General features: G+C 46.6%; 52 protein-coding genes and 2 pseudogenes (2 of these 54 running past the window's edge). 11 read left to right on the top strand and 43 right to left on the bottom strand.

The features are described from left to right. The 27 genes and pseudogenes from NSQ12_RS03860 to NSQ12_RS03730 form a co-directional block, all read right to left on the bottom strand. On the bottom strand, positions 1–488 hold the 5' portion of the coding sequence (locus NSQ12_RS03860; RefSeq protein ID WP_198878928.1) for a rhamnogalacturonan acetylesterase. Its footprint begins 166 nt before the window's first position; 488 of the gene's 654 nt are visible here — the first part of the coding sequence; it begins with the start codon at positions 486–488; its stop codon lies beyond the left edge, outside the window. A 51-nt stretch (positions 489–539) separates the two neighbouring features. Beyond that, positions 540–2,378, bottom strand: a complete 1,839-nt coding sequence (rhgX, locus tag NSQ12_RS03855) for a rhamnogalacturonan exolyase (RefSeq protein ID WP_198878929.1) — start codon at positions 2,376–2,378, stop codon at positions 540–542. 45 nt (positions 2,379–2,423) lie between these two features. Then, positions 2,424–4,286, bottom strand: a complete 1,863-nt coding sequence (gene rhgW, locus NSQ12_RS03850; RefSeq protein ID WP_129110471.1) for a rhamnogalacturonan lyase — start codon at positions 4,284–4,286, stop codon at positions 2,424–2,426. 120 nt (positions 4,287–4,406) lie between these two features. Beyond that, positions 4,407–5,033: a YesL family protein gene (locus NSQ12_RS03845; RefSeq protein WP_198878930.1), complete on the bottom strand. Its 627-nt coding sequence runs from the start codon at positions 5,031–5,033 to the stop codon at positions 4,407–4,409. Further along, positions 5,030–5,692: a YesU family protein gene (locus NSQ12_RS03840; RefSeq protein WP_198878931.1), complete on the bottom strand. Its 663-nt coding sequence runs from the start codon at positions 5,690–5,692 to the stop codon at positions 5,030–5,032. Before NSQ12_RS03840 ends, NSQ12_RS03845 begins: the two co-directional genes overlap by 4 nt. Beyond that, on the bottom strand, positions 5,685–6,383 hold the full coding sequence (gene rhgT, locus NSQ12_RS03835; RefSeq protein WP_198878932.1) for a rhamnogalacturonan acetylesterase: 699 nt from the start codon (positions 6,381–6,383) through the stop codon (positions 5,685–5,687). The genes NSQ12_RS03840 and rhgT overlap by 8 nt, the downstream gene beginning before the upstream one ends. Positions 6,384–6,396: 13 nt before the next feature. Continuing rightward, positions 6,397–8,682 (bottom strand): transcriptional regulator YesS, encoded by a 2,286-nt coding sequence (yesS, locus tag NSQ12_RS03830; protein WP_198878933.1) that lies wholly within the window; start codon positions 8,680–8,682, stop codon positions 6,397–6,399. Positions 8,683–8,704: 22 nt separating this feature from the next. Then, positions 8,705–9,739, bottom strand: coding sequence for a rhamnogalacturonyl hydrolase YesR (gene yesR / locus NSQ12_RS03825; protein ID WP_198878934.1), 1,035 nt, complete (start codon positions 9,737–9,739; stop codon positions 8,705–8,707). Between the two features lie 15 nt (positions 9,740–9,754). Further along, on the bottom strand, positions 9,755–10,645 hold the full coding sequence (locus NSQ12_RS03820) for a carbohydrate ABC transporter permease (protein WP_198878935.1): 891 nt from the start codon (positions 10,643–10,645) through the stop codon (positions 9,755–9,757). A gap of 3 nt (positions 10,646–10,648) precedes the next feature. Next, positions 10,649–11,578, bottom strand: coding sequence for a sugar ABC transporter permease (locus NSQ12_RS03815; protein WP_021481264.1), 930 nt, complete (start codon positions 11,576–11,578; stop codon positions 10,649–10,651). Further along, the gene (locus tag NSQ12_RS03810) at positions 11,575–12,858 is read right to left on the bottom strand and encodes an ABC transporter substrate-binding protein (protein ID WP_339175953.1); all 1,284 of its coding nucleotides are present in this window, start codon (positions 12,856–12,858) and stop codon (positions 11,575–11,577) included. The genes NSQ12_RS03815 and NSQ12_RS03810 overlap by 4 nt, the downstream gene beginning before the upstream one ends. A 102-nt stretch (positions 12,859–12,960) precedes the next feature. Continuing rightward, positions 12,961–14,067 carry a two-component system response regulator YesN gene (yesN, locus tag NSQ12_RS03805; protein WP_339175951.1) on the bottom strand — a complete coding sequence of 369 codons (1,107 nt, stop codon included), beginning with the start codon at positions 14,065–14,067 and terminating at the stop codon, positions 12,961–12,963. Continuing rightward, positions 14,067–15,800 carry a two-component system sensor histidine kinase YesM gene (gene yesM / locus NSQ12_RS03800; RefSeq protein WP_033885039.1) on the bottom strand — a complete coding sequence of 578 codons (1,734 nt, stop codon included), beginning with the start codon at positions 15,798–15,800 and terminating at the stop codon, positions 14,067–14,069. Before yesM ends, yesN begins: the two co-directional genes overlap by 1 nt. Further along, positions 15,797–16,426 (bottom strand): YesL family protein, encoded by a 630-nt coding sequence (locus tag NSQ12_RS03795; RefSeq protein ID WP_103031700.1) that lies wholly within the window; start codon positions 16,424–16,426, stop codon positions 15,797–15,799. The genes yesM and NSQ12_RS03795 overlap by 4 nt, the downstream gene beginning before the upstream one ends. Before the next feature lie 114 nt (positions 16,427–16,540). After that, positions 16,541–16,843, bottom strand: a complete 303-nt coding sequence (locus NSQ12_RS03790) for a YesK-like family protein (protein ID WP_339175948.1) — start codon at positions 16,841–16,843, stop codon at positions 16,541–16,543. 22 nt (positions 16,844–16,865) lie between these two features. Beyond that, the gene (locus tag NSQ12_RS03785) at positions 16,866–17,408 is read right to left on the bottom strand and encodes a GNAT family N-acetyltransferase (RefSeq protein WP_072175465.1); all 543 of its coding nucleotides are present in this window, start codon (positions 17,406–17,408) and stop codon (positions 16,866–16,868) included. Positions 17,409–17,532: 124 nt separating this feature from the next. Then, complete coding sequence (gene cotJC / locus NSQ12_RS03780) at positions 17,533–18,102, bottom strand: spore coat protein CotJC (protein ID WP_003233850.1); 570 nt, start codon at positions 18,100–18,102, stop codon at positions 17,533–17,535. A 14-nt stretch (positions 18,103–18,116) separates the two neighbouring features. Continuing rightward, entirely contained in the window at positions 18,117–18,380 is a 264-nt protein-coding gene (gene cotJB, locus NSQ12_RS03775) for a spore coat protein CotJB (RefSeq protein ID WP_003219491.1), read from the bottom strand. Continuing rightward, positions 18,364–18,612 carry a spore coat-associated protein CotJA gene (gene cotJA / locus NSQ12_RS03770; protein WP_003219489.1) on the bottom strand — a complete coding sequence of 83 codons (249 nt, stop codon included), beginning with the start codon at positions 18,610–18,612 and terminating at the stop codon, positions 18,364–18,366. The genes cotJB and cotJA overlap by 17 nt, the downstream gene beginning before the upstream one ends. Before the next feature lie 129 nt (positions 18,613–18,741). Next, positions 18,742–19,607: pseudogene (locus tag NSQ12_RS03765) on the bottom strand (NAD-dependent epimerase/dehydratase family protein); the annotation flags it as partial. Then, positions 19,604–20,047 (bottom strand): nuclear transport factor 2 family protein, encoded by a 444-nt coding sequence (locus NSQ12_RS03760; RefSeq protein WP_339175946.1) that lies wholly within the window; start codon positions 20,045–20,047, stop codon positions 19,604–19,606. The gene NSQ12_RS03760 and the pseudogene NSQ12_RS03765, both read right to left, overlap by 4 nt. 78 nt (positions 20,048–20,125) lie before the next feature. Continuing rightward, entirely contained in the window at positions 20,126–20,710 is a 585-nt protein-coding gene (locus NSQ12_RS03755; RefSeq protein WP_339175944.1) for a TetR/AcrR family transcriptional regulator, read from the bottom strand. Between the two features lie 114 nt (positions 20,711–20,824). Then, a complete protein-coding gene (gene yeeK, locus NSQ12_RS03750) occupies positions 20,825–21,280 on the bottom strand; it encodes a spore coat protein YeeK (RefSeq protein ID WP_339175942.1) in 456 nt (151 codons plus the stop codon). Positions 21,281–21,413: 133 nt separating this feature from the next. Continuing rightward, positions 21,414–22,133, bottom strand: coding sequence for a YebC/PmpR family DNA-binding transcriptional regulator (locus NSQ12_RS03745; RefSeq protein WP_003233863.1), 720 nt, complete (start codon positions 22,131–22,133; stop codon positions 21,414–21,416). Between the two features lie 159 nt (positions 22,134–22,292). Beyond that, entirely contained in the window at positions 22,293–22,466 is a 174-nt protein-coding gene (gene phrH / locus NSQ12_RS03740) for a phosphatase RapH inhibitor PhrH (RefSeq protein WP_339175940.1), read from the bottom strand. Then, positions 22,456–23,586: a response regulator aspartate phosphatase RapH gene (gene rapH, locus NSQ12_RS03735; RefSeq protein ID WP_339175939.1), complete on the bottom strand. Its 1,131-nt coding sequence runs from the start codon at positions 23,584–23,586 to the stop codon at positions 22,456–22,458. The genes phrH and rapH overlap by 11 nt, the downstream gene beginning before the upstream one ends. A 161-nt stretch (positions 23,587–23,747) precedes the next feature. Next, positions 23,748–24,770: a hypothetical protein gene (locus NSQ12_RS03730; protein ID WP_339175937.1), complete on the bottom strand. Its 1,023-nt coding sequence runs from the start codon at positions 24,768–24,770 to the stop codon at positions 23,748–23,750. A 211-nt stretch (positions 24,771–24,981) separates the two neighbouring features. Here NSQ12_RS03730 and NSQ12_RS03725 point away from each other — a divergent pair, with 211 nt between their 5' ends. The 5 genes from NSQ12_RS03725 (at position 24,982) to NSQ12_RS03705 (ending at position 29,081) form a co-directional block, all read left to right on the top strand. Next, positions 24,982–26,751, top strand: coding sequence for a T7SS effector LXG polymorphic toxin (locus tag NSQ12_RS03725; protein ID WP_339175935.1), 1,770 nt, complete (start codon positions 24,982–24,984; stop codon positions 26,749–26,751). Positions 26,752–26,764: 13 nt separating this feature from the next. Beyond that, positions 26,765–27,157 carry a hypothetical protein gene (locus tag NSQ12_RS03720; RefSeq protein WP_113713056.1) on the top strand — a complete coding sequence of 131 codons (393 nt, stop codon included), beginning with the start codon at positions 26,765–26,767 and terminating at the stop codon, positions 27,155–27,157. A gap of 121 nt (positions 27,158–27,278) precedes the next feature. Continuing rightward, a complete protein-coding gene (locus tag NSQ12_RS03715) occupies positions 27,279–27,584 on the top strand; it encodes a hypothetical protein (protein WP_221777174.1) in 306 nt (101 codons plus the stop codon). 182 nt (positions 27,585–27,766) lie between these two features. After that, positions 27,767–28,894 (top strand): Rap family tetratricopeptide repeat protein, encoded by a 1,128-nt coding sequence (locus NSQ12_RS03710; RefSeq protein ID WP_128992497.1) that lies wholly within the window; start codon positions 27,767–27,769, stop codon positions 28,892–28,894. After that, the gene (locus tag NSQ12_RS03705) at positions 28,884–29,081 is read left to right on the top strand and encodes a hypothetical protein (RefSeq protein ID WP_339175932.1); all 198 of its coding nucleotides are present in this window, start codon (positions 28,884–28,886) and stop codon (positions 29,079–29,081) included. Before NSQ12_RS03710 ends, NSQ12_RS03705 begins: the two co-directional genes overlap by 11 nt. Before the next feature lie 233 nt (positions 29,082–29,314). Here the strand turns inward: NSQ12_RS03705 and rlmD are convergent, their stop codons facing one another. The 3 genes from rlmD to srfP all read right to left on the bottom strand — a co-directional run bounded on the left by rlmD (position 29,315) and on the right by srfP (position 35,178). Further along, positions 29,315–30,700, bottom strand: coding sequence for a 23S rRNA (uracil(1939)-C(5))-methyltransferase RlmD (gene rlmD / locus NSQ12_RS03700; protein ID WP_339175930.1), 1,386 nt, complete (start codon positions 30,698–30,700; stop codon positions 29,315–29,317). 256 nt (positions 30,701–30,956) lie between these two features. Then, entirely contained in the window at positions 30,957–31,868 is a 912-nt protein-coding gene (locus NSQ12_RS03695) for a diacylglycerol kinase (RefSeq protein WP_003233894.1), read from the bottom strand. 151 nt (positions 31,869–32,019) lie between these two features. Continuing rightward, complete coding sequence (gene srfP / locus NSQ12_RS03690; RefSeq protein WP_256683481.1) at positions 32,020–35,178, bottom strand: surfactin resistance protein SrfP; 3,159 nt, start codon at positions 35,176–35,178, stop codon at positions 32,020–32,022. A 131-nt stretch (positions 35,179–35,309) separates the two neighbouring features. On the opposite strand from srfP, the pseudogene NSQ12_RS03685 reads away from it, so the two are divergent. Continuing rightward, positions 35,310–36,180 (top strand): annotated as a pseudogene (locus NSQ12_RS03685) (TetR/AcrR family transcriptional regulator). A 14-nt stretch (positions 36,181–36,194) separates the two neighbouring features. Here NSQ12_RS03685 and gatB read toward each other — a convergent pair. From gatB to gatC, 3 genes are read right to left on the bottom strand one after another with little or no spacing between them, the layout of a single operon-like run. Then, positions 36,195–37,625 carry an Asp-tRNA(Asn)/Glu-tRNA(Gln) amidotransferase subunit GatB gene (gene gatB, locus NSQ12_RS03680; protein WP_003219444.1) on the bottom strand — a complete coding sequence of 477 codons (1,431 nt, stop codon included), beginning with the start codon at positions 37,623–37,625 and terminating at the stop codon, positions 36,195–36,197. 13 nt (positions 37,626–37,638) lie between these two features. Continuing rightward, on the bottom strand, positions 37,639–39,096 hold the full coding sequence (gene gatA / locus NSQ12_RS03675) for an Asp-tRNA(Asn)/Glu-tRNA(Gln) amidotransferase subunit GatA (RefSeq protein WP_160221400.1): 1,458 nt from the start codon (positions 39,094–39,096) through the stop codon (positions 37,639–37,641). Positions 39,097–39,111: 15 nt separating this feature from the next. Beyond that, positions 39,112–39,402, bottom strand: a complete 291-nt coding sequence (gene gatC / locus NSQ12_RS03670; RefSeq protein WP_003219442.1) for an Asp-tRNA(Asn)/Glu-tRNA(Gln) amidotransferase subunit GatC — start codon at positions 39,400–39,402, stop codon at positions 39,112–39,114. 413 nt (positions 39,403–39,815) lie between these two features. Between gatC and opuE the strand changes: the two genes are divergently transcribed. Together opuE and NSQ12_RS03660 are read left to right on the top strand one after the other, a co-directional pair. Then, positions 39,816–41,294, top strand: coding sequence for a proline transporter OpuE (gene opuE, locus NSQ12_RS03665; protein ID WP_003242814.1), 1,479 nt, complete (start codon positions 39,816–39,818; stop codon positions 41,292–41,294). A gap of 105 nt (positions 41,295–41,399) precedes the next feature. Further along, the gene (locus tag NSQ12_RS03660) at positions 41,400–42,098 is read left to right on the top strand and encodes an MgtC/SapB family protein (protein WP_010886431.1); all 699 of its coding nucleotides are present in this window, start codon (positions 41,400–41,402) and stop codon (positions 42,096–42,098) included. A 37-nt stretch (positions 42,099–42,135) separates the two neighbouring features. Here NSQ12_RS03660 and NSQ12_RS03655 read toward each other — a convergent pair whose 3' ends face one another. The 5 genes from NSQ12_RS03655 to NSQ12_RS03635 form a co-directional block, all read right to left on the bottom strand. Then, positions 42,136–43,146: a phosphotransferase enzyme family protein gene (locus NSQ12_RS03655; RefSeq protein WP_080529015.1), complete on the bottom strand. Its 1,011-nt coding sequence runs from the start codon at positions 43,144–43,146 to the stop codon at positions 42,136–42,138. Positions 43,147–43,307: 161 nt separating this feature from the next. Beyond that, entirely contained in the window at positions 43,308–44,498 is a 1,191-nt protein-coding gene (locus NSQ12_RS03650; protein WP_003242795.1) for a CamS family sex pheromone protein, read from the bottom strand. 15 nt (positions 44,499–44,513) lie between these two features. After that, positions 44,514–46,520, bottom strand: a complete 2,007-nt coding sequence (gene ligA, locus NSQ12_RS03645; RefSeq protein WP_160221399.1) for an NAD-dependent DNA ligase LigA — start codon at positions 46,518–46,520, stop codon at positions 44,514–44,516. A gap of 23 nt (positions 46,521–46,543) precedes the next feature. Then, positions 46,544–48,763 (bottom strand): DNA helicase PcrA, encoded by a 2,220-nt coding sequence (gene pcrA / locus NSQ12_RS03640; RefSeq protein WP_015383008.1) that lies wholly within the window; start codon positions 48,761–48,763, stop codon positions 46,544–46,546. 61 nt (positions 48,764–48,824) lie between these two features. After that, positions 48,825–49,511, bottom strand: a complete 687-nt coding sequence (locus tag NSQ12_RS03635) for a heptaprenylglyceryl phosphate synthase (protein ID WP_014479073.1) — start codon at positions 49,509–49,511, stop codon at positions 48,825–48,827. A 263-nt stretch (positions 49,512–49,774) separates the two neighbouring features. On the opposite strand from NSQ12_RS03635, the gene NSQ12_RS03630 reads away from it, so the two are divergent. Then, positions 49,775–51,352, top strand: a complete 1,578-nt coding sequence (locus NSQ12_RS03630; protein WP_339175925.1) for an FMN-binding glutamate synthase family protein — start codon at positions 49,775–49,777, stop codon at positions 51,350–51,352. Between the two features lie 37 nt (positions 51,353–51,389). Here NSQ12_RS03630 and NSQ12_RS03625 read toward each other — a convergent pair whose 3' ends face one another. The 3 genes from NSQ12_RS03625 to NSQ12_RS03615 are packed head-to-tail and all read right to left on the bottom strand — an operon-like array spanning position 51,390 to position 54,471. Next, the gene (locus NSQ12_RS03625) at positions 51,390–51,704 is read right to left on the bottom strand and encodes a YerC/YecD family TrpR-related protein (RefSeq protein WP_003219429.1); all 315 of its coding nucleotides are present in this window, start codon (positions 51,702–51,704) and stop codon (positions 51,390–51,392) included. Between the two features lie 2 nt (positions 51,705–51,706). Further along, entirely contained in the window at positions 51,707–52,702 is a 996-nt protein-coding gene (locus tag NSQ12_RS03620) for a DUF3048 domain-containing protein (protein ID WP_038427484.1), read from the bottom strand. A 26-nt stretch (positions 52,703–52,728) separates the two neighbouring features. After that, on the bottom strand, positions 52,729–54,471 hold the full coding sequence (locus NSQ12_RS03615; protein ID WP_038427482.1) for an adenine deaminase: 1,743 nt from the start codon (positions 54,469–54,471) through the stop codon (positions 52,729–52,731). Positions 54,472–54,599: 128 nt separating this feature from the next. Between NSQ12_RS03615 and NSQ12_RS03610 the strand changes: the two genes are divergently transcribed. Further along, a complete protein-coding gene (locus tag NSQ12_RS03610; protein WP_047182212.1) occupies positions 54,600–54,827 on the top strand; it encodes a DUF2892 domain-containing protein in 228 nt (75 codons plus the stop codon). A 14-nt stretch (positions 54,828–54,841) separates the two neighbouring features. Here NSQ12_RS03610 and NSQ12_RS03605 read toward each other — a convergent pair whose 3' ends face one another. After that, the gene (locus tag NSQ12_RS03605) at positions 54,842–56,116 is read right to left on the bottom strand and encodes an amino acid permease (RefSeq protein WP_160221397.1); all 1,275 of its coding nucleotides are present in this window, start codon (positions 56,114–56,116) and stop codon (positions 54,842–54,844) included. 143 nt (positions 56,117–56,259) lie between these two features. On the opposite strand from NSQ12_RS03605, the gene NSQ12_RS03600 reads away from it, so the two are divergent. Further along, positions 56,260–56,682 (top strand): Lrp/AsnC family transcriptional regulator, encoded by a 423-nt coding sequence (locus NSQ12_RS03600; protein ID WP_160221396.1) that lies wholly within the window; start codon positions 56,260–56,262, stop codon positions 56,680–56,682. 38 nt (positions 56,683–56,720) lie between these two features. On the opposite strand, the gene purD is transcribed toward NSQ12_RS03600, so the two are convergent. After that, positions 56,721–57,671: the 3' portion of a phosphoribosylamine--glycine ligase gene (gene purD, locus NSQ12_RS03595; protein ID WP_160221395.1), read on the bottom strand. 318 nt of this gene lie beyond the right edge of the window; 951 of the gene's 1,269 nt are visible here — the last part of the coding sequence; the start codon falls outside the window, past its right edge; its stop codon occupies positions 56,721–56,723.

Genomic DNA, 57,671 nt, shown 5'->3' with positions numbered 1-57,671 from the left:
GTAAAGAAAGCAAGGCTTTTCTCCATCAGATCAATGAGCTGGACATTCTCCTCTTCAGCCGTCTGCTTCATGGCAATGCAGTAATCTGGAAAATCGTTCAAAAACACGCCATTTTCGTAATGAAAGCGGGCTACGGGGGTAATGAGAAGCGGATGGGCGCCTTTTTCCCGCGCGCCTGCGATATACTGCTTTAAATATTGTTTATAAGTAGTGTAGGGCTCGGTGTAGCGCTCCGGCTTATTTTTCGACGCGTCATTATGGCCCATCTGCACGAACAGCCAATCATCCGGCTCGATCACATTGAGGATTGCCTGAAGCCTGCCCTCCTCCACAAATGTTTTCGAGCTTCTTCCCCCGATCGCTCTGTTGATCACTTGAATATGCTCAGGCAGATGCGAGCCGAGAAACTGCCCCCAGCCCCCTTGATTTGTGCTGTCTCCATACGTTTGAACAGTCGAATCGCCGGCAAGATAAATATGATTTGCCATTTTTCATTCCCCCCTCGTTTTTTATACGGCTGCTTCTTATCCTTAGCCCTCCTACAGCGGCGACTCCGCTTTGCTGCCCGCTATGTACAGGGCGGGATTCGGCGGTTTTTTCATCCCTGTACCGAGGTAAAAGCTCGTATGCGGCGGCTGGTTGTAGGCGGTATTCTGCCAGGCGATGCCGAGCCTGTAAACCGGATCGTGCATCAGCGTGTAAAAGCGGTGGCGAGTGAGATGTGTCGTTGTATAGATACGGAGCGCGCTGCTGTCTTCCGTTCTCCATATCACTTCTTCCCGCCAATCTCCGAACAGGTTGGCCTGAAGAACCGGGTTTCCTTTCGTGCCGTTGTTGGACAGCACGCCGGCCGGCTGAAATATCGTCTTCAGACAGCCGTTTTCAGCATCCCATTTTTCAATCTTTGGCCTGCCAATCGTTCCGTCCCAGTCATGATCAAGCAGTTCTCTGACCAAATCACCGTCCCACCAGATGGCGAAATTGGCTGAAGGGGGCGCTTTGTCGCTGATTTTTTCGCCTTTGCTCGTGAAAAGCCCGTACGACATGCCATCATTGCCCGGCGGATCAATTCCCCAGACGAGCGACCCTTTGTAGCTTGGGTCAATATGAGCCGCCATGCCCCGGCCAACGTCAGTTCCAGCATGGACGCCCCATAATATCTCACCGGTTCCGGCATCTCGCAGTGACAGTCCGTACGGCTTCGTGGCGTCCTCATGCACCTGGAACACTTCAAGCCCTTTTCGTGACGGGTCCAGATCCCCTACATGCATCGCGTCTCCGTGCCCGAGCCCCGTTGAGTACAGGCCGGTTCCGTCATGATCGACCGCCATTGCGCCGTATATGATTTCATCCTTTCCGTCTCCATCGACATCCGCCACGCTCAAGCTGTGGTTCCCCTGTCCTGCGTATGCTTCATGTCCCGGCTGGTTGGAGTCAAATACCCATCGTTTTTTGAGCCTTCCGTTTCTGAAATCGTATGCCACGAGCACGGTTCTCGTATAGTAGCCGCGCGCCATAACAAGGCTCGGCCGCTCCCCATCCAAATAAGCGATCCCGGCGAGAAAACGGTCCATCCGGTTTCCATAGCCGTCTCCCCAATCCTCCAGCTTGCCGCGGGGCGGTTCATATTCCACGGTCGTGAGCGCCTCACCGGTTTCTCCTTTAAACACCGTCAAATATTCCGGACCGGACAAAATTCTGCCCTGTTCGTTTCTAAAATCGGCATGCTCATCACCGATGATATGTCCTTTCCCATCTGTTGTGCCGTCAGCTGTTTTCATGGCGATTTCTGCTTTTCCGTCACCATCCAGGTCATACACCATAAATTGTGTGTAATGAGCGCCCGCTCTGATGTTTCTGCCGAGGTTGATGCGCCACAAAAAGGTGCCGTCCAGTTTATAGGCATCTATGAGCACCTCCCCGGTATACCCGTCATGGGCGTTGTCTTTTGAATTGGACGGGTCCCACTTCAGGATGATTTCATATTCTCCATCCCCGTCCACATCCCCGACGCTGGCATCATTGGCGCTGTAGGTGTACGGCTTTCCATCCGGCGTCACACCGCCTTCCGGTTTGACAAGCGGAACCTCCAGAACATTTTCCTGCCAAACACGAGCTTCCTTGGAAAGCTTTTCTTCCCGTCCTTTATTGACAGCCGCCACTTGATAAACAGAGTCAGCCGTTCCGTTTTGATCGAGAAAATTAGTGCTTTCAGCGATTGGATCGCGGGTGATCCGCTTTCCATCCCGATAAAGGTGAAAAGCCGTCGTCTTATGATCCGTGCCGAGAAAACGCCAGCTGATAAACACCCCCTGTTCTGTCTGTACCGCAATCAAACCTCTGGTCAAGTATTCCATTTGCCTCTTTTTTGGTTTCATTTGATGGGAACGGGCTGCGCGCAGCCCGTTCCTTCCCCCTTTCAGTTAAGGCGTATACATATTTGGTTTTGGCTGTTCCGCCATGCCGTCTCCTAAAAAGAAGCTTGTGTGCGGCGGCTGGTTATAGGCGACATTTTGCCAGGCGATGCCAAGCCGGTACACCGGATCGTGCATCAACGTATACAGCCTGTGCTCAGTCGGAATGGTCGTCGTGTAAATGCGCAGTGCACTGCTGTCCTCCGTTCTCCACACGACTTCCTCGCGCCAGTCACCGAGCAGATCAGCTTGAAGCGCCGGTGTTGCTTTTGTGCCGTTGTTAGCCGCTGCGCCTGATGCAGTCAGCACATTTTTCGATACGCCGTTTTGATAATCCCACTTATCAATTCGGTTGCTGTCCAGCTGTTCCCGGAGCAGATCGCCGTCCCACCAGATGCCGAAGTTGGTCGAGGACGGAACCCCGCTTCCGATTTTGACCCCTTTCGCTGAGTAGAGAGAACCGTTTGCCCACACTTCCTGTCCCGGATAACGCGGGTCAATATCAGCAGCCATTCCCCGGCCTACATCCTTGCCGGCATAAACGCCCCAAAGGATTTTTCCGGTTGCAGCATCCCGAAAAGATAAGCCGTATTTTGCATTTTTGTCCTCATGAACTTGAAACACCTCAAGCCCCGGCCGGCCCGGATCAAGATCTCCTGTATGAAGGGCATCCCCATGGCCTAAGCCGGTCGAGTACATGCCTTTCCCGTCATGATCAACAGCCATTGAGCCGAAAATAATCTCATCTTTTCCATCCCCGTCAACGTCCGCGATGCTCAGGTTGTGATTCCCCTGTCCGGCAAACGCTTCATTTCCTGACTTTGAGGAGTCCAGCGTCCAAAGCTTTGACAGCTTTCCATCCCTGAAGTTATAGGCAACTAGCATGGTTTTAGCGTAATACCCTCTGGTCATGATCAGGCTCGGCCGCTGTCCATCAAGGTAGGCAATGCCGGCGAGAAAACGGTCAACACGGTTGCCGTAGCTGTCTCCCCAATCCGACACATTGCCGCGCGCCGGTTCAAAATTTGCGGTGACAAGCTCTTTCCCGGTTGAACCTTGAAACACAGTGAGATATTCAGGGCCTGAAAGAACACGCCCCTGTTCATTTCTGTAATCTGCATTGGCATCTCCAATTACTTTGCCCGTGCCGTCTTTTGTCCCGTCTGCCGTTCTCATTGCCACTTCCGCTTTTCCGTCACCATCAAGGTCATACACCATAAACTGGGTGTAGTGCGCGCCCGCTCTGATGTTTTTGCCGAGATTGATCCGCCATAACTTTGTGCCGTCCAGTTTATACGCGTCAATCAGCACGTCACCCGTATAGCCATCCTGTGAATTGTCTTTTGAGTTGGACGGGTCCCATTTCAGGATCAGCTCGTATTGCCCGTCACCATCCACATCGCCAACACTTGCGTCATTAGCGCTGTACGGGTAAGCTTCACCCTTTGGCGTCGTGCCGCCAGCCGGTTTATCCAGCGGGACGGAATGATACGGCTGCGCCCATACGGAGGCTTTTTCAGAAGCCGGCTGTTCGGTACCGTTTACAACAGCCCGAACCGTATACGTTGAGCCCGCCGATCCGTTTTTATCCACATAGTTCGTGGTTTTGACAGGCGCAGCATTCAGTTTTTGCCCGTCTCTGTACACATTGAACAAAACAGATGCGTTTTCGGTTCCAAGAAACCGCCAGCTGACAAAAATGCCCCCGTCCGTCTTGACCGCTACAAGCCCCCGGTTCAGCGCTTCCATCTGCCGCGCTGCCCCTTCAGCTTTCACAGGACATACAGAGGCTCCCATCACCAACAAGACCAGCAACATAACAGCGGTAAACATGCGTTTCCTTTGTGTAATCATCAGACAGCTCCTTCTCATTCATCTGTAAGCGCTTACTTAAATTGGATTTTATGCGCTGTGTGAGCTGTCTTCAATTTCACTTTTTTGCATCTGCCTATTTCGGACACTGCACTTTTTTGCGTATTTGTCATTTTTTTGTTACCCGGCTTGATGGTGCTGGGCCTCCGTCTTTTGAAATCCCCTAAGAGCAAAAAACATCAACACAAGCCCAAATAAACACGGGCCGTAAAATGGGATCAGGCCAGGAAGCGTATAAAGCAAATAAAGGACAAATCCGCACCCGATCAGCATACAGCCGGTCGTCAGCGGCCTCATGGCGCCAAACAGCAGCGCCTGCGGAATATATTTGCGAAGCGGGAGCTGGTAATGCACATAAAGGGGAAACACATACATCAGCGCGATGATATACAAAAGCCCTGCAAGCAGCGTGCAGCTTGTTACGGCAAAGGACAGCCAATTCGTACTGGCAGAAAAATAATGATAGTTGGCAGACAATATGAGCAAAAGAGCCGAAAACGCCAATCCGATCGCATTAACCTTGAGAAACTCTTTTTTATAGGTATCGAGAAATAACGGAAATATCGGGACATCCTTTTGCCCCATCAGCCATTTCCTTATAACGGCACACATCGCGGCTGTGCTCGGCGCCCATCCGAAAAGAAGGCCGCCCAAAAGTGTAAACAACAGCCACAGCCCGTTGAGCCATGCTATTTTCACCACCGCTTCGCAGCCTGCATAAAGCGCGTCCGTTACAGTCGTCTTCATCTTCTCACCGCTTGATGCACGGCAAAATCCCTGTAAACGGCTTTCATGGGGGCCATCTGCCGGAACCCGATTTTTCCTTTTGTTAACACAGGCCCATAAGTGCTGCCGTCGTCCATCCACTCAAGAATGGGCAGACCATTGATTGAAAAGTGCACATAGCTTTTGTCTTTGATCAGCTTCATACGATACGGAGAATCAGCGTCGTCTGGAGAAGGCAGCGGATCGGCCCCCAATGCGGCGAGGTGGAAACCGCGGCTTTTTCTTAAATTGCAGGTGCGGAACGCTCTTTCCTCCGCGTATTTTCTGCGGAAATACGACAGGTGGAGCGCATTGATGTCCCCCGAATGATACTCGGGGTATTTTCCCGTTCTTTTCTGGAGACTTAGATCAAACAAATCCTCGCCTCCCATTCCCGCAGCAGAAAAAAACAGCATACACAATCCCGGCTGCTCGATCGGAGAGAAATCCCATGTCACAATGATGCCGTCTGGAAAGGTTTCCGGACACCAAAAGACAAAATGCGCTTCGTCCTGGACATGTGACAGGTGCAAGCTGTGATCGTCAAATGAGATCTGTCCGCCTCCCTCCATCCGCCAGTCCTTCACATCGCTTTTAGACCGGAGCGGATTGCGGTACAAGCAAGCGCCTTCCTTATACATGTTCTTTTCCCTCCCGGCTCACAAGGTGGTTCTTAAGCGGAAGTCCGAGCTCTTCAATGCCTTCTGCCACAAGCTTCGCAACCTCCATTGCACCTTCTTCCGAAAAATGCGTATTGTCCTCAATGCCGTCCGGGTAATTCGGATGTTCATTCGGCTGAAACCAAACGAACAATCGCTTCGACTCCTCCGGCCCGTATGCTTCATACAGCACCTTTGTTTTCGCAAGCAGATCAATCACAGGTACATCGAGCTCCTTCGCCAGTGCTTTCATCGCATCGGGATAATCACCGAGGGAATGCTCGATTCGTCCGTTTTCATCAAAGCGGCGGCGCTGCACCGATGTGACGAACACAGGATGCGCGCCCTTTTCGCGTGCCGTATCTGCAAACAAGGTGAGAAACTGCTGAAATGTGGAGTACGGCTTCGTCCCCCGCGGTTTTTGGTCATTGTGGCCGAATTGAATCAACAAATAATCGCCTTGTGTGATGCGCTCGGCAATTGCTTGAAGCCTTCCTTCCTCCACAAAAGAATTGGTGCTCGCTCCTCCTTTGGCATGATTGTGCACCACTACCTCTTCAGAAAACAATTGCCCGAATACCTGCCCCCACCCCGCCATCGGCGCTTCATGAGGCGGGCAGTCACTCACAGTGGAATCTCCCGCTAAAAATACTTGAATCGGTTTCTTCATCACATGTTCTCTCCTTTCACGGCGTTTCCTGATACATTTGCCTGAAGACACCCGGCGGCATGCCGACCTGTTTTTTAAAAATCCGGTTAAAGTAATTGTGGCGGTAGCCGACTTCTTCTGACACGTCATGAATTTTTTTATTCGTATTGACCAGCAGTTCTTTCGCCTTTTCGATTCTGATCTGGGTCACATAATCGATAAAATTAATGCCGGTCACTTGCTTAAATGCCTTGCTTAACGTATATGAATTCATGCCAAGCGCATCGGCACAGCTTTCCAATGAAATATCCGCCATATACTGTTCGTGAATCATCGCAATCACACGTTCTGCCAGCTGCTTTTGCTGTCTGTTTTTTCTGCCCTCAAGCTTGGAAAGGTAAGGCGTCACCACTACATCCATCAGCCAGGCCGCCGCTTCATTAGGCTCGCGCAATTCTGAAATATCAAGAAACGGGTTCCGATGCTGAAACAGTTCGCTAGGATTGAGCCCGGAATGCAAAATATCCTCCTGAATGCGGGAAAACAGCTGAATCAGGGCGGAATGCACATGCCTGTCTATGGCCGCTTTTTCCGACAGTTCCCTCATACATCCATCTATCAGTTCCTTGGCTTCCTGTTTTCTTTCCAGCCGGATGGCCTGAACAATTTGTTTTTCCAGCTCAAAAGGGTAATAAGGAGCGAACTGCTCATCCTGAGGGAAGTCGGCCTGCAAATCAATGACCTGATCCCGGTTAGCAAACTTCCTTCGGGATTTGCCGCTTTTCACATTCTGAAATAAAGAAGGGATTTCCGTGATACGCTCCGTTTTGCTGCTCAATGTCGAGGTCAGGCATAGTCCGGTTACATCCCCAAATTGGCGTGCCAGCTCCGTTATATACGCCTTCAGATCAGAGCTGTTTGTTTTCATCACAAGAATGGTGACAGAAAGCCGGCCGATATCAAGTATGGAGAGCTGAAAAACGCGTTTGGCCGCCAATTCCTCAGCCAGATTGGTCAGGGTAAACACGGCAAGCTGTTCATCACCTTCACGGAAGATGCTTTTTTCACAACGGAGCCCTGTCACCTGCAGATCAAGCACATGAAACACGTTTCCGCCGATGTTCCAGCCAGCCTCCTCCATCCGCAATCTGAGGCTTTCCTCGTTGTCATAGTAAAAATCCCCCTGCAAGAGGTGCTGCAAAAAACTCTTTTTCATATGGGGCGTCTGCCGCAGGAGCTGCTCTTGGAGCTTCCGGCTTTCAAGGGATAGATCCTGCCATCTCTTTTCAATCCACTTGAATTCATCCTGCCCGGACGCCTGCCATACTTTCTTCTCTCCACCGGTAAACAAGCCAAGCAAATGCTGAATGGGACGATAGATTTTTTTTGATGCATACCATGTCATGCATACCGCCAAACCGATGCAAATGACCAGCATCACGATGATCACTTTTGATAAAAACACCATCGGCGCTGTAATAGCTGAAAGAGGCGCCGCTGACACAAAGGTCCATTGCTGATGCATCCGGTTCATTTCTCCAAAGGAGACAGAATACACCTTGCCTTCCCATTCCATCTGAAAATGGCCGTTCTCAGCAGGCTGTTTTTTTATCTCTTGAAGTAAAGTCTTTTTAAAATCTTTTTCTCCCTCATGAAACAGCACCTCTCGATTTTGATCCAAAAGCAGCGCACTGCCATCAGGATAGGGGGACAAGCTTTGCAGGATTGATTCCATTTCTTTCGGATCAACCGCCAGCATGATCGCGCCGAACGGTTTCTCCGCCGCGCCCGGAATGAGCTGGATCAGCATCGCTTGGTTTCCCGACCGTTTCCAATAAATGCTGTGGTCTGAGGCAAGCAGCGAGCGATACTTGCGAAGCGCCTCCTGTTCTGTCAAAGCGCTGTATTCAGGGCTCAGCACAAGTGGCCGGGGGCTGTTCAGAAAGATGGAAGCCTGCTCGATCAGCGGCTGCTGGTCCCGCAAAAGAAACAGCTTTTTCGTTAATTGATAGGAGAACGTAAAGTCTTTCTCCAAATCCCTCTCGGCCAATCCGTTCATCAGTGAAGAATCGTAGGCCATCTGGGTGAGAGCCAGTTCAAGCACTCCCAGCTTCTCATCCATTCGGCTGACCTCACGCGCCACCTGTGTTTCATGCGATCTCTGCAGCTCTTTCTCCACCTTGTCGATCGAAAGAAAGTAGATTGCGCCGCCAGTCAGCAATCCGGGAATACAGGCAATCAGCAAAATGAAGACAAAGTTTCTTTTGAAATACGTTCCCTTCCAGCGAGAAACCCGTTCCTTCTGTTGAGGCTGTTTTTTCATCCCTTTCCCCCCGCCGCTGTCTTTACTGATACACGCGTTTTTTCGTTTTCAAAACATCAGCAAGAAACGTCAGCGCAAGTCCCTGCCCCCATCCTTGTATTCGTTTGTAAGGCACCTGTTTGTATCCTTCGGCATTTTTCATGACGGCTGTCCCGGCCGATACCTTGCTGACCCGTCCGTCCTCTTCCACCGCATCCAAAATGGCGGCAAGCGATTTCTGCACATATTTTGTATACAGCTTTCCGCTCGATATCAGAGCAGAAGCAATACCCGCTGATGCCGAAACCTCCAGATAAGAATCCGGATCATCCAAAATCGTATGCCACAGCCCTGATTCATCCTGAAGCCGGACAAGCGCGCTCAGCTGGTCTCTGAGCGATCCGTCGATGATCATAAAGGAAGGATGTGTCACCTCAATAAGCGGGAGCGCCTTTGCCATCGTGAGTGCCGCCCAGCTGTTCGCCCTGCCCCAATAAATCCCCGACAGATGATTTTGCGCTTTGTTGTCCCAGGCGTGGTAGTACAAATTCGTGACAGGGTCCTGAAGCACATCCTCATGTCCGTGAAACTGGCGCAGGCCGTCTTCAAAATAATCCTCACGCTCCATGATCCGCCCAATTCTCAGCATAAACAGCCCAGCCATCATCAGCGTATCCGCCCATGCCTGCTCAGGAAACACATATTCTGCCGCATTCACCGTATGCTGAAGGATACCCTCGCCAAAGCGCGGCGCCTTATGCAGCACATATTCCGCCATCTCGGCCGCTGTTTCCAAGTACACGTCATCACCCGTCACCTTGTGGAGGAACAAAAGCGTATGCCCGATGGAAACTCCGTTGATTGAAAGCGGCGGCAGCCCATCCTCCAGCTGTTCATCCACCCACGTTTTTAACAGATTGATATATTCCTCGTTTTCCGTCGCTTCATAGGCCTCCGCCACGCCGTAAAACGCGACGCCGCCCGGCCAATCCCACGCAAAATCCATCTGAAATGTCCGTTTCACGATCCGGTCAATAACCGACGTCACCTTTTCTTCATCAAAGATAAGCTGTGCCATCTGCAACACTCCTTTTTATTTTAATCCGGTCGTACTGATGCCCTGAACGATATATTTCTGAAACAAAAAGAAAACAAGAATCACAGGCAATAACGAGACGGCCGACATGGCAAACATCGCGCCCCAGTTCGAAGCCGACTCTGTATCGAGAAAAAGCTTCAGCGCAAGTGAAACAGGATAAAGCTCCGGCTTATTCAAATACAAAAGCGGCTGAATCAGCTCCTCCCACTTCCAATAGAAGGAGAAAATCGCAGACGTCGCAAGCGCGGGGGCAATCAGCGGGAGAATGATTCGCCAAAAGCAGGCAAAGCGCCCGCATCCGTCGATTCGCGCGGCTTCATCCAGCTCCTCGGGAATCGTCCGGATAAACTGGATCATCAGAAAGATAAAAAACGCATGCCCGAAAAATTGCGGAACGACAATTGGTTTAAAGGAATTCAGCCAGTCTAATTTCGCAAACATAATATACTGCGGAATCATCAACACTTCATGAGGCAGCATTAACGTCCCCATCATGCACGCAAACCAAAATTTTTTTCCCTTAAACGGAATACGCGCAAATCCGTACGCAATGACAGCCGATGACAGGACGGCACCGATTGTTGACAGTCCGACAATGATCGCCGAGTTTTTAATAAACGTCAGAAACGGCTGTCCCGCGATACCCTCCCACCCTTCAGCATAGTTACTGAGAATAAAAGGGGCGGGAATGAGAGAATGTGAGGTTGTAAAAATACTGGCGCTTTCTTTAAACGAGCTGACAAACAGCCAAATAACCGGGTACAGCAGCAACACCGCCAGCGTTGCCGTAAAAACATGGAACAGTATGCGTTTGGGCCTGACGCGCCCGGCTTTTTTTCTCTCAAAAACCGGGACTTCTCTGACAGGCTGGTTGACCGGCTCCATCCGTCATTCCTCCTTTGACTCGTAATGAACCCAATATGACGATGTTTTAAACAATATGAGCGTAATCAGCCCGACAATGACAAGCATGACCCACGCCATCGCCGATGCGTAGCCCATTTGAAAATAGTTAAACGCCCGCTGGAACAAATAGAGCGAATAGAGAAGTGTCCCGTCAAGCGGCCCGCCCTCGCCCTTCGAAATGATATAGGCAGGTGTAAATGTCATAAAAGCAGAAATCGTCTGCATCACAAGATTAAAGAAAATAATCGGTGTAAGGATCGGAAGCGTGATCTTGAAGAAACGCTGCACCCGATTTGCCCCATCCACACTTGCCGCTTCCAAATACGAAGACGGAATGTTTTTCAGCCCGGCCAAAAAAATCAGCATTGACGACCCGAACTGCCAGACGGACAGCAGAATCAATGTCCACAGCGCACTTGTCGGATTCTGGTACCAAAGAATTTTTTGATCAATCCCGACAAAAAACAGCAGCGCATTGATGACCCCGTCATTGCCAAAAATATTGCGCCACATAATCGCCACGGCGACGCTCCCGCCGATGATCGAAGGCAGATAAAAGAGCGTTCTGTAAATGGCCGTTCCTTTTGCTGCATTGTTTAAAATGACAGCGATAAAAAGCGCGAAGCCGAGGCGGAGCGGAACCCCGGCAAGCACATACGTAAACGTCACCTTCAGAGACTGCCAATACTTTTCGTCACCCATAAACATTTCCTTAAAGTTGTCGAGTCCGATCCATTTCGGCGCCGTAAACAAGTCATAGCTCGTGAAGGACAGAAACAGGGACGCCCCCATCGGGATCACCGTAAAGCATAGGAACCCGATGATAAACGGAGAAATAAAAGCATATCCCGCCAGATTGTCTTTTCTTATACTCCGGCTTTTTTTCATTGCGTCAGCCCCATTTCCCGTCAATTATTCCTCTCAAATATCTCATTGGCCTTTTTCCGGAACGTTTTGGCGGCTTTTTCCGGCGATACCTTCTGATACAGAATCTGATCTGACGTATCCTTCAGCAGCTTAATGACCTCCGCGCTTCCCACAGGCTCTGGCGGATCGGCTTTGCTGATGTTTTTGGACGCGGTTTCTACATACTCCACGATGTTGGCTTCTTCCTCATTCAGCTTCGGTTTAATCGCATCCGCCACCTTGTCGGAGACTGGAACGCCTCGCTCGCCTTTAATCAGCTGGTTCGCTTCCTCATTATTCACGAAGAAATTAATAAATTTCGCTGCCTCTTTTTTATGCTCAGAGCTTTTCGGAATGGAAAACAGCATACTCGGCTTCAGTGTCAGCGCCTTTTCCTGCATTTGCTCCGGCGGCAGATAGAGAGACAGCGGCGAGTCTGTCAGCCGGGCAAAGCCCAAATATTGATTGGAGTAGTTCCATGTAATCGCTGATTTGCCTTTGACGATAAAATCGTCTTCCATTCCTTTAATCTGTGCGCTTTCATCAGGTGTTGGGGACGTTTTCGCTTTCACCAGCCTCAGCTGCCGTTCAAAGTAATCGACAAACAGCTGATCATCTTGATACGCGAGGCCAGTGCCGTCTTCTTTATAAAAACGCTCACCCTTTGTGCGCAAATAATAAGGGAAGAAAATATCAGGCGGATGCATTCCATTAGAACCGTAGACACTGGCTTTTTCCTGAAGATCATACGCCAGCTTCTCGTAATCCTCCCACGTCCAGTTTTCCTGATTGATAGACACACCGGCTTTTTTCAGCAAATCTTCATTGGCAATCACAGACAGCACGTTGACACCTAGCGTAAATCCATAAAGCTTATTGTCGATTTTTCCGCCCGACAGCATATTCTCGTCGATTGAACTGACGTCAATCGTTCCATCCTTTGTATACGGCGTTAAATCCTCCAGCTGGTTCTTCTTTCCGTATTGGGCTAAGTAAGCGGTATCCATTTGAATGACATCAGGAAGCTGGCCGGCGGCAGACATGGGCGCAAGCTTTTTCCAGTAGTCATCCCAGTTCGCAAATTCCGCTTCAATATGGACGTGCGGATTCTTTTTCTCGTAAAGTTCAATTACCTTTGTTGTATAATCATGCCTTGGCTGCCCGCCCCACCACGCGATTCTGAGTGTAACGTCTTCTTTTTTTCCCGAGGTCTCTTCACCTGCTGAACATCCGCTGAACAAAAAGACGCAGACAAGGGATAACAGCACGTAACAAATCTTCTTCAAACCAATCCCCCCTTTAATGTAAGTGCTTACATTTATTTTAAAGCGTTCAGATGAGGCGAAACACTCAAAAAACAGTGGGGAAAGTCAAAAAAACAGAGATGGCTATCCTGCGGAAGCGCCTCCCTGTTTTCTTCTGAATTCTGACGGTGTCAGACCGGTATATTTTTTAAAAACAAGACTGAAATACTTCGGATTATCGCCAAACCCGATTTCTTCAGCAATTTCTGAAACGCTCACGTCCCTCCTTATTTTCATCTGCTTCATCGCATGCTCAAGACGCACCCGTGTAACATATTGGGAAAATTTCTCGCCTGTTTCCTGCTTAAATAACTTCCCGAGATAATCAGGATTCATAAACAGCATATCCTTCGCCGCCCATTTTAAGGACAGATTCGGATTTCCGAGCTCGTCGGCAATAAGCCTGATCATTTTTGAAATCACTGCGCTCCCATGCAGGTCACCAGACGCTTCAGCTGTGTCACGAAACAGCTGCCCCGCGTGCCGGAGTTCTCCCGCCTGACTGATGGCCATCTTGCGGTCCGCAAAAACCTCCGCCACCTTTTCAGCGGCGTTCTCCTCTACGGCGAGCACTGTCCATTCTCCGCTGCTGCAAACCGCTGTCAGTGCCGACCCGAGTGCCTCTCTGGCTGTGGCATCAATAGATTGTTCCCCTTTTAAGATCAAGAGGCGGATCTTTTTTCCGGCAAGTGAAGGCGGCGGAGACAACTGGGCCACACCGGCGATCAAGCCTTCCAAGTATTGATCGGCTGCAAAGGAACGGATATGGTCCAGCTCGTGTTTCAGATGGGCTGTTTTCTTTTTGTGCACATCTTGCCGCTTCAGCTCAGCAATGATTTCCTCCAGCGAGCTGATAATCTGCTGTTCATTGCAGGGCTTCAGCAAATAATGCTTCACCCCATATTTCATGGCTTCCTTTGCGTATTCAAACTCTCCAAACCCGGACAGGACGATAAATTGCACCGACGGGCTGACGGCTGACACCTTTTTGATCAGCTCAAGCCCGTCCATGCCGGGCATTTTGACGTCTGTGATGACGATATGCGGCTGCTTATGTACAATCTTTTCATATGCTTCATGTCCGTTCTGCGCTTTTCCGATCAATGAGGCGCCAAGCGACTCCCACTCAATGATTCCCGCCATTCCATCAAGGATAATCCTCTCATCATCAGCCAGCAGTATTTTATACATCACACCACCTCATTTCGGCACGGTATTGTGATCACAATCCTCGTCGCCTTTTCATGCTCACTATGAATCCGCAAGCCGTATGGCTCTCCGAATGTCAGGCTGATGCGCTCGCGAATATTCCAAAGTCCGATTCCTCTTCCGCCCGTTGATTCAAGAATCCGTCCATCCATGCCAGGGCCGTTATCTTCGACCGTAATACAGACACAGCCCTTCGCCTTTTTCGCCTGAATCCGGATGGCGCATGGCCTTGTAAAGGGTTCAAGCGCGTATTGAATCGCATTTTCCGCAAGCGGCTGGAGCGTCAGTTTCGGAATGAGGCAATGCTTCACCTCATCGTCAATATCCAACGTGAAATTCAGGCGCTCTTCAAATCGAAATCGCTGAATGGTCATATAGTGACGTACAATGTCCGCCTCCTCCTGAATGGTCACGATATCCTTCTTCATATGTATGCTGTTTCGCAGAAGAAAACCGAGCGATTCCACCATTTTTGAGATTTGCTTTTGCTGATTCGCCTTGGCCAGCCAATTGATGGACTCGAGCGTGTTATATAAAAAATGCGGATTGATCTGGGCTTGCAGTGCTTTCAATTCGGTTTCTTTAATGATGAGCTGTTTTTCCACATTTTCTTCCATCAGCTCATTAATCCGTTTCATCATGACAGTAAAATGACGGTTCAGCATGCCGGCCTCATCCTGTGTATGTTCCGGCAGAGAAAGCGACACACCTGCTTCAATGCCGCCGTGCTGTACCGATTTCATCGCGGTCACAAGCTGTTCAATCGGCTCCGTGATGCTGTTGGCGATTTTCCTTCCGAAAAGCAAAACCACACAGAAAAAGAGGAGAAAGCATGTGCCGATCACTGTTTTCATAAAGGAAATTTTCGCGAACATCTGATCAAAGGGGATAACGTTATAGTAGCTCCAATTTTGGTAGGATGATTGAAGATAAGAAATAAAGTAACGTTTGCCATTCTTTTTTATCAAGTCATAACCGGGGTGCTTCAGCGTCTCTTTTGCTGCCTCAGGAACATGCGCTGATGCATGTGCCGTATACACCAAATTCCCGCCTTGGTCAGCAATCATAATGTCTCCGACTGAATCGCCCCAATCCTTCGGCACATCACGAATCATTTGTTTTACATTGACTTGGATCAGCACCATGCCCAAGCCGTTCAGACTCAGCTGGTGATAGGACCTGATCTGCCGTGCTGAAATCAGGACAGGATCTGACCCGCCGAGCGTCATCCAAAGATTTCTTCCATTTTTCGCTTTCACTCGCTTAAATACCTCTTCCTGCTCCTGCTGCAAAAGATCTGAAGAACTGCTTCCGGCTGAATACTCTGAGCCGCGGGCATCAATCAAATGAATGGAATCGATGTACTTTTCATCGCTGGCATATCCAGCCAGCTGATCCCAGAGCTCCTGCTTCATTTGATACTGATCGTACGTATCATCGCGATTTTGCATGCTCAGGATGCGCTGAATCTGTTCGTCCGTAATGATTTCATATGACACATCCTCTATCTTCTTCAGCTCGTCTTCGATCCTTTCAGAAGACATCCGAAGCACCTCCGAGGACTTGCGGTAAATCTGCTCATCATACACATGAAAGGCATACTGGACCCCGCTGTATACAAACAGAAAGGATACGGCCATAATCAACGATAGAAACACAAACAGCTTATCCTTAATCTTCATCCGCCTGTACCAGCCAGCAACTCTTTTCTTCATGCCGCCTTTTCTTTCTCCTGCCGCTGATCCATTGACCGAAACGCTTTAAAGGACAGCTTCGTTAAGATCAGGCTGAGTAAACTCCCGCTGAAAAACAATAGAAACGTGACATGAAACAGAACGAGACAAAGCACACCGACAGCGCCCGCCGCCATCAAAAGCGTCACCGCCGGACGGCTGAAGGCAATGAAAAAGCTGATGCTCAGCACCTCTCTGATTTTTACGTCAAAATGAGAAAATACCGGGAACACATACAGCACAACAAACGCGAAAATCAAACTAATGCTCAGGAATACATTGACGAGCACAGGCTGGTCCATCTGAGCCGCTATCCGCATATCCGCAAACAGAAACAGGGCAGCCGTCACAACGATAAGCCCGAGGATCTGTGATGCCCGCCATTCCTTTTTAAACGCCCGAAAAAAGACAGAAAACACCGGGGCATCTGTATTCCCCTTCGCCCATTCTCTCGCCACTGTAAACATCGCGGCAGTAGCGGGCATCAGTCCAAACACAACCAGGCCTGCAAGAGAAAATAAAATCCAAAGCACATTCAAATAGGCCAGTCTCATCACCCACGTACAAAAACGATTCAGCCCATTTGTCACACTGTGTATCATCAACATCACCTTCCCGCTTAGGAAAACGCTTTCATTTTAAAGTAATATGTATTTCTCCTTTCGAAAGAAAATTCCTGCCGTTCTGTGAAAATTTCGACATGATGAGAGACGGCAGCAGCCTTATCTTTTCCTGTAACGCCGGATGGCCTTATCGACCAAATATCCGGCAATGCCTCCGAAAATGACATTGAATCCAAGCATTCCGAGCGCAGCCCCTTCCCAGCCGCGTACATACACGAGGCTGTACCAGATCGCAAACACACCAAGGACGATCAGCCCGGCCAACATCCATTCCGGCCGACTTTTGTCAGGAAATCTCATCCGCATCAAAACGGATACGCCAGCAAACAGACAAGCCGTCACGATCCCTGTCACAAATAATATTGCCCACACATCGCCTGCCCTCCCTTTTAGAAAAGACAAAAAAGCCCCCTGCAAAGGACGCTTATTCTGCCGTAATCTCTTTCTCAAACAAATGATATCCAGACGCATCAGCACCCATGAATTCATATCCCATACGCCGATAAAAGGAATGCAGGGCGTCGCTATCAGCGACACAGTCAAGCCGGATCCGTGTTTTTCCCGGAAAGTGTATGCCCGTCTCCGCCCATTGAAGGACGCGGGCTCCAAGCCCCTGTCCCGCAAACCGGCGGCTTACTGCGAGGCGATGCAAATAAATGGACTCCTCATGCCCATCGTCTCCCCAAAGCGTCCGGTCCCACTCGCTCGGTGCAGGCAGCAGCATCACGACAGCCGCAAGCTCTTCATCTTTCTTAAACACAAACACATGTCCCTTTTCAATTGACCCCGTGATATCATGTATATCTTGCCCTTTGAGAAGTCCGCTCCATTGGTTAGAACCCCGATCCCGGAGCCATTCAGCTGTTCGGACGAGCAACCCGGTAATCGATTCTGCATCCTCATAGACGGCCGGACACGCGTAAAATCCATCTGCAATCGTTTCGTTCTCAATCTTAAAAGCTGACATAAAGGCCTCCCAATCAAAAAGTAAGCTTGCACACACACCTTGATTATAATGCAGACCAAACTGCAAAAACAGACCATTTTCTCTGTATGTAAAAGGGTGTATGAAAGAGAGGCCAATCTGCCTATTAGAAAATCTTCTTTTTATCCCGTTCTTCTTTTAAAATTTCAACCGCTTCTCTGAAGCGCATAGAGTGTACGATTTCACGCTCACGCAAAAAACGCAGGGAATCGTTTAAATCAGGATCATCCGAAATATCAATCAGCCATTGATACGTCGCCCGCGCCTTTTCTTCTGCGGCAATATCTTCGTATAAATCGGCAATCGGATCGCCCTTCGCTTGGATATAGCTCGCGGTAAACGGCACGCCCGCCGCATTATGATAAAAAAGCGCGCTGTCGTGATTGACGTAATGATCGCCAAGCCCAGCTTCACGCAGCTGCTCCGGTGTGGCGTCTTTTGTTAACTTATAGACCATGGTCGCAATCATTTCCAAATGGGCAAACTCCTCCGTGCCGATATCTGTTAAAAGGCCGATGACCTTATCAGGAATCGTATAACGCTGGTTCAAATACCGGAGAGCTGCGGCCAGCTCGCCGTCCGCTCCGCCATACTGCTCAATCAAATACTTCGCCAGCGTCGGGTTGCACGTACTGACCTTGACAGGGTATTGCAGCTTCTTTTCATACACCCACATTCAGGCATTCCTCCTTATACTTGCCACGGCCATGGCCCTTTTCCCCAATCCCAATCCTTGCCCGCGGGGCTGTTGCCGAACTGCAGAAGCGGTCCGTAAGAGGATTCGAACTGTCTTTTTAAGTGCCTTGAATAGCCGGAATATTGATTGAATTGCTTCAACGCATCTTCATCATGAGGATGTGTATTTAAATAAAGACTCAGCTCAACAAGCACAAAATCAGCAGCCTGTATTTGCTCTAGCTGACGATAATATTCGGCGTCAACCTTTTTTGCCATGTGCGTCTCCCCCTCGATAAGGGTTTTCATAAAAATCATAGAGATCCTTCCAAAGGGTGCCTTTCCTCAAAGCCTCCATCGGCGAAAACTGCTCCATGTGCTCAGGCTGAAAGGTCATATAAAGGTTAGGGGGCGTTCTGTAATATTTCTTCCCTATGGGCGGACAGGGATCAAAACGGCTGTGAAAGGGCGTATATGATTTGACAGGCGTAAACGGCTGCATATCCTTCATTCCGGCTCCTCCTTTCTTAAAAACAATGACCTTAATAGGTATGAGGCAGGAGGCATGATTATGACTAAAACACGACTTAGCTTTTTCAATAAGAAGACCTTCGGAAGCGCCGAAGGTCTTTCTAGACTATTCAGTCCAAAATGAGGTCAGTGTTTCCAATATGCAGCATGAGCAGCCGCAAACTCTGACAGCGAACGAGGTTCTTTTCCCGTCACACGCTTCACTGTATCCGTTACCCGATGTTCCGCACCATGGCTGATTGCCTCATCAAGCTTCGCCATAAAATGGGCATAATCCGCGGGCAAACCTCCTGCCTCCATTTTATGCTGCAGCTCGGAACGAGAAATGCTGACATGCTCCACCCGGCGTCCCGCCGCAGCTCCAATGATCTCCGCCGCTTCGGCATAGCTCAGCGCCTCGGGACCTGTCAGAATATGATGTGTTTGATGAGGAACATCATCAATCAAAGCCCTGACGGCTGTTTCTGCGATGTCATCAGCGTCAATAAACCCAAGTTTTCCTTCACCCGAAGCCGTTGTGATGCGCCCCTCCGTTTGAATAGACATGCGATGCTGGACATTGATGAAATTTTGCATAAAGTATGAGGGCCGCAGCACCGTCCATTCTGGAAACTCGCGCACTGCCTGGTGAAGCGCGCCAAACACGGGACCGTTCTCGGAGACAACAGACGCACTTTGCATCACTACCCGCTTTGCGCCGAGACGCTTTGCTTCCTTTAAAAAGGGAAGCACATAGGGAGCCGGATCAAGTACACCAACCGGAGCAACAAGATAGATGTCTTTTACCTGTTCTAGAGCAGGCGTAAAACTGGAGGCATCCTTCCAATCAAAATACACATACTCCGCACTTGCAAGCGCGCCCTTTTTTCGGCTTGCAATACGCACTCTGTATCCCAGCTTTATTAAACGGCTGGCGATTCGGCTGCCGACTGTGCCAGTCCCGCCCGTGATTAAAATCGGATTCTGTTTCATCATTTCCCACTCTCCTCTGTTTGCAAAAATGATCCTCCAAAGGCCTCTTTTACAACAAGCGGATTCCAATAATCCCTATAACGCACAATGCGGCCGTCTCTCGTTTCGATGACACTGATATAGCTTTGGCGATAAGGCAGCCCAGTCTCAACCACATGGCCGTCACATTGAAACTCCGCAATCATCGTATTCGTATCTGCTGAACGGTACACTGTCGGAGCGGTAAATGAAGAAAGATGGATCTGCTTAGGATAATCCTTAATATAATTGTAAATGGCCGCTTTTCCTTCTATTCTTTTTGGTGATCCCTCCGGCGCATAAGGAAACTCAAATACAGCATTCTCATCCCAAAGCTCCGTCCAGCTCTTCATGTCCTCCTCAAGCATATAAGCCATAAACTTTCTCAATGTTTCACATGCTTTTTCAAATTCATTCATTAACATTCATCATCACCTCTTTTTTATTTCTAGACTGTTCAGTCCAAAAAGTACATACATGGGCAAAGAATTCTTTACCACATGTTAATCAAGCACTGATAAACTCACGTCAACATGGTCCTGAAGCCGATCCATATCTGCCGTCACTTTCGCAATAAAGGTCAATGACAGCCTGCTTTGATTCAGGTACCGGGCAAGCGCAGATATATCAGTCTCTTCTCCATTCAATTCTCCTTGATCCTTCGCTCTTAAAAGCGCCTGATAAAAAGCGTTCTCAAGCTGCTTGGATTGTCTTTCAAAATACCGGGCAAGCTCAGGGTCATGGGGAATCTGTTCAATCGCGCTGTTCATAATGTAACACGCCTTCGCCCGTTCCGGGTCCCTCAGGGCATTGACACCTTCTTGAAAAATATCACGAATGGCTTCCTTTACAGATCCTGGCGCTTCAAGCCTTTCCATAACGGCAGCGTTTTTCCCTTCAAGATACGATTTCACCGCGGACAAAAACAAATCACGCTTCGTGCCATACGTATCATACAAGCTCTGGCGCGCAATGCCTAAATGAGAGAGCAGATCCTGAAGAGACGTTCCTTCGTAGCCATACTCTCCGAAGACCTCTATCGCCCTGTGAAGAACAAGCGCCGTATCAAATTCTTTATTCCTCCCCAAAAAATGATCACCTCCTGAAACAAATGTTACCAGTTTCCAGACTAAACAGTCAAGAAAAAAGATAAAAAAACACTCTTGATCTGCAAGAGTGTCCTCTTTATACCATCATCTTCTTTATTTATAACCGTCTTTTCCCCAGTGGCCCATATGGTGGTGATGGTGGCCATAATGACCATCATGATGGTGGTGATAATTATCCTTTCCAACATGGTGATGATGGTGATGAAGATTATCTTTTCCATCATGATGATGGTGATAATAGTGGTGATGGCCATCATTTTCATGGTGCATGTTCGGATAATTTCCAGTTCCCGGAGAGCCTCCATAGCCGCCGCTTGGGTAACCGCCGGATCCTCCGTATCCTCCGTACGTTCCATATCCCGGATAGCCGCCGACTCCTCCATGTATGCCGTGATCTGGGTAGCCTTGCATGCCATAGCCCGGGTGGCCTCCATACATGCCATAGCCCGGATAGCCTGTGCTTTGCATGCCATAGCCCGGGTGGCCAATACCAAAGCCCTGATAATGACCAAAACCAGGTCCGCCATACATATGTCTTGTATCAGTCATATTCACTCTCTCCTTCACATAGGTTACAGTCCAGAGTATGAGAATATCTTATAGATCGTATAGGCGGCCGCCTACATACAGCTAAAACAATTTCCGGGACAAAAAAAGCAGGCCATAACAGCCTGCTCACTCCTTACTCACCTAAATCAACGTTATGATATACCTGCTGAACATCTTCCAAATCTTCTAATGCATCAATCAATTTTTCAAACTGTTCCTTTGCATCATCCGGAAGCGTTACTTCACTTTGCGCAAGCATTGTCAGCTCCGCTACTGTAAATTCCTCGACACCCGCGTTTTTAAACGCCTCTTGCACAGCATGGAATTGATCAGGCTCGGCATATACGATCACGCTGTCATCCTCTTCTAAAATGTCACGGACATCAACATCCGCTTCCATCAGGATTTCAAGCGCTTCGTCAGCAGTTTTGCCTTCCACACCGATTACAGCCGTCGCGTCAAACATGTAAGCAACAGATCCGCTCACACCCATGTTTCCGCCGTTTTTCCCGAACGCCGCACGCACTTCCGGCGCCGTACGGTTTACATTATTCGTCAGCGCATCAACGATAATCATTGATCCGTTCGGCCCGAAGCCCTCATAACGAAGCTCATCGTAATTCTCTTCCGCTCCGCCCTTCGCCTTCTCGATCGCACGTTCAATGATGTTTTTCGGCACGCTGTAAGTCTTCGCACGCTCAAGCACAACCTTCAGCGCCTGGTTGGACTCCGGATCAGGCTCGCCCTGTTTCGCCGCCACATAAATCTCACGGCCAAACTTCGCATAAATCCGACTCGTATTTGCGTCCTTAGACGCCTTCTTCTCTTTAATATTGTTCCACTTACGGCCCATGATGTTCCACTCTCTTTCATATATATCAATCTAAATACTGTTATTCACTTTATCCATTATACCTCAAATGGTTTGGTTGTTTCGAGTGTCTTGCGTTAGAAATAGAAGGAATGCCGCGATGTGGAAAATGGAACGTCTTCTGTAAAGCAAGAAAAAGCACTAGCTAAGGGCTTTCTTCTGATCACTAAGTTTGTAAGGGGAATGATCGACATACGTCGTATTTCGATCTGTTGATTCCTTAAATCCGCCGGAGTTTGTCAGGAATGGAAACGACATGCTTCCCAAAACTAGAGTAACAGCCAGGCACATCATCACTTTTTTCTTAATAGGCATATAAACACTCTCCTTTTAAAATATTTTCTTGGGCTTTCAGCACTTTCCGATAAAACGCAGCTGCTTGTTCAAAGTGACAGCTGCTTTCAAAAACAGCGGCAGCACTCCGGGCACATGCTTCAATGTAAGCGTGCAGGTTCTTTTTTTCGAAATAGCTTAAAAGATCATGAATTTTTCGTTCATCAACAGTCTCCTTGTACACGGCCTGCAAGAACAGAAACAATTCTTTATAAAATTTGTGAGAACGTGCTGTGATATGGTCTAATCCTTCCTCTATGAACTGAAACGCCTTCTGTGTTTGGCCCGCTTTACATAATGTCCAGCTTAATCCAAACAAGACTTTCGGAAGCAGATCAGGGACTTTCTCTCTGCTTACTTTCGCCGCTTTTTGGAAATGTTCTACAGCCATCTGATCGTCTCCTGATCTGTCATAGCTGTTCGCGATGTTCAATAGAGAAATGGCGATAAACCTGTCATTTTGAATGTCCATTGCCAATTTGAGCGCCGCCTCTAAATGCGGGAGCGCTTTATCATAATGTTTGAAATCATCATAGTTGCCGGCGATCACAAACAAGCTTTGTATCGTTCTAATGCTGTATAGGGGATTGTTTTGATAAATGTCCAAGGCTTGAAGAATATGATGCATCGACACATGGGTTTGCTTCATGTGATAATACGCTTCGGCCACTTTAAAATGGAATTCCGCTTTCTCAATTTCATCTGACACAAACGGCAGTTCTTTCTCCGCCTCGCGATAATACCCGATCGCTTCCACATATTCTTTTTGATCAAATTCATACATGCCGCGGAAAAACAAAGAGTAGTATTTCAAAAGGCCTGTGAGTTTTTTCTGAGGGGTCTCAACCGTTTCAAGAAGCTCTGTCACTGTAGGGCGATTCCCGTATGTTTGTCCCGGCTCCAAATAATCAAGCATCAGCTGGTGACGAAAACACATCAGAGAATAATAGATCAGCAAATCCTGGTCTTCTTCCATCTGCTGAATGTCCTGCTCCACCTCCGCTTTCAGAACCTCAGCATCCGGAACACTGAACTGGCGAATCATTTTATACCATTCATTAATCTTAACACCAACACGCGAAGACGGTATGGCTTGACTCAACGGCTTCCCTCCTTCTCTATGAGATATGTCATATTCTATCAATCCCAAATTTTGAAAACAATACGAAAGGAAGAAATTGTTTTTTCATCCTGTCAATTTGTTTTTCTACGCAAAAAAGACCCTTTACGCAAGGGTCTTTGTCATTCTATTTCATATAGTATTCACTTATTGTCAACCACAACAAAATCCTGAACCTTCACCTGTTCCTCAGGCAAATCAAACTGATAAAGCATCTTCTTAGAATGAATATCAAACACACCCACATACCCGCCGATGCCCTTTTTATGCTCTTCCTGGGCAACTATATACAATAGATTCCCCTTAAACTTCGCCTCCATATAAGGGAATGTCAAGCTGTATGTGTGAATAGAAAAATCCTCCCCATATTCCAGCAAGTTCGCTCCACCCTCTTTGTCCTCGTACGCCACGTAAAAACTGCCGCTTTCTTTGTCATAGTACACAGTATCTGCATATTCAAGATCTTCAGGATACGCAATATATGTCGTCTTCCATGTCCCTTTTTCAATCACAGTCAATTTATGATCCGAGCTCGCGACAATAAATTCCTCCGATTCTGCGAATTGATCAGCGTACGAGGCTAAGCTCAGGGTCTCAATCATTTCCTCTGTTTTTCTATCGATCACGTAAATAGACATGCTTTGAATGATATAAATATAGTTCTCATCGCTGGCCCCCATCGTGACAAGCGAAGGCAAGGTAAGGCTATATTCCTTTTTCGTTTTTCTGTCGTTTATGTGGATCTCATTTCCCGTCGTATCAACATTATAGGCCTTAACAGACACATCCTTCCCCTCATACCAAAACGCAAATGGATCTGACAGCGGATGCTCTTTGATCGCATCCTTCTCCAGCGTGTAGCAAAAAGGCTCGTGTTCCGCCAATAATACAAGGTCTGTGGATTTGTATGACTTCATTTGAATATAAGGAACATCCGCCACCTTAAACGTACGCCTGTTAAACCGTTCGCCTGTTGAGGTTGAAAGCAGCACGCTTTCTTTTATGAAAGGATTGGAGTAGATAAAAAAGATCCGGTCTTCTTCGGGGTGGATGGCGGAAGATTGGACAGGAATACTGTCTTTATTGCGTAACTGAACAGACAGAACAAACAGGATGACACATACCATTAAAACTAATAAACCAAATGTAATCCGTTTTTTCGTCATCAACATGCTCCTTAAAAAACAATATAGAATACAAACTTCCAAAAAATGTGTAGCAATCAATATCATTTCGACCATGTTTCCGCCAATCCCTCCACGAATAAAGACACATGCCAAATGACTCATTTTTCCACCAAAACACGTTCTCACCCCCACCTTATCCCGACCCGTGGTAAAATTTTGATATTGAGCGAACAAAAGAAGGGAAATGGTCATGAAAGTATTTGAAGCGAAAACACTGCTTTCGGAAGCGACAGACCGTGCAAAAGAGTACAAAGAACTAAGAACGCAAATGGTGAACTTGAGAAAAGCGTTAAAAAGCGTCGCTGATCTCAGTGACAGTGAATTCTCAGGTAAAGGCGCCAGCAATATCAAAGCCTTCTACCACGACCACGTCGGCGTCACCGACCAATGGATCGACTACATCGACATGAAAATCGCATTTTTCAACAGTATCGCCGGAGCCGCCGAGGACAAAGGCCTCTCTGACGCATACATCGAAGAATCTTTCCTGGAGCATGAACTGGAAAATGCGCACAAAAAATCGAAATCCATCATGTCTGAACAGAAAAAAGCGATGAAAGATATCTTAAACGATATCGACGACATCCTCCCGCTCGACCTGTTTTCAACAGAAACCTTCAAAGACGAGCTGGCAGATGCCAACGACAAACGCAAAAAAACACTGGAAAAATTGGACGCCTTGGACGAAGACCTGAAGACAGAATACGCCCTGTCAGAACCAAACGAACAATTCATCAAATCCGACTTCCAAAAGCTCCAAGAAGCAACAGGCAAAGGCAAAAACGCCACACCCATCCACTACAACGCCAAGGCTTACCGTGAGAGCGACATACATAAGAAAAAAGGCGACATTGAAACGCGGACTGAGGCTTACTTGAAGATTAAGAAAGAGGAAGCGAAGGAACGCGAGATTGAAAAATTAAAAGAAAGACTAAAAAACTACGATTATGCGGATGCCGATGAATTCTACGAAATGGCAAAAACTATTGGATATGAGAACCTTACAGAGGATCAGCAAAGGTATTTCACACAGATTGAAAACACGCATGAACTCACGGAGGGTTTCAAAGGAGTCGGTGTCGGTCTATATGATGTTGGAAAAGATACTGTAATTGGTTTAAAAGATTTAGCTGTCGGTACCTGGGAATTCTCCCAACTCTCTGATAAGCAAAAAGTTGCCACAACAATTAGTACTGTGTTGAATACACCTTCATATGCTAAAATCATATGGCAAAACATAGCTGATTCATGGAATGATAAATTTATTAACGGTGATACCTATTCAAAGGCACACTACGTTACATATGTGGTTGGAAACCTTGTTGGGCTAAAAGGTATAGGATCTGCTGTGAAAGTATCTAGTAAGATCGCCAAAACTGGTGTAACCAAGGTAGATAAAGTTTTGGAAGCTGGAGAAAAATCAGCTACTAAACATGTAAAGGCAAGAATTGAAAAAGGAAAAGTTTTTATCAATTCCTTACCTAAAAATAAGTATGAACCTGCACTTGTTGGAATAGCACAAGACTTTGAAAATACTTACAACACAAAAAACATTCCACTTTTAAAAAGTATTATTGAAGATCAAAAGTCCAGTGTGTTATTTAAATCATCAAATAATATTAGTAATACTGTCAAGAAAAGCAATGAAATAGCGCTTCCGAAAGTTCAGACTTATGAACAAGCTAGAAACCAAGCTCTTAAAATTATTGGTGATCTTGGCCCAGATTCGCAACCAGTTATCGGGAGATTAGGAACTAGTGCTGGTGTAGGTAAAGTTATTGGCAGAAGATCTAGTGACAGAAAAGTAAGATGGCGTTTAGATTTTGATCATGAAAAAGGCCCACATATAAATGTCGAAGATTTTAGAGAAGGAAAAAAAGGAAATTCCAAAAAATATTATATTCCTTTTGAAGGTGATGAAAACACCTTCATATCATTACTTAAACATCTTAACAAATAACGAGGTGGAAATTTTGGACTTATTTGAAGAATGCATCGAAGCCCTTAAAGATCCTAAAGAAATTTTATCAGATGAGCTAACCGAACAATACTTTGAGACACTAAACAATAAATTCCCGATAACCAGTTGGGCTAGAATTGATTGGGACAAAGTACCTCAAAAAGAAAGTATAGAAACCTATGATGATCTATATAATTGGTTAAAGTCTCAAGGGATTGTAGATACAACCATTAATCTTCTATGGAATCCATCGGATGTTCCTGTTGTGAGGACTACATTAGAGAATGCATTAGAAGTGCTAGATGACGTACTTGCTGTAGGTTCAGATACTTTTATGTACAGCGACCACGGTTTTGTTATTGAATTTTTCCATGATGGTGAGATCACAATCGGGAGAACTGAATAGTAGTAAGCTACTTCAGCTAAAATTTAAAAATGGCACACTCCAGCTCTGCTTAATAAACCTAAGCCCTCTTAATTGAGGGCTTTAGATTTATCTCATCTCACTTTATAAAAGGAGCAACATTTTGACAGTAAGAAGAGAATTAATAAAACAAATTAATTTAACAATCACACCAATAAAAACAAACAATCAAAAGAATCCAACTCCAATGGTGAAAAACATATTAAAAAGATACGAAGAGGCAAAAGAATTTATCCTTCAATCATTGGATGGAAAATTCGAAGAAGACCTCTCTAAAGTTAGAAATAAACTAGACACTTTGACAAGAGCATACCTAGAATCAGCTAGCGACTACATGAATCCAATGCTCAGAGAAATGCATAAAACTGAAAAGCTCTTAAAAAAGTATGATGAAACTGGTAAGTCATAATCACCGCAATCTAAAATTCAAAAATTGAGATTGCACTAACCCACACAAAACCAAATATAACACCCAAACTCCCTTTTTCGGACTGCACCGAAAACTTTTTTTACGGTCTCTCAACCCCTTCCTATTAAATTTCTGTATTGATAAAATTTACATAATTAGTGAGAAGAGGAAGGGTGAGAAGTTTGGGCACGATTTCGTCTCCGCACGTTGGGATGAAAATTAATGAGTGGAACCGGCATATTCAAAAGTTTAATGTGACTGACGCTGAAATGCTTAAAGCTGAGATTGAGCGGGACATTGACGTCATGGAAGAAGACCAAGACCTCTTGATTTACTATCAGCTCATTGCATTTCGCCATCAGCTTATGATTGACTATGTGATTCCATCTGAAGGAAACCAAATGAAGTTATCAGAATATTTAAAGAGAATTGAAGGCAGCAACAGGAAGATGGAGAAGCTCGTTGAATACTACTATTACTTTTTTCAAGGAATGTATGAATTCAAAGAGGGCAATTTCTTAAGTGCCATTACATTCTATCAAAAAGCGGAAAATACAATTCCTTATATTTCAGATGAAATCGAGCGGGCAGAATTTTATTTTAAAATGGCTGAAGTGTTTTATCATATGAAACAAACCCATGTATCCATGCACTATTCTTCTCAGGCGTATAACATTTATAAAACGCACGACCTTTACTCAGTCCGCCGCATACAATGCCATTTTGTGATCGCAGGAAACTACGATGACCTAGAAAGTCATGAAAAGGCGCTCCCTCACCTCGAACAGGCACTAAAAGGCGCACGGCTGCTTGAAAGCAAAAACAAGCGAATTTACGGCCAAGCTTTATTCAATATCGGAAATTGTTATCTTAAAATGGGCGAATTGACGAAAGCAGCAAAATACATGGAGCAATCGATACTCCAATTCAAAAAATCAAATTTCAACAACTTGACACAAGCTTACCACGATTTAGCCTTAATTTATTTTCTTCAACATAAACAAGACCAAGCAATGGATTGTTTCAGAAAAGGCGTACGCTTCGCATGTAAATTCGGCGATGACCTATTTAAAATTATGTTTGAAGGATTGCAGGCGCTGTTTATCAAAAAAGGAGAAGCGTCCATTTTATTAAATGTTTTCAACAAATTAGAGACATCCCAAGGGTATCCTTATATGGAAGAGTTGGCATTATTAGCCGCAAAGTTTTATACTGAAATTGGGCAGATGGATGATTCTGTTATCTGTTTCAAAAAGATGGTTCATGCCCGCAAACAAATTCAGAGAGGGGATTGTTTGTATGAAATTTAAACTGACGTTGTGCGCTGTAGTTGCTTTGATCGGTGTAAGCTTTATCAGTTCTTCCTTGGGTAATGAAGTAAACGTGGCATCCAGAAACATGACAAGCAAAGCTGCAAACGATTCAACGAACTCCCTAGCAGACAAAGCCATCTTTGACAAGGAAATAACGATTGCAGAAAACAGAACGCTTGGTTAAGGACAAGACGCCGCTTAGGCTGTGTCTCTTTTTCTGAAGAGATAGGTGACAAGGTGATAGAATGTTGATGTTCAAGATGCTGATCAACTTCTGCTTGAAATCCACAAAACGATGACCTCACTTGAGTGGCATATATCTAAAATTAGTGATCTAACTATAAAATTATTCAAGAAAAACCATGCAGTTTAGCCTTTCCAGTTATAACAATCAAAAAAGGCAACAACCCCCAAGGGTTAGTTGCCTTCTCTAAGTTTAAGCACAGCCACACACTCCACATGATTCGTATGCGGAAACATATCCACAGGCTGCACTTCGCGCGTCACGTACCCGCCATCCTCAAGCACCCGCAAATCTCTCGCAAGCGTGCCAGGATTACAGGACACATACACTACCCGCTTCGGCTTCATCTCCACAATTGTCCGCAGGAGGGCTTCGTCGCAGCCTTTTCTTGGCGGGTCGACGACCAGCGTATCAGCTGTAATGCCTTCTTCGTACCACTTTGGAATCACGGTTTCCGCTTCTCCAACAGCAAACTCTGCGTTTGTGTTGCCGTTTAATTCGGCGTTTCGCTTCGCGTCCTCAATTGCTTCCGGCACAATCTCTACACCGTACACTTTTTTCGCCTGCTTTGCCAGGAAGAGAGAAATCGTTCCGATGCCGCAGTAAGCGTCGATGACGGTTTCTTCCCCTTGAAGCTCAGCGTACTCAAGCGCTTTGTCGTAGAGCACTTTTGTTTGCTCTGGGTTGACCTGATAAAACGATCTGGCGGAGATGGCGAATTTGACGTCTCCGATGAGGTCGTAGATGTATTCTTCGCCCCAGATGACGTTTGTTTCGTTGCCAAAAATGACGTTTGTTTTGTTTGGGTTGATGTTTTGCACGATGGATTTGACGTGCGGGAATTGCGCTGTGATGTCTTCGATGATCTTCGCTTTGTGCGGGAAGTCGCTTGTTCTTGTGATGAAGACGATCATCATTTCGCCCGTAACAACGCCGTATCTGACCATGATGTGGCGGAGCCAGCCTTTGTGGCGTTCTTCGTTGTAGGCTTTGACACCGTAGTTTGCGCAAATGTCTTTGACAGCTTGAACGGCTTCGTCGTTTTTGGATTGCTGGATCAGGCAGGCGCTCATGTCGATGATGTCATGGCTTCTTTGCTGATAGAATCCCGCGACGAGTCCGCCTTCCCGTTCTCCTACCGGCACCTGTGCTTTGTTTCTGTAGTTCCACGGGTCTTCCATGCCGAGTGTCGGGTGCACGGTGACGTTTGAAAGGTCCAGCTTGCCGATGCGTTCTAAGACGTCTTTGACTTGTTTCTGTTTAAACAAGAGCTGGCCTTCGTAGGTCATGTGCTGAAGCTGACAGCCTCCGCATTGCTTGTAAATCGGGCATGGGGCGTCCGTTCTATGCGGGCTTTCTTCCTTCAGCTCAATCAGACGGCCGAAGGCGAACCCTTTTTTGACACGTGTGACTTTGATTTGGGCTTTTTCCTCCGGCAGGGCGTTCGGCACAAAGATCGGGAATCCTTGGACCTTTGCGACACCCGCTCCTTCGTGGGTCAAATCCTCAAATGTCACGTCATAGTATTCGTTTTTTTCTACTGGGGGTTTCATTTTCATGTATGTTCACCTCTTGTTTTAAGCGAAAGAAAAACTTGGCCTATTCAAGCCAAGTTTCAGCGTGTAGGCAAACCTTCGCATTCGTTGTCAGTCCTGTGCTTCGGTGCTCACGAATTCAACATTCGCTGTGCTCCGATGCTCGCCCTTCCTAGACTTCAAAGGTTTTCAATCACGCTGAAAAGATGACAAAATCCTAAAACGAAAACTGTTTTAGGATTTTGTCAACATTCTGAGCTTGGCTTACAAAGCCAAGTTTTTAGTCATCCAGCTGTTCAGCTTTCTCCTTCGGCATGACGACGTGAATGTGCCGATACAGATTCACGAATTCGCCCGGCAGCATGCCGCCGTACTCGCCGTCCAGGTTCAGCTGCATCTTTTCTGATACATTGACTTTCACGCGGTTCGCTTTTGTATAAATAATGTGCTGGTCGTTGATATGTTCGCCGCGAAGCGCCATCGTGGCGACCCTGATAAATTCAGCAAGGTTTGCTTTCTTTAATATCATCAAATCAAACATGCCGTCATTCAGGCTGGAATCCGGCGCGAGCTTTTCGAACCCGCCGACGGAGTTTGTCAGCGTGACCAAAAACAGCATGATTTCACCTTGAAACAGCTTGCCGTCATATTCAATCTCGACTTCTGTCGGACGAAGTGAAGGCAGCATTTCCATTCCTTTTAAATAATAAGCAAGCTGGCCGAGCATTGTTTTGAGTTTGCTTGGCACGTCGTACGTCAGCTCCGTCAGGCGGCCTCCTCCGGCGATATTGATAAAATACTGGCCGTTGACCTGTCCGATGTCAATCGGGCGGGCAACGCCGTTAATGACCGTATCTGCTGCTTTTAAAATATCCTCGCGCGGAATGCCGAGCGCTCTGGCGAAGTCGTTCGTTGTGCCGACAGGAATCACACCGAGTGTCGGACGGTTGTCTAAAGGCGCAAGCCCGTTGACGACCTCGTTGATCGTTCCGTCTCCGCCTGCCGCAATGATCAGGTCAAACTCACGCAATGCCGCTTCCTTGGCAGCGTGTGTAGCGTCTCCTGCGCATGTCGTCGCATGGGTGGAGGTTTCATAGCCGGCTTGTTCAAATTTTTGCAGGACCTGGGCAAGATGCTTTTTAAAGATCTCCCGTCCTGAAGTCGGATTGTATATTATGCGTGCACGTTTCATTATCTCATCATCCTACTTAAGAGTATCCGATCCATTTTTACACTAACAACCTTTAATTATACTATGAGTTAAAAAAATCGCAACAAAATGTACATAATCTTACAGGTGAAAACGCACAAAAGCCTCAGCAGAGCTGAGGCTTTTAGTTTTTTTACTCTTCTTCCGTTCCCGGTTTTTTCTTGCGGAACTTCGCCAATACTTCATATACGATTGGCACGATCAAGAGTGTCAGAAGTGTTGAACTGATTAAACCGCCGATAACCGTGACGCCGAGTCCTTTTGAAATGACCTGGCTTCCGCCTTCGAAGCCGAGGGCTAATGGAATCAAGGCGCCGATTGTCGCAATGGCTGTCATCAGGATCGGACGGAGTCGTGTAGAGCCGGCTTCCAGGAGCGCTTCTCTCGTAGACAGGCCTTCCGCTTCCTTATGAATCACGCGGTCAATTAAGACAATCGCATTCGTGACAACGATACCGATCAGCATGAGCATACCGATCATGGCGTTCAGACTGATCGTTTCACCTGATACGTAAAGTCCGACCAGTGCACCGATGACTGTGAACGGCAATGAGAACAGAATCGCAAATGGCGCTAGTGCTCCACCGAAGGTAATCACGAGCACAAGGTAAACGATCGCTATTGCTGCCAGCATCGCTAAACCGAGCTTCGTGAAGGAATCAGCGATATCCGCTGATACGCCGCCTGTGTCAATCGATACGTTATCAGGATGGTCAAGCTTATCGATTTTCTTCTGGATAGCAGCTGATACGGCTGTGACGTTGTCAGAGGTAACCTCACCTGTGACATCCGCATAGACTTTTCCGTCACGTTTTGACACGGTATCTGATGTTGATCCTTCCTTCACTTTTGCCACATCGCCGATTTTGACTTCCTGGCCAGTCGCGGAAGTGATCTTTTTATTCTCTAAATCTTTCACACTCTTATACTCGTCTTTTTCTGTCTTAATGTTCACATCAAGCTCTTTGCCGTCTTTTTTCACGGTGGTGAGCGGTTCTTGCGATGTTTGTGACATTAAGGCCTGAGAAATTTGAGACGCGGTTAAACCGAGTTTGCTTAGTTTTTCTTGGTCAGCGACAAATGTGTACTCATCATATGTGCTGGAAAGGCCTGAATTTACGTTTTTCAGATCCTTTTCATCTTTCATGATTTTTTCAATGTCTTTAACCGTGTCTTTAATATCGTTTTCAGAATCGCCATACACATAGTATGTTAATTCGTTGTTATTGCCTGAAGAGCTGAAGTCCTGTGACTTCCATTCTCCGCGGTCAGATTGCTTTTGGATTTCCTTCAGAACGTTATCTTTTTCTTTATCAAAGTCAGGTGTGTCGCTTTCATATTTGATATAGAATAACGCACCGTTAGAATCTCCTCCGGCAAGCGGGCTGCCAGAGCCTAATGAATACTGAACCGTATCGACATGCTTGCGGTCAAGCAGGATTTTTTCTGCTTTTTCAGCTTCATTTTCGGCTTCTTTTTTCGTTTCACCCGGTTCTGGGCTGTATGTGAGCTGCATCGTTTTTTCTTCCTCAGACGGCAGGTAGCTGGCACCGATTAACGGTACGAGGAACAAGCTTCCAAGGAGCATCAGAACAGCGATGATAGACGTGATCCATTTGTGGCTCAGCGCCCAGTTCAATACTTTTTTATAGATGTTTGCAAGTCTGCCTGGTTTGTGTTCTTTCGCTTTAATCGGCGCACCGGTTAATGATTTTTTGAACAGGCTGTGTGCGAGCATCGGCACAAGCGTGATCGAAATCACCAGGGATGCGGCAAGCGCAAAAACAATCGTTAAGGCAAACGGAATAAACAACTCACCGATTTGTCCGCCTACAAGTGCGAGCGGCAGGAATACCGCAATTGTCACAATCGTTGATGACATGATCGGTTTAAACATTTCCTTCGTTGCTTCACGAACCAAGGCTTTTCCGCGGAGCGGCTCGTCTTTGAGTCTCATGCGGCGGTAAATGTTCTCGATGACAACGATGGAGTCATCGACTACACGTCCGATAGCGACGGTCATTGCGCCGAGCGTCATAATATTCAATGTGATATCAAGCTGCTGCAGCACAAGGAGTGCGATCAGCAATGATAATGGAATTGAAACAACAGAAATTAATGTTGATTTGATATCTCTTAAGAATAAGAGAATAATCACAATCGCAAAAATAGCACCGAAGATGGCTTTGCTTAACATCGTGTCAACTGACTGTGTGATCGGCTCCGCCATGTCGAGAGTTGCGCTGTAATTGAAGCCTTTATGGTCTTCTTTGAACTTCTTCAGCTCAGCTTTGACATCGTCGGCAACCTCTACCGTATTCGCATCGTTTGCTTTGACGATGTTGATGCCGATGCTGTCTTTGCCATTTGTGCGTGAAACGGATTCAGCTTTTTTCACATCTTTAATTGTAGCAATGTCAGAAAGTTTGACCGTCGGCACAGCTGTGCTTGCGCTTTGCTGCGCCTGTGCTGCCGCTTGCGCGCTCTGAGCTGCTTGAGCACTCTGCGCACCCGCTTGAGATGCTGCGCTGCTGCCTGCACTTGAAGCAGATGCCGTCGGGATTCTCATATTCTTCAAATCTTTAATTGTTTCAATATCGCCGCTGACGACGACAGATTTTTCTTCATTTCCGAATGTGTACAATCCAAGCGGAGTTGTCACATCTGAACCTTGAATCACTTGCTTGACTGTATCTTCATCAAGGCCGTATTCCTTCAGTTTGTCTTCTTTGAAAGAGAATTCAACCTCTTCCACCTGCTGGCCTGATACTTGGACGGACGCAACGCCTTCTATGCCTTCAAGTTTAGAAACGAGGCTGTCCTCCACTTGTTTCGTCAGCTCTTGTAGATTATCTTTATCACTGGACACGCTCAGCGTCAGAATCGGGAATGAGTTCAAGCTGTAGCGTGAAATCTCCGGATCCTTCGCGTCATCAGGCAGGTTGACGTTTTCTAACGCTTCAGCTGCTTCTGTTTTCGCTTTGTCCATATCTTTCTCATAATCATATTCAATCATGACCGACGATGCGTTTTCATAGGACGTCGACGTCACAACGCTGACACCGTCCAAGTTCTGTACGGCTTGTTCAACCGGTTTGGTCACTTCATCAGCCACTTGGCTTGGTGTTGCACCCGGATATGTCGTGCTGATCGTCAAGTAAGGCATGTTCACGTCAGGAATAGACTCTTGCTTCATATTCATACCCGCATACAAGCCGGCTGCCGTTACAATAATCGTCATCAGCCATACGGCGAATTTGTTTTTCAGAACGAAATTAATAACGTGGTTCATCATATCCTCCATTACATTTTTTATTGACTGACTGGTCATTCTATATAATACTAAACGTTATAACGCAACAACGTCAACTCATATACCAGAAAATTTTACTAAATTTTTCAAGGATTAAGGGGAAGCACGTCATGAATGAAAAAAAAGAGAGAATCATAAAAACCAGCATTCGTTTATTTGCGAAAAAAGGATTCGCAGCTACGACGATCCAAGAAATCGCCAGTGAATGCGGCATTTCGAAGGGCGCTTTTTATTTGCACTTCAAATCGAAAGAAGCGCTGCTGTTATCTGCCTGTGAATATTATATCGGTATGTCTATGAACAAAATGAAAAATATAGAAGAAGATCTCGCCGGAAAGCCCCCTAAGGAAGTGTTAAAAAAGCAAATTGGCGCTCAATTTGAGGATTTTCGCGATCATAAAGATTTTATCGTTCTTTTGCTTACCGAAAATATCATTCCGGAAAATCAAGAAATCAAGCAATACTTTTACAAAGTAACCATGGAGACGGATAAGCTGTACCGGAACGCCTTGCTGGTATCCTATGGCGAAGGAATCGAGCGGTATGTCGCAGATCTGTCCATCATGGCAAGAGGCATTGTGCATTCCTATATGAACGTGATGGTATTTAACGGTGAGCTTAATATCGATGCAGAAGAAATCTCAGCCTTTATTATTGAGAGACTGGATGATCTTGTACAGGGGCTGAGCCGTTCTGCACTCAATCCGATTGTATCAAAAGACATTTTCAACCCGATGCCTGCGGGAAAAGACCAGCTGCTTGAGGACATTCAGAAAGTGAAAGAAAACAGCACGCTGCCCGAGGATATCACCGTGTCACTTGATGTTATCGAGGAAGAATTGACTCAGGATAAACCGCGCAAGCCGATTATTAAAGGCATGCTGTCCAATTTGACCGGAACCAACGACAAAGAAGTTGAAAGGCTTCGGGCCCTCATCTCTGTCTTTATCTCAATTTGACCATAAAAAAAGCAGCCTCTAAGGGCTGCTTTTTTATTAGCGTTTTTTAATTTCTTCAAGCAGAATTTTGTTGACCATCGGCGGGTTGGCTTGTCCTTTGGACGCTTTCATAATCTGTCCGACTAGGAAGCCGATCGCGCGGTCTTTTCCGTTTTTAAAGTCTTCGATTGATTGAGGATTGTTGTCAAGCGCCTCAGTGACAAGCTTCAGAAGCACGCCTTCGTCAGAAATCTGAACAAGGCCTTTCTCTTTCACAATCTTCTCAGCGTCGCCGCCTTTTTCAATCAATTCTTTAAACACTTTCTTCGCGATCTTAGAAGAAATGGTTCCTTTTTCAATCAATTTGATCATGCCGGCAAGGCCTTCAGGTGTCAGGGCAACATCGGCAAGCTCTTTTTGCTCAGCGTTTAGGTAAGCTGACACTTCACCCATCAGCCAGTTAGACGCTTGTTTGGCTTCAGCGCCTTTTTGAACGGTTTCTTCGAAGAAATCAGCCATTTCTTTTGTCAGCGTCAGAACCATCGCGTCATATGCAGGCAAGCCAAGCTCTTCGATATAACGCTTGCGGCGCTCATCCGGAAGCTCAGGAATGCTTGCTTTTACGCGTTCCTTCCATTCATCATCAATGTAGAGCTCGACTAGATCCGGCTCTGGGAAGTAACGGTAGTCGTCAGATCCCTCTTTGACACGCATAAGAATGGTTTTCTTCGTTGCTTCATCATAACGGCGAGTTTCTTGCTGGATGACGCCGCCGGAAAGAAGAACCTGCTCCTGGCGTTTTTCTTCATGCTCAAGGCCTTTTTGAACAAACGCAAAGGAGTTCAAGTTTTTCAATTCTGTTTTTGTGCCGAATTCCTCTTGGCCGATCGGACGAAGAGAGATATTGGCGTCACAGCGAAGTGAGCCTTCTTCCATTTTACAGTCAGAAACGCCTGTATATTGGATGATGGATTTCAGCTTTTCAAGATACGCGTACGCTTCTTCCGGCGTGCGGATGTCCGGCTCTGATACGATCTCAACAAGCGGCGTTCCTTGACGGTTGAAGTCAACAAGAGAATAGCCGTCGCCTGTATGCGTCAGCTTTCCGGCATCCTCTTCAAGGTGAAGGCGCGTGATGCCGATGCGTTTTGTTTTGCCGCCGACTTCAATTTCGATCCAGCCGTTTTCGCCGATTGGCTTATCAAATTGAGAAATCTGATACGCTTTCGGGTTGTCAGGATAGAAATAGTTTTTGCGGTCAAACTTCGTATCCGTTGCGATCTCACAGTTGAGCGCCATAGCGGCTTTCATTGCGAATTCAACGGCTTCTTTGTTTAGGACAGGCAGGACGCCCGGGTATCCGAGGTCAATGACGCTTGTCTGCGTATTCGCCTCCGCGCCGAATGGCGTTGGAGAGCTTGAGAAAATTTTTGATTTTGTTTTTAACTCAACGTGGACTTCAAGTCCGATTACCGTTTCAAAGTTCAATTTTTTTCACCCCTTACAGTTCAGGTTTTGCTTTATGATGGTCTGTCGCTTGTTCAAATGCATGAGCAACGCGGTATACAGTGCTTTCGTCAAAGTGTTTTCCGATGATTTGCAGGCCGAGCGGAAGTCCGTCTGCTAATCCGCATGGCACGCTGATTCCCGGTACGCCGGCAAGGTTGACCGGAATCGTTAAGATATCGTTTGCGTACATTGTGAGCGGATCCTTCGTGTTTTCACCGATTTTAAACGCAGGTGTCGGTGTAGTCGGTCCGACAATAACATCATATTTTTCAAATACGTCCTCGAAATCCTTCTTAATCAACGTACGCACTTTTTGCGCTTTTTTGTAGTACGCATCGTAGTAGCCTGAGCTTAAAGCAAACGTTCCAAGCATGATGCGGCGTTTGACTTCATTTCCAAAACCTTCAGCGCGCGTTTGCTTGTAAAGGTCGATCAGGTTATCCGCGTTGTCTGTGCGGTAGCCGTAGCGGATGCCGTCAAAGCGTGCAAGGTTCGCTGACGCTTCAGAGGATGACAGCAGGTAATATGTCGCAAGCGCGTATTTACTGTGCGGAAGAGACACTTCTTCCCATATAGCACCGAGACCTTCGAGAACTTTCAGCGCTGCCAAGACAGATTCTCTCGCTTCTTTGCCGACACCTTCACCAAGGTATTCTTTCGGAACGGCGATTTTCAGTCCTTTGATGTCGCCAGTTAATGAAGAAAGAAAATCAGGCACGTCCACATTTGCACTCGTGGAGTCCATTTTGTCTACGCCGGAAATCGCTTGAAGTAAAAACGCGTTATCCTCAACCGTACGTGTAATCGGCCCGATTTGGTCTAATGAAGACGCAAATGCGACCAGACCGTAACGAGATACACGTCCGTATGTAGGTTTTAATCCGACAACGCCGCAGAAAGATGCCGGCTGACGGATGGAGCCGCCTGTGTCAGATCCAAGAGAAAACGGAACTTCTCCCGCAGCAACCGCAGCTGCAGATCCGCCGCTTGAACCGCCGGGAACTGTATCCAGGTTCCAAGGGTTTTTCGTCAGCTTGTAAGCAGAGTTTTCGGTAGATGACCCCATGGCGAATTCGTCCATGTTCAGTTTTCCGATTGTGACCGCTTCAGCGTCTTGAAGGCGCTGAACGACAGTAGCGTCATAGATCGGATCAAAGTTTTCGAGAATTTTGCTGGAGCATGTTGTGCGCAGCCCTTTTGTTACGATATTATCTTTTACGCCGATCGGCATACCGAAAAGAAGACCGTGCTCAGAACGCCCGTCAACCGCCTCATCAAGCTCCTTCGCGTATGCGCGCGCTCTTTCTTCATCTAATGCCAAAAAGGCTTGTACCTTATCATCAACCGCTTGGATGCGTTTATAAGATTCATCAACCAGATCAGAAATCTTAATCTCTTTTTTATGTATGAGCTGTTTTAATTCTGTGATTTTATGATCAAATAATGACATTCTTGTGTCCCTCCTTTAGTCCAGAATTGATGGCACACGAATATAGCCGTCTTTATGGTCAGGCGCATTTTTCATGACATCCTCAACCGGAAGACCTTTACCCGCTTCATCTTCTCTCATGACATTTTTCATTTTCAGCACGTGAGTTGTAGGCTCCACATTGTCTGTGTTAACCTCATTAAGCTCCTCAGCAAATGAAATGATACTGTCGAGCTGTTCAGTGAACATTTTTGCTTCTTCTTCAGTAATCGCAAGTCTTGCAAGGTGCGCAACGTGCTTTACTTCTTCTATTGAAATTCGTGACATATGATCCACCTCCACATATTTCTCCGTTAAGTCATATAATACTGATCATATCAAAAACAAGCCCTTTAAAGCAACAAAACGCCTTAAGACAGGCCTGTGTTTTCGAAACAATACCCTATATATTTTATACTAAAATGAGGCGAAGGAGAAACGAAATATTTTTCTGAATATTTTTACTTTAATTATTTTTTGAAAGCGTTTTATTCTTTATTCCCTTCTAGGTTTGCAACGGTATTTCTCGCTCATGATCAAGGTTTCATCGCTTGAATGGCCGGGAATACTTTGTTAGGTTAAGTTACCAAGTGCACCCGCAAAAGAATTTCTTTTGCTTTGCACTTACGCCAGGCTGCTTAACTGGCACCATCAATTTGAGAGGTGATGCAACATTATTAGAAATGAAGAGAGGGTAAAACGTGAGTATTGAAATTATTATATCTTTAGGAATTTACTTTATTGCCATGCTGTTAATCGGCTGGTATGCATTCAAGAAAACCACTGACATCAATGATTACATGCTTGGAGGAAGAGGCCTCGGACCATTCGTTACTGCTTTGTCTGCCGGTGCGGCCGATATGAGCGGATGGATGCTGATGGGTGTTCCCGGCGCGATGTTTGCGACAGGGCTGTCCACCTTATGGCTTGCTTTAGGTCTTACAATCGGGGCGTACTCAAATTACTTGTTGCTGGCTCCAAGGCTGCGTGCTTATACAGAAGCGGCAGATGATGCGATTACGATTCCTGATTTCTTTGATAAACGATTCCAGCATTCTTCATCACTGCTGAAAATCGTATCTGCATTGATCATCATGATCTTTTTCACATTGTATACCTCTTCCGGTATGGTATCTGGCGGACGGCTGTTTGAATCTGCTTTTGGTGCGGATTACAAATTAGGCTTGTTTCTGACCACTGCAGTTGTCGTGTTATACACACTGTTTGGCGGTTTCCTTGCTGTCAGTCTGACTGACTTCGTGCAGGGTGCGATCATGTTTGCAGCACTAGTGCTTGTGCCGATCGTTGCTTTTACCCATGTGGGCGGCGTTGCTCCGACTTTCCATGAAATCGACGCTGTTAATCCACATTTATTGGATATTTTTAAAGGCGCGAGCGTCATTAGCATTATTTCCTATTTAGCCTGGGGGTTGGGCTACTACGGCCAGCCTCATATCATCGTCCGATTTATGGCCATTAAAGACATTAAAGATTTAAAACCTGCACGCCGAATCGGTATGAGCTGGATGATCATTACAGTTCTAGGTTCCGTGCTGACGGGTTTAATCGGTGTTGCATACGCCCATAAATTCGGAGTTGCTGTAAAAGATCCGGAGATGATTTTCATTATCTTCTCTAAAATCTTGTTCCACCCATTAATTACAGGGTTCTTATTGTCAGCTATTTTGGCTGCAATCATGAGTTCCATCTCCTCGCAGCTCTTGGTCACAGCAAGTGCTGTAACAGAGGATTTATACCGGTCATTTTTCAGACGAAAAGCTTCTGATAAAGAATTGGTCATGATCGGGCGATTGTCCGTCTTAGTCATTGCCGTTATCGCGGTACTCTTGTCATTGAACCCGAACAGCACCATTCTTGATTTGGTCGGATACGCTTGGGCCGGCTTCGGTTCAGCTTTCGGACCTGCGATTCTGCTCAGTCTATATTGGAAGCGAATGAACGAATGGGGCGCGCTTGCTGCCATGATTGTCGGGGCTGCGACCGTGTTGATCTGGATTACAACCGGCCTGGCAAAATCAACCGGTGTGTACGAAATCATCCCTGGGTTTATTCTCAGTATGATTGCCGGCATCATTGTCAGCATGATCACAAAACGTCCTGCAAAAGCCTCTTACCGATTATTCGGTGTCATGGAAAAGCTGTTAAAACGCAAAAAGTAAGCAATAAGCCATCAAGCGCAGCTTGGTGGCTTTTGTGCTCTTGTTTTGCTATAAATACTGTGAGAAAATCATATTTATTTAAAAACACCATAGAGAAGGGGGAAGTTGCTGTTGAGCTGGTATATTGATCCTGATATTTTATTGAAATTGGGCATTGCCACATTGATTGGCATGGTCATCGGGCTTGAACGCGAATTAAAAAATAAGCCGCTCGGATTAAAAACCTGTATTGTCATCGCAGTCAGCTCATGCATGCTGACGATCGTCAGTATTAATGCGGCATATCATTTCCCTAAATACTACCGCATCATGATGGATCCGCTTCGTCTGCCGGCACAAATCATCTCCGGCGTCGGGTTTATCGGAGCCGGTGTCATCCTGCGAAAAAGCAATGATGTCATTTCCGGCCTGACAACATCGGCCATGATCTGGGGGGCAGCGGGGCTCGGGCTTGCTACGGGAGCAGGTTTTTATAAAGAAGCGTTTGCCAGTCTTCTGTTCATCCTGATCAGCGTGGAATTTCTCCCATGGGTGGTCAGAAAAATCGGCCCCGACCGCCTGCAGGAAAAAGACATCCGCATCAGAATGTCACTTTCTGATAAAGACAAAATGACAGAGATTTTAAAAGAAATGAAAAGAAGAGATATCAAAGCACACTCCGTTCGGATCGACGACCTAGGCGAAAAGGATTTTCCAATTATGGAAGTGAAGGTCCGCGTCCATAAAAACAGATACACGACCGATGTCTACTATGACATTAAAGCCATTGAAGGCGTAGTCGGCGTGAAGTGTGATACATTATAAAAGCCAATGGGACTGGATTCCCATTGGCTTTTTCTATCTACACCAGTGCTGAAAAATCAAATGCTGTAATCGGCGTGCCATTCTCTATATCTCTTCTGAAACCGGCCAGCATTTCTTTTTCCTCTTCTCCTATTGTGTTAAGGTCAAACATCTGATGCAGCAATCCGTAAATCAGCATATGGCGAAGGCGGAGGAAATCAGGTATTATCATCAGCCATGCAGGGTCAAGCTCATTTTCCTCCCAGTACCCTTTCATAAAATGCGTCATAAATTCTTCTGTAAACGCAGCTTTATCATCATATGGCACAACCGGATACCACAGGACATTGTAGAGAAGAATGCTAATATCGTTAACAAACCAGTTGTAGCCGATATCATCAAAATCAAATGCCGTGATTTTGCCATGATCCCAGTTAAAATTGCCATGGTGCAGATCCGCATGCACCAAGCCGTAGCTGTCCTGGCTTTTCGGGAGCCTCCGCAGTTCATTCATCAAAGAATCGGCTTGCTGAAACACCTTTATCTGATCTTCAGGCACATATTTTCTCAGCTTTAATTGCTCCTCTTCATCCCATTCCTGTCTTTTGAAAGCGGGATTGCTCAATTTGTAGCTTTTTGTCAGGCTGTGCATGCTGCCTGTGTATCTGCCAAGCTCATAAAATAGCGTTTCATTCCAGTCCGATTCATCCACTTTTTGCCCCGGCGCTTTCTCATACACTCTCAATAAAAATGACCCGCCGTTTCCGTCCGGCACTGCTTCTACGTCTTTTCCGTTCAGCGACGGGAGCGGTTTGGCTACTGAAATTCCCCCTATTGCAAGGTGACGGAGCCATTCCATCTCTCCCATCATATAATCAGAAGATCTCCGAATCGTATGGGTAATCTTTAATATATAAGGTTGATTGTCTTTCATACATTCATATACATAGTTTTCCGCATCAGCCAGAAAACGCACCTGATCTTTTGAGAAACCGTATCTCACTGCAGCTTCTGCCAAAACCTGCTCTTCATGAAATATTTTTTTGATATCTTTATGCACGTCTAACATCCTTTCATTGCTATAGATTTGATAATGATTGTTTTCACACGATTTCCAGCATCAACATACCTCCCCTTGATTTGTGTTTCGGCAGAAGCGGAAACATTTTCCCTTTTCCTGTTAATTGTAGCATAAAAACCCTTGTGCCAATATGGCACAAGGGTCTTCTGTCAGTCATAAATGTGAACAGTCGGCTCTTTATCTCCGGCATTGCGGATAATGACCGCTTCCTGTCCGTCTGAGGACGTGATATTGACTTCGACATCAACTGAGCTCTTAGAGTAGTAGTCCATCACTTCACCCGTTAAGAACTGGGTAAACGCGACAACTTCACTTTTTCCATAGAATTGCATTGGTATGTCAATCTTCATTTTCTTCATTTCATCATTTTCATACAGCGCTGTACCGACAACGCCTGTATAGTTTGGGAAATATTCTTCAATTGAGTTTTTGAACCGCTTAAAGACCTCGGTGTCATCCGGGTACTTTTCTGCTGTGGTTGTATCCGCCGGATAGAATACATATTTTTCATTGATGTCATCCCAATTTGAGATATCAGTAGAGCCTGCTTTGACCTCTGTTTTGGCGATGAAGTTCCCCGGCACAATCGATGTTTTTGACGCCTGCTTGTAGAGCGCGACGGTAATCGGCACATTCTTCAAGTTATCTTTTTTGCGGAGGCGGTTAATAACCTCCTGTGCAATTTTTTCTCCCTGCTGGCGAAGCGTGCTGTCTTTAATCTCCACTTCTTTTTGCGGGTCGCCAGTTTTTTCACGATAGTAATACACTGAGTTTAACGCCAGTCCGATCATGACGCCGCCAAGCTGGATAGAATTCTTGTCTTTTCTGACTAAATAATCGTGCTCAAGCATGGATGCTAAATAAATCGGGCTGCTTTCGTTCTTTTCTTCTGTTGAACCAGAGCTCGGGAGCGCCGGGTTCAAGCCTTCATTTTTGAAGTTTTTATCTTCTTTTTCGGCTTTTTTCAAATCAGAGCCCGTTTTTTTCCGTGCCAGCCAGCTTAATACTGTATCCTCATCTAAATATTGTCCTTCTTGGAACAGATAATCGTCAGTCGAGAAAGAATCTTGGGCAAGACGCATCAGCCCTGTTTCAAACTCGTCAATGTCCAGCCTAGTATTCAGCTGTTCCGTTGTTAAGCCGCGCGCTTTGCCTGCCTTAAACGGCAGCACCATTTTGTAATAGGAGTCAGAGATATTATATTTCGGGACAATCGCTTTTTCTGACGATTTCGCCGTCTTTTGCGTAATCTCTTCCTCCTTCTCCCCCCCGAAACCTGACGAGCAGGCAGACAGCATTAATACTGCCGCCGTTGCCGCCAATGCCAACGTCTTTTTCAATAGAAAACACTCCTCTTATTTCTTTAGCTCTCCCATTAACTGTTCTTCATTCCACACTTCAATGTTCAGCTCTTGTGCTTTTGTCAGCTTGCTTCCCGCCGCTTCTCCGGCGATGACTAAGTCTGTGTTTTTGCTGACGCTTCCAGTCAGCTTTCCGCCCAGCGCTTCGATTTGCGCTTTGGCTTCGTTTCTTGACAGCTCTTCCAGCTTTCCTGTCAGAACAATTGTTTTACCGGCAAAGTAAGAATCGCCGTCCTCTGCTTTTACTTTTTTCGGGCCTTTGTAGAGCGTGTTTACGCCCAGCTCCTGAAGTTCATTCAAGAGTTCAAGCATTTCTTCTTTATGAAAATAGGTGATCACAGCATCAGCCATTTTTTCACCGATTTCATCTACCGCGAGAAGTTCCTCTTTAGAGGCTTTTTTCAGGTTCTCCAAGCTTTCAAAATGCATGGCAAGCGTCTTTGCAGCCTTTGATCCGATAAAGCGGATGCCAAGCCCAAACAACAAACGCTCTAACGAATTTTCTTTTGATTTTTGGATGGAGCTAATCAGGTTTTCAGTGGACTTTTCGCCCATGCGCTCGAGCTGGATGACTCGTTCCTTCGTCAGCTTATATAAATCTGCCACATTGCGGACAAGGTTTTCCTCAAACAGCTGTGTGATCACTCGTTCGCCGAGCCCGTCAATGTTCATGGCATTCCGGGAAACAAAATGGATCAGCCCTTCCCGGATTTGCGCCGGACATTCAGGGTTAATGCAGCGAAGCGCCACTTCTCCTTCGATCCGGACGAGCTCACTGCCGCATTCAGGACATTCCGTCGGCATGCTGAATTCCTTTTCTTCTCCTGTGCGCTGTTCAACGAGGACATTCACAACTTCCGGGATGATATCGCCCGCTTTTTTGACGACAACCTTATCCAAAATCCGAATGTCCTTCTCTTTAATTAAATCTTCGTTATGAAGGGATGCTCTTGAGACCGTTGTGCCGGCAACTTTTACCGGCTCAAGAATCGCAGTCGGCGTAATCACACCCGTTCTGCCGACATTTAATTCGATATCGAGAAGCTTCGTCACGACCTCTTCAGCAGGAAACTTATACGCGATGGCCCAGCGCGGGCTTTTCGCCGTAAAACCGAGCTCCTCCTGCTGATCGAGGGAATCGACTTTAATGACAATGCCGTCTATTTCATACGGCAGGTCAGCGCGCTTCGCCTGAAGCTCATCGATCAGCACTATGACTTCTTCTATGCTGCCGCATTTTTTTCGTTCCTGATTCGTTTTAAATCCGAGTTCGTCGAGAAAATCAAGCCCCTGGCTTTGCGTCTCCACACCCATCTCGTCAAGCTCCGCTATACTGTAGACGAAGATATCGAGGTTTCGTTTCGCTGCAATTTTCGGATCGAGCTGTCTGAGAGATCCTGCCGCGGCATTTCGTGGATTAGCGAACGGTTCTTCCTCATTTTTAATTCGTTCCTCATTGAGTGCTTCAAACGAACGCTTCGGCATATACGCCTCGCCGCGCACTTCGATCGACAGCTCACGGTTCATTTTGAGGGGGATATTGCGAATCGTCTTCAGATTCTCCGTAATATCCTCTCCCGTCGTTCCGTCACCTCTTGTGGCTCCTCTGACAAAATAGCCGTCTTCATAACGGAGAGAAACAGCAAGACCGTCTATTTTCAGCTCCACATTATACGCCACATCGTCGCCGACGGCTTGGCGCACACGGCGGTCGAAATCACGAAGATCATCAGCATTAAAGGCGTTGCCCAGACTGAGCATCGGTGTGCCGTGGGTGACTTTTTGAAACGCTTCAAGCACGGCTCCGCCGACGCGCTGCGTAGGAGAGTCAGGCGTTCTGAGGTCTGGGTGCTCATCCTCGATCGCAATCAGCTCCTGCATCAATCTGTCGTATTCGGCATCTGGGACGCTCGGTTCATCTAAGGTGTAATATTCATAGCTATACTTGTTGATGGTGCGGCGCAGCTCTTCTGCCCGCTGCTTCGCTGTTTCTTTGTCCATCTGCTTCTTCCTTTCCTCTTCAATTACTGCTTTTCAATAGGAGCAAATGCTGCTAACAGGCGTTTCACGCCGACAGGGCTCGGGAAGGCAATATCGAGCTCCGTCCCTTCTCCTTCGCCTTTCACGCTGACGACAGTTCCTGTTCCCCATTTTTTATGGCCCGCCTTATCTCCGACTGCCCAGTTCAAGGTGTCGCCGCCTGTTTTGCTGGCGTAGGATACCGGGCGTGAAACAGGGCCGCGTCTCGGCTGCATTTTTCTCGCAGACGTCGCTCTTGTTTCTTTTTTCTCATTTAGGTTTTCCAATAAATCATCCGGTATTTCAGCAATGAAGCGAGATTCCGGGTTCATATTTGTCCGGCCAAACAAGGTGCGCATTTTGGCATTGGTCAGATAAAGCTCCTGTTCCGCCCTTGTAATCCCAACGTACGCAAGGCGGCGTTCTTCTTCCATTTCCGCTTCCTCCATGAGTGAACGGCTATGCGGGAAGACGCCTTCTTCAAGCCCCATCAAGAAAACAACCGGGAACTCCAGTCCTTTCGCGGCGTGCAGTGTCATCAGGGTGATCGCATCCTTGCCGCCTGACTCTTCCTCCTTCTGATCGAGCTGATCAATATCTGCGATCAATGCCAAGTCTGTCAGGAACGCAACGAGTGTCTTGTCTTCACTTTTCTGTTCAAAGTTTTTCGTAACAGACAGGAACTCGTCGATATTTTCTAAACGGCTTTGGGCTTCGATCGATTTCTCAGCCTTCAGCATTTCTCTGTATTCCGTCTTATCAAGAATTTCTTCTGTCAGCTCTGTAATGGATAAGTAATCCTGCATATTGGTCAGGTTTTCAATCATCTGTCTAAAGCTGTCAAGCGCGTTTGCCGCTTTGGCACTGACGCCGATAAAATCAACCTGCTGAATCGCTTGGAAAAATGACAAGCCGTTTATGGCCGCATACGAAGCGATTTTTTCAAGTGATGTCGCGCCGACTCCGCGCTTCGGCACATTGACAATGCGCGTGAAACTGATATCGTCATCCGGATTGGATACGAGGCGCAGGTACGCAAGAATGTCTTTAATTTCTTTTCTGTCATAGAACTTTGTGCCGCCGACAATGTTATAGTTCAAGCCCGCTTTGAGAAGCGTTTCCTCAATCACACGGGACTGCGCGTTTGTCCGGTATAATATGGCGATATCCGACAGCTTCCGCTTGCCTGAGCTGTGAAGCTGATGAATTTTACCGGCCACAAACTGTCCTTCACCGAATTCATTATCACCGCGATAATAGGAAATTTTGATGCCTTCATCGTTTTCCGTCCACAAATTTTTCGGTTTGCGGTTAGAGTTGTTTTTAATGACCTCGTTTGCCGCGCGCAAAATCCGTTTCGTTGAACGATAGTTTTGTTCTAGCAAAATCACGCTTGCATTCGGATAATCTTTTTCAAATGAAAGGATGTTGGTGATATCCGCGCCGCGCCATCTGTAGATTGACTGATCAGAATCCCCCACAACGCAAAGGTTCTGGAAACGCTCGGCAAGCTGCTTAACGAGCATGTATTGCGCCCTGTTCGTATCCTGATACTCATCAACATGGATGTACTGGAATTTGCGCTGATAAAATTCAAGCACTTCCGGCACTCGGTCAAACAGTTTAATCGTGGTCATAATCAAATCGTCGAAATCGAGCGACTGGTTTTTCAAAAGCTTCTTCTGATAATCAGCGTATACATCGCTGACCACCTGATCGTAGTAGCCGCCGGCAACTTTAGAGAATTCCTCCGGTTCGGTCAATTCGTTTTTCGCACTGCTGATCGTACCGAGGATGCTTCTCGGGTCAAACTTCTTCGGATCAAGATTGCGCTCCTTCAAAATCCCCTTGATCACTGAAAGCTGGTCCGCCGTATCAAGGATGGAGAAATTTCGATTGATCCCAATCCGGTCGATATCTCTGCGCAAGATCCGCACGCACATGCTGTGGAATGTGGAAATCCAGATATCGTCCGCGCCGGGTCCGAGGATGCTTTCCACACGTTCTTTCATTTCGCGTGCCGCTTTATTTGTAAATGTGATCGCCAGAATGTTCCACGGCGCCACATGCTTTTCCGCCATTAAATAAGCAATTCTATGTGTCAGGACACGCGTCTTTCCGCTTCCCGCTCCCGCCATCAGCAAAAGGGGCCCGTCCGTTGTTTTGACTGCTTCCTGCTGAACGGGGTTTAAACCGCTTAGTAATTGATTGCTAATATAATTCAAAATTTGTTCACCCGCCTATACAAAACGTATGTTCTATCATAAACCAAATCCGTACAATTTACTACTCGCCTTTCACAGCCGCTACTGTTTTCAAAGCCCTGTCAAAATCTTCATACACCGCATTGCCTACAACGATCACGTCCGCATGCTCTGCGTACTGCTTGGCCGTTTCCGCATCCTTGATGCCGCCGCCGTAAAACAAGGTTGACGTTTCCAATACAGCCTTCGTTTTCTTGACAGCTTCTATGTCTCCAAGCATGCCGCTGTATTCTAAATAAAAAATCGGCAGTTGCAGCAGCTCCGACACACGCGCATAGGCGACAATATCATCCATATTCAGATCGGCGTCCGCTTCAGTCAGTGCCGCGGCTTTGCAATCTGGATTTGCGATGCAGTAGCCCTCCGCCACGATTTCTTCCATAGACATCAGTTCTCCGTATTCCTTCATGGCTTTCTGGTGCATTCCGACAATCCAATCCGCGTTTTTGCTGTTTAATACACTCGGAATAAAATATAAGTCAAAGCCGGGAACGATCGCTTCAATCGCTGACACCTCAAGGACACACGGCACCAAAAACCGTCTTACCTTAGACATCATCCGCAGGACATTATCCTCTGTCACACCATCGCTGCCTCCGATAATGACCGCATCCGTTCCTGATTCGCAAAGAATCTCCAGCTGTTCGTCAGGCAAATCTTTATTTGGATCGAGTTTAAAGACATGCTTCCACTCCGTTACATCGTACACGTCATACGTTCCTCCATTCGTTTGTTACCATTTAAACATTATAACAAATTCACATAGCGCGGAAAAACGGAAAAAGCCGTTAATCTCGTTATTCACTGAAAAAGGTGTTTTGATTCTTTTTTCATAAAAAAAGAGAGCAGGAGGCAGACCTGCTTGCTGAGTCCTGTATCGGCAGAAGCACACATTTTTCACCAGATTCCTTCTGCTATTGTTTGGAAAGTGTTCAACTGTGGAAATGGTTACATAAAAAGGGAGGCTGAGAGATGGAAACCATCATAATAGCACTCATCGCATTTATCATAGGGATCATCGCTATCCCGATCGTCTTGTTTGCATGGATCTACATAAAGGATGAAAAACAGCAGGAGCACTCAATTCTTCGCAACTATCCCGTCATTGGAAGGTTTCGGTATATCCTTGAAAAAATCGGGCCGGAGCTCAGACAGTATTTATACAGCAATGACAATGAGGAGCAGCCTTTTTCACGAAAGGAATATGAGCAAACCGTCATCTCCGGCAAATACAAAAGCAGAATGATGGGCTTTGGATCTGTAAGAGATTTTGATAAACCTGGCTATTATATCCGTAACGCTATGTTTCCAAAACAAAGGGAAGAAATGCACGTAAATCAAACGCCCAAAATTGAAACCCAAATCTATAAAATGGATGCTGACAATCTGTTCAAACGCAAGGAGCATGCCAAACATATCAAGGCAGACCCGTATTTTCTCCATCCTGATGATGTACAGGTGATTGGCGAGCGTACATGCGAGAAGCCATTTTATGTGAAGGGCTTAGTCGGCCAGTCTGCCATGAGCTACGGTTCTCTTGGAGAACGGGCTGTTACGGCGCTCTCAAAAGGGCTCCATCAGGCAGGCGGCACCTGGATGAATACAGGTGAAGGAGGATTGTCTGAATATCACTTAAAGGGCGGCGCCGATATCATTTGCCAAATCGGACCGGGCCTATTCGGCGTGCGCAAAAGAAACGGGGAATTTTCATGGGAGGAATTTAAAAGAAAAAGCAGGATTGACCAGATTAAAGCGTTTGAGCTAAAGCTGGCACAAGGAGCGAAAACCCGCGGCGGCCATGTGGACGGCGCCAAAGTATCAGAGGAAGTGGCAGACATTCGGAATGTCGAACCTGGAAAGTCGATTGACAGCCCGAACCGCTTTTATGAATTCTCAAACCCTCCTGAAATGCTCGACTTTATTGAAAAACTTAGAGATGTCGGACAAAAGCCAGTCGGCATCAAACTGGTCGCAGGGCATCCTGAAGAATTGCATGAGCTTTTCTCTCATATGCAGAAAAGCGGAAAGCATCCGGATTTTATCACGATCGACGGAAGTGAAGGCGGTACCGGAGCTTCCTTTTACGAGCTCGCGGATACAGTCGGCCTTCCGATTATGACAGCGCTGCCTATTGTTGACACGCTTCTTAAACAATACGGCTTGCGCAGCCAGCTGAAAATCTTTGCTTCCGGAAAGCTCCTGACTCCTGATAAAATCGCGGTCGCCTTAGCCCTCGGCGCTGACTTTGTCAACATCGCACGCGGCATGATGTTTTCCGTTGGCTGCATCCGCGCTCTCGTCTGCCACACCAACACCTGTCCGGCAGGTGTGGCGACGACAGATCCGAAATTGCAAAAAGCATTGAGCGTTGAGGAAAAACAGCATCGTGTCTGCAACTACGTCATTTCCCTGCGCGAGGGGCTGTTTAACCTCGCAGCCGCAGCAGGGATTAATTCGCCGATTCACTTTTCCAAGGAGCATGTTGTCTATCGGAAAGAGGATGGCAGTATCATCGATATCGACAACCTGATCCATCAATTTGTTTCATAAAGAAACCGCCCTTGCCGAACGGCAGGGCGGTTCTATGTTATTTTGAAGAAGACTCAGTTTCCGTCTCCTTCACACGGTCAAGCGCCATTTCATAAGCGTCATTCCCGTAATTTAAGCAGCGTTTCACACGGGAAATCGTAGCCGTGGAAGCGCCTGTTTCTGTTTCAATCTTATGATACGTGTTTCCTTCGCGAAGCATGCGCGCCACTTCAAGGCGCTGAGCCAGCGATTGAATTTCGTTAATTGTGCATAGATCATCGAAGAATCGGTAACATTCCTCCAGGTCTTTCAGAGATAAGATCGAGTTAAATAACTGGTCCAGCTCTTTGCCGCGTAATTTATCGATTTGCATCGTTACACACCTTCTCCTTTACTAATGGAAGCCGCATCAAGATCAGGTACGATATTGATCCAAGTCTTTCCTGGCACAAACGGAAGCCACTTGCCGTCTTTTATCGGCACAATTCTGCCATTCACTTGTTTCCAGTCTGTTTCAATGACGTTTCCGTGCTGAAACAACAGACCTTTTCCTCCTGATTCCAAGTCGATGTCCCGCCTTCCATCTTGATCAATAATATGATGGCTGGCTTCAACAATGAAAATATTTTGCATTGCAACCGGCTTTCCGGTTTCCCGGTCTGTCGTTATGACACCATCAGAGCTTCTTGTATAAGATTCAGCTTTTTTATCATAGTTGTATTCGACAAGATTTGTAACGTTTTTTGTTCCATAATCTACCCGAACATTGTAAAATTCATTTGCAGGTTTTGCATCTGATGTTTGAAACAGCAGCGGATTTGTTTCCTGCTTCAGCTTATAACCCTTTTGTTCTGCCGCCTTTTTTATGTAATCATAAGACGTATAGGAATTGTGGGGCGGTTTGCTGAAATCAGCTCTCCAAAATAAGCTTCCGTCAAAATCCAATCCGTTCATATAATCGGCAGCTCCGGATTCCAGCTGCTCTTTGGCGCCGGGACTCCAGCCGTGATGGACAAATATGCTGTCAAAGCCATTGCTGAGAGTGACGAAATATTCCCGCGCGCTCCGCACAGGTCCGACAGTTTCAGGCATCTGGCTTTGGAAAATGGCCAGAAATCTTGTGATTTGCCCTTCGGCTAGCGCTTCTATGACAATGTCGGCTTTAGACAGACCCGACTGCGGCCTCGCCTTCGGGTGATTGTTCACCACAACAGCAACAGGGCGGCGTTCAGTCACTTTCTGTTCAGTCTTTAGCCCCGTTAAAGGAGCTTTCAGCTTCTTTGCAGTATCCGGGACAGCATCCTTCTGCTGGCAGGATACCAGCAGAAAAAACACGAAACACAGCGCGCAAACTGTCATCCATTTTTTCATATGTCGGCTCCCTGCTCTTTTATATTTTAACGCATTATCGATGGAAAGAGTACAGTTTTTTTCATGACGTCGAAGATTCCTCTTGGCGTAATGCGTATATACGGAAGGTGCGTACTTTGCAAAAAGAGCAGCGTATAGATAGGATCGCAAAACTCATAGCCTCTTTCAGTCAAAAGATCTCTCAGCTTTTGTTCCTTCTCAAGCACTTCTTCATACGCTTCCGAAGAGGCGCAGCCGCACAGCGCAAGCGGGATTTCATGCAGAATGTTTCCGTTCTCCGCTAAAACAATTCCTCCTCCGATTTCTTTCATGCGGGCAAAAGCGAGCAGCATATCCGCTTTATTTTTTCCAATCGCGACAATGTCGCCCGTCGTCGTAAAGGAGCTTACAAATCCCTGCACGCTTGAGGCAAACCCTTTTATCATCGTATTGACGCGCCATTTCCCGTGTCTGTCGAGCATCGTCAAATAACTTTCATCATGGTCAAACGAGAGCTGTTCCATCGAATTGTCGATCTCAATCATATACGGCTCCATAATGACCGCATTCCGCATTTTCACGCCCATCGGCATAGAAAACTGCAAGTCACCCATCGTCATATCATATGAAAGCTCAAGCGGGACAAGACCGCCTTTGTGCCAGCCCGTCTTTGTAAACGCCTTCAAATCACAGCCGTCTTCACGCAGAATGGTCCCTTTTGACAGAACAGTCACGGGATTCGGATTTAACGGATCTTCCAGTATGTTGAGCGATGCCAGTCTACCCGGTCCGACAACTCCTAAATAATCATCCATTTGGTAATACTTTGCGATATTAAATGATGCCATATTGTAGGCGTCGATTGCAGGTACGCCTTCTTCTAAAGCGATGCGAATCAGCTCGTTTGTCATGCCGCCTTTATAGAAATTCGGGGTTGCGCCATCTGTCGTGTAAAAGAAGTGGTCATAATAGCGGAAGCCCTTCTCATGCAGCTCCTGCAAGATTTTTCTTACATCAGGGCGAATGGAAGAGTTCCGAAGGGAAACATAATAGCCCAGTTCCAGCCTTCTCATCACTTCATCACCTGTCATCGCTTCATGATCACAATCCGCTCCGAACAGCTTCATTTTTGTAAGCGTTTTATCAGAAGCGCCGGGAAAATGCCCTTCAATGCGTTTTCTCTGTTTCTTTGTAGCTTGCATGCAGTGGAGCATTAAATCATCACCATCTACCAAGCGAGGCCACCCGGTCATTTCTCCGCCTTGAATCACATCCGGATGTTCAATCCACTGTTTTCTGACGTCAAATGGAAGGACGTGGTCCTCGTTCAGAACCTCGGTCTGGAGGTCATAGCGTGACCACCAAAAATACTGGACAGGCTGCTTTTTGAGTTCATTCAAAATCGTAAGCGCTTTCTTTTTTCCGCTTTGCAAAAGCAAAAATAAGTTATCATTCACGAATGTCGTTGTTCCGTATTGAGACACATATTCCGCCAGTGTTTGGGGATTATATATTTGAAAAGGATGTGCGTGCGGTTCAATATAACCTGGCACAATGTATTTTCCTTCACAATCAATCGTATGAATTTCTTCGGCTCTATTCGGAAGTTCATGACCCACATAAACAATGCGGTCCTGATAAATCCAAATGTTTTTTTTCAGCCATTGTTTTACATATGGATTTAAGACGAGAGCATTCCGTAAAAGGAGCGTTGGAAGCAGCTTTGAGTCTACAACATCAACCTGTGCCCTGATGTCTTTGTTTTTCCAGTTAAAGGTGCGTTCGGACATTCACATACTCTCCTTTACATGTATTAGACTCATGGTATCACATCCTTCCTCATCACGCACGATAAAAACGTTACAAATTTTTGAAGGTTCGGTTAAAAAACTTTTTTAAGTAAAAGGAGCGGATTTCCTTGAAGCCAAACATCAGTCTCATCAATGCCGTGTTCAGAATCGCCTGCGGATTGACGATTATGTCAGCCGCCAGTGCAAAGTTTACGAAAAAACCTTGGTGCAGAATGCATCTCTTTTACATCTTTATGGGGGCCATGAAAGCGGGTTCGGGAATCTTGCGCTTCTGTCCTGTGACCTACATGTTTCAACACAGTGATTCTGGAAATAACGGCCAGCATAACGGATAAATGAAAAAGCTTGATCACGAAACGTGATCAAGCTTTTTTTTATGCCCTCCCTTTGTTTTCATATAGAAATATCCTGCAGCTGCCAGCACTGCCGGATAAAGCAGTGCCCAGCCGCTGAATGAATAAATCACCGCGCACGCCACAAATGCCCCGAGCGCCATCCACCAGCCTATATCTCTCCTGCCCAGCAGTTTCAGTGCTGCCGCCATTGTACATATGTAAGATGCGATAAAAGCCGCGCTCGGCCCTTTCAACAGAGTCGTCAAATCGATTTGAAACAGGCCATGCGCCGCAAGCACTAAGCCAAACACTGCGGCCATCGCTGTCAAAACGCGAATAGGCGTACGTTTTGTCGCACTGAGTTTTCCAAAATATACAGGAATGTGCCCCTCTCTCGCCAATGCGTACACCATTCTTGAAAAACCAGCAATATTGGCATGGATGGTGGCGAATGTAATAAACAGCGCTAAACATACCGTAACATATACACCGCTTTCCCCTGCTCCTTTTGAGATGAGCATGGCAAGCGATGCAATTTCTCCATTCTCTCCGTATGAATGAGTTCCCACCGTCACAAATGACAGCATGATATACAGCCCTGCCACACAAGACGCTGCCAAAAACAAGCTGAGCGGGACATCTTTTTCAGGGCGATGAAATTCCTCAGCTAATGGGGTAATCATTTCCCAGCCTACAAAGGAGAAAAAAATCATGACAGAAACAGATCCCGCGGCAGACCAGCCATGCGGAAGAAACGGTTTGAATTCTGCTAGCGTGACGTGTGGCAATGACACAGCAATAGAAGTGACAAGCAGAAATACGATGACACAAATAACGAGTGTACTGATGTTTGCGGATAGTTGAATCCCTCTCATATGAAGCAAAATAGATATAGCCAGCATACAACCAGCAATCAATGTAATCTGCCAATCGGCCGCCTCTGTGATGTAACTGACGTAATGCGCGCCAGTCAAAGCGATGATGGGAACGCCGATCGGAACGGACCCTAACATGATCCAGCCCAAAATAGCCCCTGCTTTTTTCTGAAAGGCCAGCTGCACATAAGCCGTGATTCCTCCCGCGCTGGGCGCTATTTTCACAAGCCGTGCCAGCGTGCCGACGAGAAGAAAAGATAAAAAAGACATGAATACCCAGACAAATAAAGAAGCCGCACCGGCCGTATCCGCGGTAACAGACGGCAAAATTAATATCCCACAGCCTAAAACCGCCCCAATCGTTAACGCCGTTCCCTGTATCCAAGTGATCGAACGCTGTAATTCTGGCAACATGATGCCTCCTCTCAGATTGATGGCTTTATTATAGAAAAAATAAGACGGCATCCATATGCTACAATGAAGGTAAATCAACAGCATTGCCTTATGATCAAAGGAATTTTCATTCATTCGCCTAAATATGTAAAGGAGCCAGACAAATGGACGATACAGACCTTCAGATTCTCTCGCATTTGCAGCGAAACGGCAGATTAACGATGGTTGAGCTGGGAAAGCTTGTCGGACTCAGCTCGCCTAGCGCGGCGGAGCGTGTCAGGAAGCTTGAAGACAAAGGATTGATTACCGGGTACAGTGCGAATATCTGTTACGAAAAACTAAACAAGCATGTCACCGCTTTTATTCTCATGGAGCCAAAAAGCTGCAAGCACTACGCCGCCTTTGCAACATCGCATCCTGATGTAGCAGAAAATCACCGCATCACGGGGATGTACAGCTATGTGACAAAGGTCGTGACTGAATCGGTACATACGCTTGAAGATTTTATTGACGCCTCTATGGCCCATGGAAAACCGACCACGCTCGTTGTCCTTTCTTCTTCCGCTCACCACCCCGCTTTTACATAATAAAAAAACCCGCAGCTTCATCTGCGGGTTTTCCTCACTTATTTTTGGGCAGCCTTTAAAGCGCGTGCCCCAATGTCTTTTCTGAAAAAGAGTCCCGGTTTGAAAATTTCATCAACCGCTTTGTACACTCGGTCTCTAGCCGCTTCAAACGTTTCATCAAAAGCCGTCACATTGGCGACGCGCCCCCCGTTTGTAACGAACTCTCCACCTTCTGCTTTCGTTCCGGCATGGAAGACCACGACCTGCTCAGTTTCTGCTGCAAGGCTGCCGATCGGCGTGCCTTTTGCATAGCTTTCCGGATACCCTTCTGATGCAAGCACAACACTCACTGCCGCGGTATCCTTCCATCTTAAGTCAACTTCCTTATCATCTAAAAGATCAAGAAGCACCTGTACCAGATCAGATTCCATGCGCGGAAGCACGACCTGTGTTTCCGGATCGCCGAAACGGGCATTAAATTCAATGACCTTCGAGCCGTTTTCAGTAAGCATCAATCCAGCGTACAAAACGCCAGTGAAAGAACGGCCTTCTTGTACCATTGCTTTTGCGGCCGGCTTAACGATCGTTTCTACAGCATGGCGAACCGTTTCTTCCGAAATTTGCGGAACTGGAGAGTAAGCGCCCATTCCGCCCGTATTCGGGCCTTTGTCTCCGTCAAACGCACGCTTGTGATCTTGGGCAATCACCATTGGATACACCTTTTCCCCTTTGACAAAGGCCATCAGAGAAAATTCTTCACCAGAAAGATATTCTTCAATGACAACGGACGCGCTCGCATCACCGAACTTTTCATCTTCAAGAAAGTCATGCAGACATGCAATTGCTTCTTCCTTTGTCATAGCCACAGTAACGCCTTTTCCAGCTGCAAGTCCATCAGCTTTTATCACAATCGGAGCACCTTTTTCCTGCACATATGCCTTCGCCTCATCAAAGGATGTAAACGTGTCGTATTCTGCGGTCGGAATGTCGTATTTCTTCATTAAATCCTT

The sequence above is a fragment of the Bacillus sp. PS95 genome, assembly GCF_037963565.1.
GTDB lineage: Bacteria > Bacillota > Bacilli > Bacillales > Bacillaceae > Bacillus > Bacillus subtilis.
The sequence above is the reverse complement of the archived record's forward strand: the minus strand, read 5'-3'. Positions and strand labels throughout refer to the sequence as shown.

Coding starts and splice junctions, on each gene's coding strand:
- rhgX (WP_198878929.1), bottom strand. CDS start 2,378: ATGAAACCAAAAAAGAGGCAAATGGAATACTTGACCAGAGGTTTGATT.
- rhgW (WP_129110471.1), bottom strand. CDS start 4,286: ATGAGAAGGAGCTGTCTGATGATTACACAAAGGAAACGCATGTTTACC.
- NSQ12_RS03845 (WP_198878930.1), bottom strand. CDS start 5,033: ATGAAGACGACTGTAACGGACGCGCTTTATGCAGGCTGCGAAGCGGTG.
- NSQ12_RS03840 (WP_198878931.1), bottom strand. CDS start 5,692: ATGTATAAGGAAGGCGCTTGCTTGTACCGCAATCCGCTCCGGTCTAAA.
- yesS (WP_198878933.1), bottom strand. CDS start 8,682: ATGAAAAAACAGCCTCAACAGAAGGAACGGGTTTCTCGCTGGAAGGGA.
- yesR (WP_198878934.1), bottom strand. CDS start 9,739: ATGGCACAGCTTATCTTTGATGAAGAAAAGGTGACGTCGGTTATTGAC.
- NSQ12_RS03820 (WP_198878935.1), bottom strand. CDS start 10,645: ATGGAGCCGGTCAACCAGCCTGTCAGAGAAGTCCCGGTTTTTGAGAGA.
- yesN (WP_339175951.1), bottom strand. CDS start 14,067: ATGTATAAAATACTGCTGGCTGATGATGAGAGGATTATCCTTGATGGA.
- yesM (WP_033885039.1), bottom strand. CDS start 15,800: ATGAAGAAAAGAGTTGCTGGCTGGTACAGGCGGATGAAGATTAAGGAT.
- NSQ12_RS03795 (WP_103031700.1), bottom strand. CDS start 16,426: ATGTTGATGATACACAGTGTGACAAATGGGCTGAATCGTTTTTGTACG.
- NSQ12_RS03785 (WP_072175465.1), bottom strand. CDS start 17,408: ATGTCAGCTTTTAAGATTGAGAACGAAACGATTGCAGATGGATTTTAC.
- cotJC (WP_003233850.1), bottom strand. CDS start 18,102: ATGTGGGTGTATGAAAAGAAGCTGCAATACCCTGTCAAGGTCAGTACG.
- cotJB (WP_003219491.1), bottom strand. CDS start 18,380: ATGGCAAAAAAGGTTGACGCCGAATATTATCGTCAGCTAGAGCAAATA.
- cotJA (WP_003219489.1), bottom strand. CDS start 18,612: ATGAAGGATATGCAGCCGTTTACGCCTGTCAAATCATATACGCCCTTT.
- NSQ12_RS03760 (WP_339175946.1), bottom strand. CDS start 20,047: ATGTTAATGAATGAATTTGAAAAAGCATGTGAAACATTGAGAAAGTTT.
- yeeK (WP_339175942.1), bottom strand. CDS start 21,280: ATGACTGATACAAGACATATGTATGGCGGACCTGGTTTTGGTCATTAT.
- NSQ12_RS03745 (WP_003233863.1), bottom strand. CDS start 22,133: ATGGGCCGTAAGTGGAACAATATTAAAGAGAAGAAGGCGTCTAAGGAC.
- phrH (WP_339175940.1), bottom strand. CDS start 22,466: ATGCCTATTAAGAAAAAAGTGATGATGTGCCTGGCTGTTACTCTAGTT.
- NSQ12_RS03730 (WP_339175937.1), bottom strand. CDS start 24,770: ATGACGAAAAAACGGATTACATTTGGTTTATTAGTTTTAATGGTATGT.
- NSQ12_RS03725 (WP_339175935.1), top strand. CDS start 24,982: ATGAAAGTATTTGAAGCGAAAACACTGCTTTCGGAAGCGACAGACCGT.
- NSQ12_RS03705 (WP_339175932.1), top strand. CDS start 28,884: ATGAAATTTAAACTGACGTTGTGCGCTGTAGTTGCTTTGATCGGTGTA.
- rlmD (WP_339175930.1), bottom strand. CDS start 30,700: ATGAAAATGAAACCCCCAGTAGAAAAAAACGAATACTATGACGTGACA.
- NSQ12_RS03695 (WP_003233894.1), bottom strand. CDS start 31,868: ATGAAACGTGCACGCATAATATACAATCCGACTTCAGGACGGGAGATC.
- srfP (WP_256683481.1), bottom strand. CDS start 35,178: ATGAACCACGTTATTAATTTCGTTCTGAAAAACAAATTCGCCGTATGG.
- gatA (WP_160221400.1), bottom strand. CDS start 39,096: ATGTCATTATTTGATCATAAAATCACAGAATTAAAACAGCTCATACAT.
- gatC (WP_003219442.1), bottom strand. CDS start 39,402: ATGTCACGAATTTCAATAGAAGAAGTAAAGCACGTTGCGCACCTTGCA.
- NSQ12_RS03655 (WP_080529015.1), bottom strand. CDS start 43,146: ATGTTAGACGTGCATAAAGATATCAAAAAAATATTTCATGAAGAGCAG.
- ligA (WP_160221399.1), bottom strand. CDS start 46,520: ATGGACAAAGAAACAGCGAAGCAGCGGGCAGAAGAGCTGCGCCGCACC.
- NSQ12_RS03630 (WP_339175925.1), top strand. CDS start 49,775: ATGGAAACCATCATAATAGCACTCATCGCATTTATCATAGGGATCATC.
- NSQ12_RS03625 (WP_003219429.1), bottom strand. CDS start 51,704: ATGCAAATCGATAAATTACGCGGCAAAGAGCTGGACCAGTTATTTAAC.
- NSQ12_RS03620 (WP_038427484.1), bottom strand. CDS start 52,702: ATGAAAAAATGGATGACAGTTTGCGCGCTGTGTTTCGTGTTTTTTCTG.
- NSQ12_RS03615 (WP_038427482.1), bottom strand. CDS start 54,471: ATGTCCGAACGCACCTTTAACTGGAAAAACAAAGACATCAGGGCACAG.
- NSQ12_RS03605 (WP_160221397.1), bottom strand. CDS start 56,116: ATGTTGCCAGAATTACAGCGTTCGATCACTTGGATACAGGGAACGGCG.
- NSQ12_RS03600 (WP_160221396.1), top strand. CDS start 56,260: ATGGACGATACAGACCTTCAGATTCTCTCGCATTTGCAGCGAAACGGC.